The organism is Microbacterium sp. 05N427 (assembly GCF_056397105.1).
The window spans coordinates 1-55288 of sequence record NZ_JBFTMT010000012.1 but is presented as its reverse complement, the minus strand read 5'-3'; the positions used below and the strand labels follow the sequence as shown (position 1 = coordinate 55288).

Below are 55288 nucleotides of genomic sequence, written 5' to 3'. Positions count from 1 at the left end.
CGCGTTCGCTACACCACGATCCAGAACTGGTCGAACAACGTGTACAACCTGGTCACCAAGCGTGCGGTCGCGCACGAGGGCGCGACCATGGAGTGGGTCGACGGCAACATCGGCTCCAAGGTGACGATGAAGTACCCCTCGATCTACCTGATGGGCGAGCACGCGAAGGGCGAGACCCTCTCCGTGGCCTTCGCCGGTCCCGGGCAGCACCAGGACGCGGGCGCGAAGATGATCCACATGGCGCCGTACACGCAGTCGTCGATCGTGTCGAAGTCGATCGCCCGTGGCGGCGGGCGCGCCGGCTACCGCGGTGAGGTTCGGGTGGACGCGAACGCGCACCACTCCGCCAATACCGTGCGCTGCGACGCGCTGCTCGTGGACACCAAGTCCCGCAGCGACACCTACCCCTCGATCGACATCCGTGTCGACGACGTGCAGCTCGGCCACGAGGCCACGGTCTCGAAGGTCAGCGAGGAGCAGCTCTTCTACCTGCAGTCCCGAGGCATGCCCGAGGATGAGGCGATGGCGATGATCGTGCGCGGCTTCATCGAGCCGATCGCGCGCGAGCTGCCCATGGAGTACGCGATGGAATTGAACAAGCTCATCGAGATGGGCATGGAAGGATCGGTCGGCTGAGATGACGGCCCCCACTGCCGCGCCCGCGGAGGCGCAGGACACCCACGCCCACATCGACCCCGCGGCCCAGCTCGTGGCTGCGGAGAAGACCGTTCCGGTGCAGACCCGTTCGGAGCGCCCGCACTCGTACGACCCGGCCGACTTCGGCGCCCCGACCGGCCGCGAGGTCAACTGGAAGCACACGCCCGTCGCGCAGCTCTCCGGTCTGATGACCGATGAGCCGGGCGACGACTTCGCGCTGTCGATCGACCTCGACGAGGTCGAGGCCTTCCTCGTCCCCGACGAGGCCGACGCCTACGGCGAGTTCTTCCGCCCCGAGGATCTGCCCAGCGCGCTCGCGTGGAAGCATGCCCGCCGCGGCCTGCACCTGCGCATTCCGCAGAACGACGAGATCGACGCGCCGATCGTGCTCCGCATCGACGGCACGGATGCGGGCAAGCGCGCGTTCGGCCAGATTCTCATCGAGGCGATGCCGAACTCGCGTGCCACGGTCGTCCTGGACCACCACGGCGCCGCCCAGTACGCGCAGAACGTCGAGATCATCGCTCGCGACGGCTCCCGCCTCAGCGTGGTCAGCGTGCAGCGCTGGGCCGATGATGCGATCCACGCGGCGTCGCACCAGGCTCGCGTCGACCGCGACGCGTCGCTCACGCACTTCGTTGTGAGCTTCGGCGGCGGCGTCGTGCGGGTGAACCCGAACGTCGAGCTCGCCGGAGCCGGATCCGAGGCCCGTCTGTATGGACTGTCCTACGCGGATGCGGGCCAGCACCTGGAGAGCCAGGTGTACTTGCACCACAAGGGCGCGCACACGGTCGGCGACGTCCTGTACAAGGGCGCGCTGCAGGGTCAGAACGCGCACAGCGTCTGGATCGGCGACGTGCTGATCGGACCCGACGCCACCGGCACCGACTCGTACGAGGCGAACCGCAACCTGGTGCTCACCGAGGGCGCGCGCGCCGACTCGATCCCGAACCTCGAGATCGAGACCGGCGACATCCTCGGTGCCGGGCACGCGAGCGCCACGGGACGCTTCGACGACGAGCAGCTCTTCTACCTGCAGGCGCGGGGGATCACCGAGGAAGAGGCTCGCCGCCTCGTCGTCCTCGGCTTCCTCAGCGACATCGTGCAGCGACTCGGGGTGCCATCCCTCGAGAAGGAGCTGCTCGCAGCGATCGAGGTCGAGCTGCAGGCGGTGAACGCGTGACCGCCCAGCGGGCCTGCGCCGTGAGCGACCTGCAGGAGGACACTCCGCTGCGCGTCGAGCTGGACGGTGTGCCCATGGCGGTCGTGCTCGATTCCAAGGGCGAGATCCACGCGATCGGCGACACCTGCACGCACGGCGACATCTCGCTGTCGGAGGGGTTCGTCGAGGGCACCACGCTGGAGTGCTGGGCGCACGGCTCGGCGTTCTCGCTCTGCTCGGGCAAGCCCCTGAACCTTCCGGCCTACGAGCCGGTCCCGGTGTATGTCACGGAGATCGTCGGAGACGACCTCATGATCGACCCCACCGTCACGAAGGACGTCAGCGGCCTCTGAGCCCGGCATCCGCACACCAAGCTTCACGAATACGTAAGGAACCATCCATGACTGTCCTGGAGATCAAGGACCTGCACGTCACCGTCGAGACCGAGGCTGGCACCACGCCGATCCTCAACGGCATCACCCTCACCATGCGCACAGGGGAGACCCACGCGATCATGGGTCCGAACGGGTCCGGCAAGTCGACCCTGGCCTACACGATCGCCGGCCACCCGAAGTACACCGTCACGAGCGGCTCGATCACGCTCGACGGCGAGGACGTCCTCGCGATGAGCGTCGACCAGCGCGCCCGCGCCGGGCTGTTCCTCGCGATGCAGTACCCGGTCGAGATTCCCGGCGTCACCGTCACCAACTTCCTGCGCACCGCGAAGACCGCGCTGGATGGTGAGGCGCCCTCGATCCGCCAGTGGACCAAGGACGTGAAGCAGTCCATGGCGAACCTGCGCATGGATCCGAAGTTCGCGCAGCGCAACGTCAACGAAGGCTTCTCGGGCGGCGAGAAGAAGCGCCACGAGATCCTGCAGCTCGAGGTGCTCAAGCCGAAGATCGCTGTGCTCGACGAGACCGATTCCGGCCTCGACGTCGACGCGCTGAAGATCGTCTCCGAGGGCGTGAACCGTGCCAAGGAGAACTCGAACCTCGGCGTGCTGCTGATCACGCACTACACGCGCATCCTGCGCTACATCCGTCCCGACTTCGTGCACGTGGTCGTCGCGGGCAAGATCGTGGAAGAGGGCGGCGCGGAGCTCGCCGACCGCCTCGAGGACGAGGGCTACGACCGCTTCCTCGACCCCGCCGCTCCCATCGAAGCGTAGGCTGAAGGCATGACGGCAACGCTGACCGGAGAGAAGTACGACGAGGTCACCGAGGCGCTCAAGGACGTCGTGGATCCGGAACTCGGGATCAACGTCGTCGACCTCGGACTCATCTACGACCTCTCCTGGGACGAGGAGAACGACGCCCTCGTCATCCACATGACGCTCACGAGCGCCGGGTGCCCGCTGACCGACGTGCTCGAGGAGCAGACCGGCCAGGCTCTGGACGATGTCGTGGATCGCTTCCGCATCAACTGGGTGTGGATGCCGCCGTGGGGCCCCGAGCGGATCACCGACGACGGTCGCGACCAGATGCGCGCGCTCGGCTTCGCGATCTGACACGCACGACCGAGGGGTCTGACGCCGTATGACGGCGCCGGGCCCTTCGTCGTACGGGGCTCGATAGGCTCGAACGGTGACCACCACCGCCCGCACCGCAGCCCTCCAGGCGCTGCCTCTCGACCAGCTCCGCCGTCGTTCCAGCACCAAGTGGCGCACGTATCCGGACGACGTGCTGCCCCTGTTCGTGGCGGAGACGGACTTCCCGCTGGCGGATGCGATCACCGAGCGCCTGCACGCCGCGGTCGAACTCGGCGACACCGGGTACACCCCGCCGGACCCCGGTCTGCGGGACGCGTTCGTCGCCTTCGCGCAGCGCAGGTTCGGCTGGAGCGTGCAGTCGGCTCGCATCCGGTCCACGTGCGACGTGATGATGGGCGTCGTCGAGATCCTTCGAGCCGTGCTCGCTCCGGGTGATCGCGTGATCGTGGCGCCGCCGGTGTACCCGCCCTTCTTCGACTGCGTCGAGGAGGCAGGGTGCGTCGTGGAGCGCGTGCCGCTCATCGACGAGGACGGATCGTGGATCCTCGATCTCGGCGGCATCGAGAGCGCCCTCGCGGGCGGTGCACGCGCCGTGCTTCTGTGCAACCCGCACAACCCGACCGGCACCGTGCACAGCCGTGCGGTGCTCGCGCGGCTCGCCGAACTCGCCGCCGCGCACGGGGCTGTCGTGGTGAGCGACGAGATCCATGCCCCGCTCGTGCAACCCGGTGTCGACTTCACGCCGTTCCTGGTCGCATCGCCGCTTGCCGAGGAAGTCGGCTACACCGTCACCAGCGCGAGCAAGGCGTACAACCTCGCTGGACTGAAGTGCGCGATCATGGTCACGGCGAGCGAGCAGACCGCTGCCGTCGTGCGAGGGCTTCCGCCAGAGGTCGAGTGGCGTACCGGCCTGTTCGGCGCGATGGCCGCCGTCGCCGCCTGGGACCCGGCGAGCGACGCGTGGCTGGACGCGCTTCTCGTGGCGCTCGATGAGAACAGGCGCCTTCTCGGCCGTCTGCTCGCCGAGCACATCCCGGACGCGCGCTATCGACTGCCCGACGCAGGCTATCTCGCCTGGGTCGATCTGGGTGATCTCGGCTGGGGCGACGACCCCGCGGCGCGCATTTTCCGCGAGGCCAGGGTGGCCCTCAACCGTGGGCCGACGTTCGGCGCCGAGGGCAAGGGGCACGTGCGCATCAACCTCGGTTGCTCGCCGGAGGTGCTGACCGAGGCCGTGCGACGGATCGCGTCGCTGGTGCAGCAGTGAGCGCCGGGGCGCCCATCCCGGCGATCTGGGACCGGCATCGCCTGGGCATCACGATCGGGTCCGTGGTCCTGATCTTCCTCGCCGCGATCGAGGCACTCGCGGTCACGACGGTCATGCCGCTCGTCGCCTCCGACCTGCACGGCGAGGCGCTGTACGCCGTGGCCTTCGCCGGGACGCTGGCGACAGGGGTGATCGGCATGGTCGTCGCCGGGGCGTGGAGTGACAGATCGGGTCCGAGAGCGCCGCTCTACACGGCCGTCGTGCTCTTCATCGCCGGACTGCTGATCGCGGGCGTCGCCACCGACATGTACGTCGTGATCCTCGGTCGGCTCATCCAGGGGCTCGGCGCCGGCGGCCAGACCGTCGCCCTGTACGTCGTCGTCGCCCGCGTGTACCCGCCACAGCTGCACGGCCGGATCTTCGCCGCCTTCGCCGCTGCGTGGGTGGTGCCGTCGATGATCGGACCGTTCCTCGCAGGCGCCGTCGCTCAATACCTGCACTGGCGGTGGACCTTCCTCGGGGTCGCGGTGCTGACGGTGGTCGCGTTCGTCCTCGTCGTCGTGCGGCTGCGGGCCGTCGACCTGAATGCGCATCCGGACGGCCCGACGGAGAAGGCGGGCACCGCACCGGTTGGAGGCCCGATCGTTCTGCGGATCGTCCTCGCCGTCGTCGTGGCGATCGCCGCCGTCGCCGTCGGGTTCGCAGCCGACGCCGTACCGGCGATCGGCTGGCCGCTCGCCCTCGTCTCGGTCGTGGTGATCGCATTCGCCATCAAGCCGCTGCTGCCGGTGGGATCGCTGCGTGCGGCACCGCGGCTGCCGAGCGTCGTGCTCATGCGCGGCCTCGTCGCGGGGGCGTTCTTCGCCGCGGAGGCCTACGTGCCGAAGATGCTCATGGAGCGCTTCGACTTCAGCCCGACGATCGCCGGTCTCGCGCTCACCGCTGCCGCTCTCGCGTGGTCGGGCGCCTCCGCGGTGCAGGGCCGGTACGGCGAGCAGCTGGGAAGTCGGCGGATGGTCGTGTTCAGCGCGGCGCTCCTGCTCGTCGCCTTCCTCGGCCTCGCGGCCGTCGCGCTGGCTCACGCAGTGCCCTGGGCCGTGGTCATCCTGTGGGGGCTGGCGGGTGGAGCGATGGGACTGCTGTACCCGCGCCTGACGGTACTCACCCTCGCGTACTCGACGCCGGCGGACGAGGGGTTCAACTCCTCGGCGCTCTCGATCTCCGATGCATCGGGCTCGGCTGTCACGATCGCGGTCGCGGGACTGCTGTTCGTCACCCTTCCGATCGCCGGGTCGGGCTTTCCCGTCGTGTTCGCGCTGGCGGCCGCGGTGCTCCTGGTCGCCACGATCCCCGGTCTGCGGATCGGAGACGGCCCTGGGGCGATCGACGCGGACGCCGTCAGCGCAGCGTCGACGTCAGACCCGCGCCACGGCTGAGCAGCGCGATCCCCGCCTCGAACACAGCCGCGTCCTCGCCACCGGCCGGTTCGTCGGCCGTGCTCGCCGCGCCGTGGCTCTCGCCGTGCATGCGCTGCTGCACGAGAGTCGTGTGACCGAGGATGAACTGCAGCACCGCGGTCGCTGCGAGGTCGGCGTCGGGAAGCGCCACCGGCAGCGCCGCACGGAGGGCGTCCTCCGCGCGGGACCGACCGGGGCGGAGCGCGGCCGAGCTCAGGACGACCTCGGCGCCGTCTCGGTACGACAGCAGGGCGTCCCGCACCGCGTGCGCGGCGCCGAGGAGATCCGTGCCGGGGGCGGCGTCGGGGATGCGCGCCAGGATGCGATCCGACACGGCCGCCAGCAGGTCCTGCTTGCTGTCGAAGTGCCAGTACAGGGCGCTGGGCTGCACTTCGAGGTCGGTGGCCAGGCGCCGCATCGTGAGGTCCGGCAGGCCGTAGCGGTCGAGCAGGGCGAGGGCGACGCCGATGATGTGCTCGCGGTCGTGGCGTCCGGTGCGCGCGGGGGTCATGGGCATGAGTATACTGAACGCCGTTCAGGTGAACACTGTTCAGGAAGCAGGCGGCGGTCCCGAGGCCGCGCTGCCATCGCAGATCCGAAGGGGATCCCCATGACTTCGACCTCCCGCCCATGGGGCGCCGACGCCGCTCGCATCGCCGCATTCGCCGCACTGATCATCGCCCTGGGGCTCGTGATCGTGCCCTTGCCCACGGGAGTGCCGATCACCGGGCAGACTCTCGGCGTGATGATGGCCGGGCTCGTCCTCGGTCCACACCTCGCGCCGATGTCGGTGCTGGTGGTGCTCGCTCTCGCCGCGGTGGGGCTCCCCGTTCTGGCGGGCGGGCGCGGCGGGCTGGGGGTCTTCGTCGGTCCGAGCGCGGGCTACCTGCTGGGTTGGGTCGCGGGCGTCGTCGTGATCGGCCTTGTCCTGGGCTCACGGCGCATCACGTGGTGGTGTGCGGGGCTCGCCGCAGTGGTCGGCGGCATCGGCGTCGTGTACCTGTTCGGGATCCCCGTGCAGGCGCTCGTCACCGGGGTGCCGCTCGGCGCGACGGCCCTGTCGAGTCTGGTCTTTCTCCCCGGCGACCTCCTCAAGGCCGCCGCCGCCACCGTGCTGTGCGTCGCGCTGCAGCGCGCCTACCCGCGGGCGTTCCTGCGGACGGCCGCGCGTGTCGCCTGATATCGAGCTGTGCGCCGTCTCGCTGCGCCTCGACGGGCGGACGATCCTCGACGATGTCTCGGTGCGGCTGACGGCGCGGCGGACGGCCGTGATCGGCGCGAACGGATCCGGGAAGTCGAGTCTCGCCCGACTGCTGAACGGGCTCCACGTCGCAACGTCCGGTGAGGTGCGCGTGGGCGGTCTCGACCCGGCGCGGGATGTGCGCGAGGTGCGGCGCAGGGTGGGGTTCGTGTTCGCGGATCCTGAGGCGCAGATCCTGATGCCGACGCCCGCCGAGGACCTGGCGCTGTCCCTGCGCGGCGTCCCCGCGGACGAGCGCGAGTCACGCGTGGACGAGGCCCTGGCGGTGTGCGGACTCGCCGCGTTGCGTGATGCTCCGGCGTCGGAGCTCTCCGGGGGCCAGAAGCAGCTGCTGGCGCTGGCCTCGGTGCTGATCGGCCGCCCGCGGCTCGTCGTGGCCGACGAGCCGACCACTCGCCTCGATCTGCGCAACAGCCGCCGCATCGGCGATGCGCTGCTGCAGGAGCTCGAGGTGCCCCTCGTGCTGGTGACGCACGATCTCGACCTCGCCCGCCGCTGCGACGAGGCCGTGCTCGTCGAGGACGGACGCGTGCGGGCGCAGGGGGCGCCGGACGACGTGATCCCGGCGTACCTGCAGGCCTGCGCGTGAGGATCCGCGGATGATCTCGCTCTATCGTCCCGGATCCGGCTTCCTGCACCGGGCGCCCGCGGGGGTGAAGCTCGCACTTCTTGCCGTGATCGCGCTCGGGCTCTCGTTCGTGCCGGCGGCGTCCGGCGCCGTCCTGCCGATCTCCGGCGCCGTCGCGACCGTCAGCATGCTGTTCGTGACCGGCGGGCTCGGCGTGCGCGCGCTCGGAGAGGCCTGGTGGCGGTTGCGCTGGCTCATCGTCCTTCTCGGTACCGCGCTCGTGGTCTTCGTGAGCGTTCCGGCGGCGATCGTGAGCACGGGCCGGGTCGTCGTGCTCCTGCTGCTCGCCGAACTGGTCACCCGGTCGACCACGATGAGCGCGCTCATGGCGACGATCGGCAGGCTGCTGCGCCCGCTGCGACCGTTCGGCGTGAACGCGGACGCCGTCGCACTGATCCTGTCGTTGACCATCACGATGGTTCCGGTCGTCGGCGGCTTCGTGAAGGAGGTGCGGGAGGCGCAGGAGGCGAGGGGCGTGCGCCTGGGGCCGCGCATGGCCGTGCCGCTGCTCGTGCGCACGCTGCGCCACGCGGACGCCGTCGGGGAGGCGCTCGCGGCCCGCGGGCTCGGGTGACGCCGCCCTCGACCGCGACACGCAGATCCGGTCCAGCCACGCCTCCTATACTGGGAGGCTGGCCATCCGGCCGCTCACCCCTTCTGAAGAACGGACGTCTGCTGTGCTCGCCGTGCACGACCTCGAGATCCGCGTGGGAGCGCGTCTCCTCATGGAGAACGTATCCTTCCGCGTCGCCGACGGTGACAAGATCGGTCTCGTCGGCCGCAATGGCGCCGGCAAGACCACGCTGACGAAGGTTCTCGCGGGAGACCTGATCCCGTCAGACGGCAAGGTCGACCGCAGCGGGGAACTGGGCTATCTGCCGCAGGACCCGCGCTCCGGCGACCCCGAGATGCTGGCCCGCACACGGATCCTCGATGCTCGGGGTCTCGGCTCCCTGCAGCTGGGAATGCGCGAGGCCTCGGAGCAGATGGGGTCGGCGGATCCTGCCGTGGCCGAGAAGGCCATGAAGCGGTTCGGCAACCTCACCGAGCGGTTCGAAGCTCTGGGCGGCTACGCCGCCGAGGCAGAGGCCGCGTCGATCGCGAACAACCTGTCCCTCCCGGACCGGATCCTGGATCAGCAGCTCAAGACGCTCTCCGGCGGCCAGCGCCGCCGGATCGAGCTCGCGCGGATCCTGTTCTCCGACGCGGAGACGATGATCCTGGACGAGCCCACCAACCACCTCGACGCGGACAGCGTCGTCTGGCTGCGCGAGTTCCTGAAGGGGTACAAGGGCGGGCTGATCGTGATCAGCCACGACGCCGAGCTCGTCGGCGAGACCGTGAACCGGGTGTTCCTCCTGGACGCGAACCGCCAGGTCATCGACATCTACAACATGAACTGGAAGAACTACCTGCGGCAGAGGGCGGCCGACGAGGAGCGCCGGAAGAAGGAGCGCGCGAACGCCGAGAAGAAGGCGACCTCGCTGCAGCTGCAGGCCGCCCGGTTCGGCGCCAAGGCGAGCAAGGCGGCCGCCGCGCACCAGATGGTGGCCCGTGCCGAGAAGCTGCTCAGCGGCCTCGACGACGTGCGCCAGGTCGACCGCGTCGCCAAGCTGCGCTTCCCCAAGCCCGCGCCCTGCGGCAGGACACCGCTGATGGCGTCGGGGTTGTCGAAGTCGTACGGTTCCCTCGAGATCTTCACCGACGTCGACCTCGCCATCGACCGCGGGTCGAAGGTGGTGGTGCTGGGACTCAACGGTGCCGGCAAGACCACGCTGCTGCGAATACTCGCCGGCGTGGATCAACCCGACACCGGCCAGCTCGAGCCGGGGCACGGCCTCAAGGTCGGCTACTACGCGCAGGAGCACGAGAACCTGGACGTCTCGCGCTCCGTGCTGGAGAACATGATGTCGGCCGCTCCTGACATCAACGAGACCGAGGCGCGCAAAGTGCTCGGATCCTTCCTGTTCACCGGGGACGACGTGCTGAAGCCTGCCGGCGTGCTCTCGGGTGGCGAGAAGACGCGTCTGTCGCTCGCGACACTCGTCGTCTCGTCGGCGAACATGCTGCTGCTCGACGAGCCCACGAACAACCTCGATCCGGCCTCCCGCGAGGAGATCCTGGGCGCACTCGCGCACTACGAGGGAGCGGTGGTGCTGGTCTCGCATGATCCCGGCGCGGTCGCCTCGCTGAACCCCGAGCGCGTGCTGATCCTGCCCGACGGCGTCGAGGACCTCTGGTCCAAGGACTATCAGGACCTGATCGAGCTGGCCTGACGCACGCTCCCTGGACCTCGACAGGGCTGGGGAGAGTGCTGCGGGACGGCCTTCAGCGCTGGACGGCGTCGAGCAGGGCGTCCTCGTCATCCATGTCGCGGTCGCGTCGGCGGCGGGGCTCGCGCGGCGCGCGACCGGCCGCCTCGTCGCGGTGCTTGAGAATCTCGGTGCGGATCACGTAGCCGATGAAGATGAACCCCATGATCGCGAACAGGATCCACTGGATCGCGTAGGACAGGAACGGTCCCGGGTCGTCGGAGGGGGCTTCGAACGCGTGCGGACGCGAGGCGGGAGCGGGGGACTCGCTGACGAGCTCGCCGTAAGCCCCGGTGTCGACCGCGGCGCCGCCACCGATATCGTCCGCGACCAGCGCGAGGTTGATGCTGGGAACCTGGCCCTCGGGAGCGCCGCGGCCGGACGGCGGCAGGGGTTCGGCCGGACGGAGGCGGGCGATGACCGTGGCCTCACCAGAAGGGGGCGCAGGGATCGACGTCGGCACATCGGAACCGTCCCCGGCGATCACCCAGCCGCGATTGACGATGAAGACGCGTCCGTCGTCCGTGCGGAACGGCACGAGCACCTCGAACGCACTGGTCCCGCCATGCGGACGGTTGCGCACCAGGAGCTGTCCGGCGGGCTCGTAGCGCCCGCGCAGCTCGACCGGGTGCCACTGCGACTTCTCGGGGAGTGCTTCACCGGGGGAGAGCAGCTGACCGAGTGGGACCGGCTTCGCGTCGTAGTTCTGCTGCACCAGTTCGAGCTGGGTCTGGCGGCCGTCGTTGCGGGAGAACTGCCAGTTCGAGAGATAGGCGCACACGAGCGCGAACACGATCGCGACGGCGAGGTAGGCGCTCCACCGGAGCAGGCGCTGACGCATCATTCCGGTTCGCCCTCGCCTTCGCCCACGGCGTCGTCGATGCGGGCCGGGAACTCCCGGGCGCGCAGGTAGTCATACAGGAAGCGCAGGTGTTCGTCGCACGCGAGCCAGATCTTCTCCCGCTCGGGACCGTGGATGCGCGGATTGCGCCACACGATGCGGTGCGTCGCCGCGGATCGGCAGCCTGCACGTGAGCACTTCAAGGCGGGTTCGCGAGCCATCACGAGCGCGGCTCGGCGGGGTGCGCGGCTGTCTCGGAGATCGTGATCACCGGGGGATCGGTCGGCGCGGGCGGAGGCGCATCATCGCCTGCCTCGATCTGGATGCGGGGCGACTCCACGCCGGTGGGGACAGAGTCGTCTCCGGCGTTCGCGAACACGACCGCGATGTACGGGAGGACCGCGGCGGCGACGCCGAAGACCCAGGTCCACCAGCCCATCGGCTGCACCACGAACATCAGGACGAAGCAGACCATGCGGATCGACATCGTGATGACGTAGTGGCGCACGCGGTCCCTCGCCTCGTCGCGCGGTGCGCGCGGCAGGGAGGTCACGGCGGCGTCTGGAGTCCTTCTCACGATGACTCCAGCCTACGCCGCCGTGACCCGGCAGGCGCTCAGTAGCTGTTGTAGCTGCTGCTCAGGAAGATGAGCCCGATGATCAGGAAGGCGCCGATGATGACGCTGAGGGCGATTCCGACGTAGCCGGTGATGAGACCGGTGATCGCCAGCGGCTTGCCGCCGAGCGCGGAATCGTTCTTGATCTTCTTGAGCGAGATGTGCCCCATGACGACGGCCGCGATGCCCAGACCCAGCGGCACGATCAGGTACAGCCAGCAGAACACCACACTCGCGATGCCGCAGATCATGGAGGCGATCGCGAGACCGTTCGACTTCAGCGGTGCGGCGTACGGCTGGGCGTAGGGCTGCGCGTACGACGGTGCAGGGTACCCCGGGGCGGCAGGAGCGGCGCCGGGGTAAGCCGGCGCAGCGGGCTGCTGCGCGGCCGGGGCGGGATAGGCGGGCTGCTGCGGCGCGGCGGGCTGCTGCGGCGTCGCACCCGGGTACGCCGGTGCCGGCGGGACCGGGGCCTGYGGCGCCGGCGCGGCGGCCGGATAGGCGGGCTGCTGCGGGGGCACCGGGGCGCCCGGATATGCGGGGGGCTGCTGCCCCTGCGGCGGGATGCCGCCGTTGTCGTTGCTCATGACTGTTCCTCCTGGGTCAACACAAAGATTCCGTGCTCTCAGGGCCCTGTCAATTCCTGCCGCCACATCCGGTCGATAGGCTTGCGAGCCGAACACCTCGATTTCTTGGGAGTCCTGCATGAGCACTGATCGCGTCGTCCTCGTCACCGGCGGAAACCGCGGCATCGGTCGCGCGATCGCCGAACGCTTCGTGCGCGACGGCTACCGCGTCGCCGTCACCGCGCGCAGCGGCGAAGGCCCCGAGGGCACGCTGACGGTGCGTGCCGACGTCACGGACGCGGCGGCGGTGGATGCGGCGTTCACCGAGGTCGAGCAGAAGCTGGGGCCGGTGGAGATCGTCGTCGCGAACGCCGGCATCACGAAGGACACCCTGCTGCTGCGGATGAGCGAGGACGACTTCGACAGCGTCGTGTCGACGAACCTGGGTGGATCCTTCCGCGTCGTCAAGCGCGCATCGAAGGGGATGCTCAAGGCGCGGTTCGGGCGAGTGATCCTCATCTCCAGCGTGGTCGGCCTCTACGGCTCCGCCGGGCAGATCAACTACGCCGCGTCCAAGAGCGCTCTCGTCGGCTTCGCGCGCTCGCTCACCCGAGAGCTCGGCGCCCGTGGCATCACTGCGAACGTCATCGCGCCCGGATTCATCGAGACCGACATGACCGCCGAGCTGCCTGAGGACACCCAGAAGCAGTACAAGGCGAGCATCCCCGCGGGACGTTTCGCGTCCGCAGACGAGGTGGCCGGCGTCGTCACGTGGATCGCCTCCGATGACGCCGCGTACATCTCGGGTGCGGTGATCCCCGTCGACGGCGGCCTCGGCATGGGGCACTGAGCCGCGCCGATCCGCGTGGCCGCGTGCGTCAGCGCACGGCCGCGACCAGCAACTCCGCGAGCCGATCCGGGGCCGAGTACTGCGGCCAGTGGCCGGAGCCGATCCGCACGACCTCCGCGTCGCGGATGCCGCGGTACTCGTCGCCGTAAGAACCCCACTGCTCGAGATATCCCTCGAGCTCGGGTTGCGTGAGCGAACCCATGAGCAGCGTCGCCGGTACGTCGTAACGACGCGGATCCGCGAGGGCGATCGGATCCGTCGGCACCTGCGCGGGTACACTCTGCGCGGTGCGGGCTGCCGCCGCCCTGGTCTGCGCATCGAGGTCGTGCACGTCGCCGTCGTCGAAGAAGTCCCAGCCGGGGAACGGCATGACACCGTCGACCACCGGGAACTCGCTGATCCCGCTGCCGTTCGGCGGGGGCACCGTATCGACGAACACCGCACGGCGCACGCGGTCGGGGCGTGCGTCGACCGCGCCCCAGATGACGTTGCCGCCGCCGGAGTGGCCGACGAGCACCACGTCGTCCTCGGCCTCGTCGATCGCGGCGACGACCGCCGCGATCCAGTCGTCCATGCGCAGGTCGGCGGAGCCGGAGGCGGGGACCCCGACGCCGGGCAGAGTCAGCGGATGCGGGGCGTGGCCGGCAGCACGGAGCGGCTCGAGCACGGGTGCCCACGAGGCTGCGTCGAGCCACAGGCCGGGAACGAGGATGATGTCCATGCCCTCACGCTAGAGCGGGCCACCGACACCGCGCCAGGCGCGAGGCGCCCGCGCAGGAGAGCGGGGTGCGCGGTCAGGGCAGCAACGGGATGACCTGGGACAGGTCGACCGGGCCCACGACGAGCGACGCCGCCGCGCGGACGGCGGGCTTGGCATTGAAGGCGAGGCCGAGTCCCGCAGCCGCCATCATCTCGAGATCGTTCGCGCCGTCCCCGATCGCGATCGTGGCATGGGGCGCCACGCCGAGTTCGGCGGCCCACTCCCGCAGCGATGCCGCCTTGGCCGCAGCGTCCACGATGGCGCCGTCGACCCGCCCGGTCAGCGCGTCGTCCGCGACCTCGAGACGGTTCGCGCGCCAGCGGTCCACGCCGAGCGCGGGCGCGACGGCGTCGAGGATCTCGTGGAATCCGCCCGAGACCACGCCGACCACTCCACCGCGCTCGTGCACCGCCGTGGTGAGCTCCTGCACGCCCGGGGTGGGTTCGATACGACCGCGCACCCGCTCGAACGCCGTCGTGGGGACGCCGGTCAGCGCCGCGACGCGGGACCGCAGGCTCGTCGCGAAGTCGACCTCGCCGCGCATCGCTGCCTCGGTCGCGGCCTGCACCTCGGCCCTGCGGCCGGCCTCCTCGGCGAGGAGTTCGATCACCTCGTTGCGGATGAGCGTGGAATCGGCATCGAGGACGACGAGGAAGCGCGCGGAGGTCACCCGACGAGCGTAGCGGCCGGGCTCGCGCATCCCCGCCGCTGTGACGGCGGGAACGAGGAGCACTCAGCGCTCGATGCGCACGCCCTTGCCGACCACGGTCAAGCCGGTCTCGGTGATCGTGAAGCCGCGGTCGAGATCGCGTTCGCGATCCACGCCGACGGTCGCACCGTCGAGCAGCACCACGTTCTTGTCCAGGATCGCCCTGTGCACGCGCGCTCCCTGGCCGACTCTCACGCCGTCGAAAAGCACCGAGTCGGTGATCGTCGAGCCGCCGGCAGCGAGGGTCCACGGGCCCACCACACTGCGTTCGAGGTGGGTGCCGGAGAGCACGGACCCGAGCGACACGATCGAGTCGATCGCATTGCCGATCCGGCCCACGGAGTCGCGCACGAACTTCGCCGGCGGCGAGTTCACCGCCTGCGAGTGGATCGGCCACTCCATGTTGTACAGGTTGAAGATCGGCAGCGTGGAGATCAGATCCATGTGCGCGTCGAAGAACGACTCGATCGTGCCCACGTCGCGCCAGTACGACCGATCACGCGGGGAGGATCCGGGGACCTCGTTCTGCTTCATGTCGTAGAAGCCGGCCTCACCGCGACCCACGAAATAGGGGATGATGTCGCCGCCCATGTCGTGGTTGGATCCGGCAAGCTCGCCGTCGACCTCGACGGCCTCGATGAGCGYGTCAGCGTCGAAGACGTAGTTGCCCATCGAGGCGAGCACTTCGTGCGGCGAGTCCGGGAGTCCCGCCGGGTCCGAGGGCTTCTCCAGGAACTCGCTGATACGTCCAGAGTCGCCGTCCGCGATGTCGATGACGCCGAATTGCGAGGCGAGAGCGAGCGGCTGGCGGATGCCGGCGACGGTCGCGCGCGCCCCCGAGGCGATGTGCGCCTCGATCATCTGCGTGAAGTCCATCCGGTAGACGTGGTCGGCGCCGATGACGACGACGATGTCCGGTTTCTCGTCGAGGATCAGGTTCAGGCTCTGCAGGATCGCATCCGCAGATCCGGAGAACCAGCGCTTGCCGAGTCGCTGCTGCGCGGGGACCGAGGCGACGTAGGAATCGAGCAGGGCGGACATCCGCCAGGTCTGCGAGATGTGCCGGTCGAGGCTGTGGGACTTGTACTGCGTGAGCACCACGATCTGCCGGAGCCCCGAGTTGATCAGGTTGGAGATCGCGAAATCGATCAATCGGTACTGACCGCCGAAAGGCACGGCAGGCTTGGCTCGATCCGCCGTGAGAGGCATGAGCCGCTTGCCCTCGCCACCGGCGAGGATGATCCCGAAAACCTTCTTTGGTGCCGACATGGGTCCACCATAGAGCCACGTCGATGCATGTACTAGCGTTCACGACATGCGCGTCGACATCATCACCAAGGAGTACCCGCCGGAGATCTACGGAGGGGCCGGCGTGCACGTCGCCGAGCTGGTGAAAGCCCTGCGGGAGAGCATCGACGTGCGGGTTCGAGCCTTCGGCGCGGACCGGGATGAACAAGATGTGACGGCTTATCGAACTCCCGCGGAACTCGCTTCGGCGAACGCGGCGCTGCAGACGCTGGGCACGGATCTGGTCATCGTGCCGGACGTCGCGGGCGCCGACGTCGTGCACAGTCACACCTGGTACGCGAACTTCGCCGGGCACATCGCGTCGCAGCTGCACGGCATCCCGCACGTGCTCACCGCGCACAGCCTGGAGCCGCTGCGGCCGTGGAAGGCGGAGCAGCTCGGCGGCGGCTATGCGGTCTCGAGCGGCGTGGAGAGGCTCGCCTACGAGAACGCGGCCGCGATCATCGCGGTGAGCGCCGGCATGCGCGCCGACATCCTGCGCAGCTATCCGCACGTGGATCCGGCGAGAGTCCGGGTGATCCACAACGGGATCGACGTCGAGGCCTGGCACCCGGTCGAGGACGCTGAGTTCGTGCGCTCCCAGGGCATCGATCCCGGCCGTCCGTCCGTCGTCTTCGTGGGGCGGATCACGCGTCAGAAGGGTCTGCCCTACCTGCTGCGGGCGGCCGCTCTGCTGCCGCCAGAGGTCCAACTCGTGCTGTGTGCGGGGGCGCCGGACACGCCGGAGATCATGGCAGAGGTGCAGGAGCTGGTCCGAGGACTGCAGGCGACCCGTCARGGCGTGGTGTGGATCGAACGGATGCTGCCTCGTCACGAGCTGTCGGCGATCCTCACCGCCGCGACGACCTTCGTGTGCCCCTCGGTGTACGAGCCGCTGGGCATCGTGAACCTCGAGGCGATGGCCTGCGGCGCTGCAGTCGTCGGCACGGCGACGGGTGGGATCCCCGAGGTCGTGGACGACAGGGTGACCGGCCGGCTGGTGCCGATCGAACAGGTGCAGGACGGCACGGGGACGCCCGTGGACCCGGACCGCTACGTCTCGGATCTCGCCGCCGTGCTGACCGAGGTCGTGTCCGATCCCGTGCAGGCGCGGGCGTACGGCGAGGCGGGTCGACGCCGCGCGGCGGACGAGTTCAGCTGGGGCGCGATCGCCGACACGACAAGGGCGCTCTACGAGGAGCTCACGGCCTGACCGATAGGCTGAAGGCATGTCTGCCGTCCTCGAATTCTCGGATGTCGTGGTCCGCCGCGACGGCCGCAACATCGTCGATCATCTGTCCTGGGCCGTCGAGGACGACCAGCGCTGGGTCGTACTGGGACCCAACGGCGCGGGCAAGACGACGCTGCTGCAGCTCGCCGACACCCTGATGCACCCGACGCAGGGACAGGTCGACATCCTGGGGGAGACCCTCGGTCGCACCGACGTGTTCGAGATCCGCCCCCGGATCGGCTTCGCCTCCTCGGCGATGGCGCGTCGGATCCCCGCCGATGAGACCGTGCTGAACACCGTCATGACGGCGGCGTACTCGGTGATGGGGCGCTGGAACGAGTCGTACGAGTCGATCGACGAGCGCCGCGCGATGCGGGTGCTCGAGCAGTGGCATCTGGAGCACCTCGCCGAGCGTCATTTCGGCACGCTCAGCGATGGAGAGCAGAAGCGGGTGCAGATCGCGCGCGCTGTGATGACCGATCCCGAGCTGCTGCTGCTGGACGAGCCGAGCGCGAGCCTCGACCTCGGTGCGCGTGAGGAGCTGCTTGCCCTGCTCGGCGGATTCGCCCAGTCGCCGACGACGCCGGCGATGGTCATGGTGACGCATCACGTCGAGGAGATCCCCGTCGGGTTCACGCACGTCCTGCTGCTACGCGACGGCGCGATCGTCGCGGCGGGGCCGATCGAGCAGACGCTCACGGCCGAGGCGCTGAGCGACGCGTTCGGCATGCCGATCACGCTGGACCGGGTCGACGGCCGCTACGCGGCACGCGCGGCGTGATCTGTTAGAATCGATCCTCGGTGCGCGTTCTGCGCCACAGACTTCCCTCGCCCCTGGCACAATCCAGGGCACCACGTAAGGAATCCCATGAAGACTGACATCCACCCCGAGTACCAGGCCGTCGTTTTCCGCGACCTCGGCTCGGGCGACACGTTCCTCACCCGTTCGACGGTCACGAGCGACAAGACGATCGAGCTGGACGGCGTGGAGTACCCCGTCATCGACGTCGAGATCTCCTCGGCCTCGCACCCGTTCTACACGGGCAAGCAGCGCATCATGGACTCGGCCGGCCGCGTCGAGAAGTTCAACCAGCGCTTCAAGAACTTCGGCGGTTCCTCCAAGTAATCGCCCTCGCGAAAGCCCCCGTCCTCGATCGAGGCGGGGGCCTTCTGCTGTCTAGGGAGAGGGGCGGCCGTCGGCGTCGGACGTCGACGATCGGATCGTCGCGAGGGCGAACCGGATGCCGTCGATCTTTCCTTCGGCATGGCGGATCACACGCCGGAAGCGGTTCTTGCGCTTCGGTTCGTGAGCGAACGTCACCTGCAGGAGTCGATGACGGTCTGCATCCTCTCGATCTCGCGTTCGAGGGCGTCGATGCGCTCGGTATCGGTCGTCATGACGATCGGGTCTCCCTCCATCGGGTAACCGGCCAGTTTACCGCGCCCCGGTCCGCCGGCGCAGAGCGTGCCCCTCAGAGATCGAGCCGGATCCTGTCGCCGTCGATGCCCCACGGCGGGTCACCGGGTGAGGGCGCCGGCGCGGTCCGCCTGGTCTGCCGGTCGCGTTCGGCCTCGGCCTCCAGGGAAGAGGGGGCGAACACGCTGTCGAACGCCCCGCCGATTCCTCCGCCGCCCGTGGCGTAGCGCTTCTCGAGCGGTCTGCGATGAGAGAGCGTCCAGGCGGCATAGCCGAGGACGTACAGCCCGAGCGCGACCGGTAGGGCGATCGCGCCCCATCCCAGCACGGCGTTCAAGGTCTCTTTCACCCTTGCAGGCTACGCCGTCGGATCCGGATCCGGATCCGACGTCAGAAGGATCCCAGGGAAGCGTTCTGACGGGCGGGATCGCCGTCGCGGACGGGCCAGCGGCCGTCCACGCGCTCGGTCGGATCGATCCGACCGATGCGCACGAAGTAGTCGGTCAGGCTGGCGGCCTGCGCCCGCGCCCAGCCGATCTGTCGAGTGTGCAGCTCTCCGGCGCTCGGCGGCAACGGGAAGCGCTGGGCCAGAGCCTGAGCGACCCTGCCCGCCGCGACGGCATCGGCGGAGGCGTCGTGCGCGCCGATCAGATCGACCCCGTAGTGCGCGGCCACGATCTCCAGAGTCCTCTTGCCGGGGCGATACCGGTCGTAGGTCTTGTCGATGATCAGCGGATCGATCACCGGTGAAGGGTTCTCCAACGGAGCCATCCTGTGTCGCCGTGCCTCGTGCGCGAGCAGGGAGAAGTCGAACGCGGCGTTGTAGGCCACGACCGGCACGCCTTGATCGAGGAGGGACCTGAGGGCGGCCACGACGCCCGCGATGACCTGGGCGGCGGGGGCGCCGTCACGGTGCGCGCGTTCCGAGGTGATGCCGTGGATCGCGGTGGCGCCGGCGGGGATCGGGATTCCAGGATCGGCCAGCCATGTGCGCGCCGCGATCTCGGCGCCGTGGTGATCGAGCACTCCGACGTGCGCGGTGACGATGCGGTCTCGCGTCACATCGATCCCGGTGGTCTCGAGGTCGAAGACTCCGACGCGGGTCAACCAGGGCGGCAGAGGCGTCGAATCGGTCATGACGCCACCGTAGGACGAGGGCCCGACATCCCCGTCCCGGCGCGCGGCAGTGCGCTCAGGACGCATCGGTCACGCCCGTAGACTCGAAGCATGCCCGCTCCTTCGCCCTACGCCGCACGTCTGGATCGCATTCCGGTGCGACGAGACGAGGCCGAGATCCTCGGCGGGCGCACGGCGTACTGGGTCTACGGCCCCGATGATGCGGAGCTCACCGTCCTCGCGGTGCACGGCTTCCGGGGCGAGCACCACGGACTCGAACCCGTGGTCGCGCACCTGCCTGGCGTGCGCGTGATCATGCCCGACCTGCCGGGGTTCGGCGAGACGCCGCCGCTTCCCGGCCGCGTCCACGACATCGACGCCTACGCGCAGTGGCTCACGGAGTTCGCCGCGCAGGTCGCTCCTGGCGCGGTCGTCCTCGGACACTCGTTCGGCTCGATCGTGGCATCGGCCGCGGTCGCGGGCGGGCTGGAGACGCCGCGGCTGATCCTGGTCAACCCGATCGGAGCTCCGGCGCTGGAGGGACCCAAAGCCGTGCTGACCCGCCTCGCGATGCTGTACTACGCACTCGGCGCGAGGCTTCCGGAGTCCATCGGCACCGAGCTCCTGCGGAACAGGATCATCGTGCGCGCCATGAGCATCGCGATGGCCAAGACACACGATCCGGAACTGCGCCGGTTCGTGCACGATCAGCACGACACCTACTTCTCACGCTTCTCCGACCGCGACGTGCTCAGCCAGGCGTTCCGCACGAGCGTCTCGCACGACGTCCGCGAATTCGCACCGCGCATCGCGGTTCCGACGCTGCTGGTGGCGGCGCAGCGCGACGACATCACCCCGATCGAGGCGGAGCGTGCGCTCGCGCCCCTGTTCCCCGACGCCGAGCTCGTCGAGATCGCTCACGTCGGCCACCTGATCCACTACGAGACCCCGGCCGAGGCAGCGGGCGCGATCAGGCGGTTCCTCCGGCCTCTCGTCGTGCCAGCCCCATAAGACCGCCGACGCGGAACGGGATGACCTCGCCCATCGCGAGCGATGTCTCGGTCCGCTCGACGCCGTCGATCGAGAGGATACGGGCGTCCGTGTCGAAGAGGTGGCGGGCGTCGCGGCAGGCGACGAGTGCGAGCAGATCGATCGACCCGCTCAGGCCGTGAGCCTGCACCACTTCCGGCACCCGCGCGAGCTCGGCGATGATCCTGGGCAGCTCGGTCTGACGGACGCCGATGCTCACGAACGCCTGCAGCGGGTAGCCGAGCACGGCGGGGGAGAAAGCGCGCTCATAGGGCAGGAACACCCCGGTCTGGTCCAGCCGGGCCAGGCGCGCCTGGATCGTGTTGCGGGAGAGCCGGAGCTTCTCGGCCATCGCGACCACCGTCGTGCGCGGGTCGGCGGAGAGCATCTCGAGGATGTCGAGATCGGTGCGATCAAGGGTTGCCATGTTGCCAAAGGCTAGCAGCCTGCAAGGGGCCATTAGTTGGCAACATGCTCAGGCCACCGCCGAATGCTTGAGCGACGTGTGAAGCGGTCGTACGCTCAAGGCAAGCGAAGACGCACCGGATCCTTCCCACGAGGGCGGATCCACTGAGGAGGACGAAGATGTCAACCCACCTTGATCCGATCACCGTGACCGGCATCGGGCTCGACGAGCCCGCCGGCCTCATCGACGCCCACGGTCGGCGTCGCAACGACACGCGTCTCGCCCCCTATGCCGCCGACGTCACGTCCGACCAGCTGCTCTCCCTGCTGCGCGACATGATCGTGCTGCGCAGGCTCGACAACGAGGGTGTCGCACTGCAGCGCCAGGGTCAGCTCGGCCTGTGGGCCCCGTGCCAGGGGCAGGAGGCCGCGCAGATCGGCTCCGGCCGCGCGCTCAAGAGCGATGACGTGGTCTTCCCGAGCTACCGCGAGACCGGTGTGATGCTGGCGCGCGGCGCACAGCCCGGTGACTACGTCCGCATGTGGCGCGGCGAGGAAGGGGCAGCCTACGACCCCGCCGTCATGCACATGGCGCCGCTGCAGATCATCATCGGTGCGCAGACGCTGCACGCGGTCGGCTACGCGCTCGGCATCCTGCACGACGGTTCCGACCAGGTCGCCGTCACCTACTTCGGCGACGGGGCCACGAGCCAGGGCGATGTCAACGAGGCCATGATCTTCGCGTCCTCGTACCGCGCCCCGGTCGTCTTCATCTGCCAGAACAACCACTGGGCGATCTCCGAGCCCGTGGCTGTGCAGTCGCAGCATCCGATCGCGGGGCGCGCGCCCGGCTTCGGGATCCCCAGCATGCGCGTGGACGGCAACGACGTGCTCGCGGTGTTCGCGGCGACGCGCTGGGCGCTCGAGCAGGCCCGCAGCGGATCTCCGGCGTTCCTCGAGCTCGTCACCTATCGGATGGGCCCGCACACCACCGCCGACGATCCCACGCGCTACCGCGATCCGGCCGAGCTCGAGTACTGGCGCGGCAAGGATCCGCTCGCGCGGGTCGAGGCGCTGCTGCGTGCCGAAGGCGTGCTCACCGACGAGATCGCCGCCGGCTTCGCGGCGGAAGCCGACGAAGCGGCCATGCAGATGCGGGCGGCGTGCCTCAGCCTCACGACGCGCGGGCCGCTCGCGGTGTTCGACGGCGTCTACGCCGAGCCGCACACCGGCATCGATGAGGAGCGTGCCGATTACGCCCGCTATCTCGCGACGCTCGCGGAGGCGTGACATGGCGCAGATGACGATGGGCAAGGCGCTCGGCGCCGCCCTCAAGCAGTCCCTGGCGGATGATCCGAAGGTCCTCCTGCTCGGTGAGGACATCGGCAAGCTCGGCGGCGTGTTCCGCATCACCGACGGGCTCCTGGACGAGTTCGGCGCGGAGCGGGTGATCGACACGCCGCTCGCGGAGTCCGGGATCGTCGGCACGGCGGTCGGCCTCGCGATGCGCGGCTACCGGCCGGTGGTCGAGATCCAGTTCGACGGATTCGTGTACCCCGCGTTCGACCAGATCGTCTCCCAGGTCGCGAAGCTGCACTACCGCACTCAGGGCACGGTCCCGATGCCGATCACGATCCGGATCCCCTGGGGCGGCGGCATCGGTGCGGCTGAGCACCATTCCGAGTCGCCGGAGGCCTACTTCGTGCACACAGCGGGGCTTCGAGTCATCGCGGTCTCGAACCCGCAGGACGCCTATACATGCCTGCGTCAGGCCATCGCGAGCGACGACCCGGTGATCTTCTTCGAGCCCAAGCGGCTCTACCACGCCAAGGGCGAGGTCGATCTGGAGACCCCGCTCGCGGATGCGGCGCCGATGGGCCTCGCCCGCGTGGTGCGCGAGGGCACGGACGCCACGATCGTGACCTACGGCGCCATGGTGCGCACAGCACTCGAGGCCGCCGAGGCCGCGGAGGCGGAGGGCAGGTCGCTCGAGGTGATCGATCTTCGCTCGCTCTCGCCGGTGGACTACGGCACCGTCTGCGCTTCGGTGCGCCGGACCGGGCGGGTGGTCGTCGCGCACGAGGCGGCGCGCGAGGCGGGTGTCGCGGCCGAAGTCATCGCGAGCATCACCGAGAAGTGCTTCACCTGGCTCGAGGCGGCACCGCTGCGCGTCACAGGCCATGACATCCCGTATCCGCCGGCGAAGCTGGAGAAGTTCCACCTGCCGGACCTGGATCGGATCCTCGACGCGGTCGACCGCGTCTGCGATGACGAGCAGCTGCTGGAGGGGGTCGACCGATGAAGCAGGAATTCCTCCTTCCCGACCTCGGTGAGGGTCTCGCCGAGGCGGAGATCGTGCAGTGGCTGGTCGCCGAGGGCGACACGGTCACCCTGAACCAGACGCTGGCCGAGGTGGAGACCGCCAAGGCGATCGTCGAGCTGCCCTCGCCGCACGCGGGCGTGATCACCTCGCTGCACGCTGCCGCCGGTGACGTCGTCCTCGTGGGGGCACCGTTGGTGGGTTTCGAGATCGAAGGGCAGGGCGAGCCCGCCCCGGATGCTCCCGCCGCGACGGCAGAGTTCGAGGAGGGTTCCGGGCCGAACCTGGTCGGCTACGGCGCCGCACCGTCGAACGGCCGGCCGCAGCGTCGTGCGCGTCGTGCCGGCGCGGGGTCCGCCGCCGCGACGACGGTCGCCGCTGACGTCGATGTGCGCGTCGCGGCGCCGCACGACGACATCGCGGTGCTGCCGGCGCCGCCGGAGCGCGGGGAGCGCCCTCGTTCCACGCCCCCCGTCCGCGCGTATGCGAAGGGCCTGGGCGTGGATCTGGTGCTCGTCGCGGCCGAGCTCGGCGACCGAGTGATCAGCCGTGCCGACGTCGACGCCTACCGTGAGCGCCTCGTGCAGCGCGGCGAGGGTCTGGCCGCCGAGGTCACTGCGGCGCCCTCGTCGGTCGCAGCACCGGTGCGCCCGGTCACGGGGGAGCGGGCGACCACCCGGATCCCRGTCCGCGGGGTGCGCAAGCACACGGCCGAGGCGATGGTGCAGAGCGCGTTCACCGCCCCGCACGTGACCACCTTCTACACGGTCGACGTGACCGCGACGAGCGAGCTCATCGCCTCCCTACGGGCGACAGCCAAGCCGGACGCACCGCGCATCGGCGTGCTTACCGTCGTCGCGAAGGCGGTGTGCCTGGCACTCGCCTCCTTCCCAGGGCTGAACGCGCGGTGGGACGGGGACGCGGGCGAGATCGTGCAGCAGCACTTCGTCGATCTCGGCATCGCCGCGGCCACGGATCGCGGCCTGATCGTGCCGATCATCCGCGACGCCGAGCGGATGCCGCTCGGCGAGCTCGCGGCCGCCGTCGCCGACCTCACCCGCACGGCGCGGAGCGGCAAGACCTCACCCGCGGAACTCTCCGGCGGCACGTTCTCGCTCACCAACATCGGCGTGTTCGGCATCGACGCCGGGACTCCGATCCTGCCTCCGGGGCAGACCGGGATCCTCGCGCTCGGCGCCGTGCGGCGACTGCCGTGGGAGTACGAGGGCGAGATCGCACTGCGCGACGTCATGACGCTCAGCCTGTCGTTCGATCATCGGATCGTCGACGGCGCCGAGGGGGCGCAATTCCTGAAGGCCGTGGCCGACGTGCTCCAGGAGCCCGGCCGCGCGATGCTGCTGGGCTGAGCCGTGCTGATCGCGCCGTCTGCGGACGGCGCGATCAGTCGTTCCGGGGGCGGCGATCCAGGCCCAGCACCCGCCGGGTCAGGCGCCGCTCGCGCACGATGAAGGCGGTGCCGATCACCCACAGCGGAACCTGCGTCACAAACGCCCAGCGGAACGCGTCGAGCGTGTAGGTGGCCGGTGTGCCCGCGCCCTGCAGGTCGAGCGCGAGGCCGATCAGGAAGATCGCGATGAGCGCGGCGAGGAATCCGCCTCCGTTGACGACGCCCGTCGCCGTGCTGAGCCGGTGCTGCGGGTTGTGCGTGCGCGCGTGATCGAACGCGACCATCGACGCGGGGCCGCCCGTGGCGAGTGCGATCGCCAGCAGGATCAGCAGCCAGAGCGGCGCCTCACCCGGCCAGAGGATCACGGCGAGCCAGACGATCACCTGCAGCGCGATCGTCGGCAGGACGAGCATGAGCGAGCGACTCGTCGGGTGACGGGCGGAGAGGGTTCCGAGCACCGGACCGAACAGGATCCCGAACAGCACGTACACCGTTGTCACGAGAGACGCGGTGCCGATCGACAGGCCCTCGCCGCTCGTGAGGAACGGGATGCCCCACAGCATCATGAAGGCGGTGCCGGCGAACGGCGTGGTGAAGTGCGTCCAGAACCCGAGGCGTGTGCCGGGATGGGCGAGCGCCTCGCGCAGGGTGACGCGCAAGTCCGCCCGGGAGGTCACGACCCGGATCGCCCCGGTGTCGGTGTTCACGGAGACATCCTCGGTGAGGTCGGGCGGGCGGTTGCGGATCAGCGCGAAGACCAGCACCGTGAACAGCACGCCGAGCCCCGCGAGGCTTCCGAACGTGACGGACCACGACGTCGAGTGCAGCAGCAGCGGCAGGGGGAGGAGCGCGACCAGCTGCCCGAGCTGGCCGACGATGCCGGTCAGCTGGGCCATCAGCGGTCCGCGTTGCGCCGGGAACCAGATCGCCACGAGGCGCAGCACGCCGGGGAAGATCGCCGCGTCGCCGGCGCCGAGGATCATGCGGGCGACGATCGCGACGCCGACGTTCGGGGCGAAGGCCATCACGAGCTGGCCGACGGCCATGAGCAGCATGCCCGCGACCATGATCGGGCGGGATCCATAGCGGTCCAGCAGAAGGCCGACGGGGATCTGCATGAGTCCGTACACGGCGAGCTGCAGCACGGCGAAGAGGGACAGCGTCGACGCGTCGGCCTGGAACAGATGCGCGGCGTCCACGCCGACCGCCGACAAGGATGTCCGGTTCGTGATCGACAGCACGTAGGCCGATACACCGACGATCCAGATCAGCCACATCCGCCAGGTCGGTGCAGGGGCGGAATTCACGGCTCTCCTCGGGATCGGCGGCGTCTTCGATCCTACGCCCGCCCGCGATCCGGGCCCGGGCGGCGCCCCGGCGCTGCGGCGCTCAGACGGCGGACGCGTCGAGCAGGCGCAGGCCCCCGCCGTCCATCGCGAAGCGGTGCACCGATCCGTTCCCGAGTCGTTCGCCCGGTGCGGGCAGCGTGCCTCCCGAGGCGTGCTCGAGCAGGGCGCGGATGACGCCGCCGTGCGTGCAGACCAGCACCGACTCCACCCGGGGCGCGGAGCGGCGCCGTGCCGCGAGATCGATCCTGGCGAGGGATGCGAGTGCGCGCTCGGTCAGCTGCTGCACGGTCTCGGCGCCTGGCACGTTGTCGCTGCGCGCTCCGAAGCGCTCCCGGTACTGGTCCCAGAGCAAGCCCTCCGCCTCACCGAACTCGTGCTCGCGCATCCCGGCGGTGACCAGCGGTGCGGACAGCCCCCGTTCGCGCGCGATGATCTCCGCAGTCTCCCGCGCCCGGCCGAGCGGGCTCGCGTAGACGTGATCGAAGGCGGTACCCGCGAGCTGCACGGCGGCATTCCGCGCCTGGGCGCGGCCCGTGTCGTTGAGCGGGATGTCGGTGGATCCCTGGATGCGGCCCTCCAGGTTCCAGTCTGTCTGGCCGTGGCGGATAAGGGTGATGAGAGTCACGTGAGCAGCTCCAGAAGGACGGGGAGGACGAGGCTGGTGGAGGCGGCGATCGTCGCCGATGCCCAGGCGTCGGCGCGCGTGGGCTCGAGGTTGACGATGACGATGGGGAGACCGCGACGGCGAGCGCGCTCGATGATCCGGATGCCCGAGTTCACGACCAAGGAGGATCCCGCGACGATCAGTGCGTCTCCTGAGCGCAGCAGGGCCTCGGCGGTCGCGAAGCGCTCGGTGGGGATGAACTCGCCGAAGAACACGACGTCGGGTTTCAGAGGCCCATCGCACACCGTGCAGACCGGCAGGACGAAGCCCTCGGTGGTTTCCGGGCGCACGTCGCCGTCCGGCTGGAGCAGCACCTCGTCGGGAACGTCGAGCCAGGCGTTGCGCTCCTCGATCTGAGCGGCGACCGCGTCGCGGGAGAAGCTCTGTCCGCAGCGCAGACAGAGCACCGTCCGCATGGTGCCGTGCAGTTCGACCACGCGTGCGGACCCCGCGGCGAGATGCAGGCCGTCGACGTTCTGCGTGATCGCGCCGACCGCGCGGCCGGCCTGCTCGAGTCCGGCGATGGCGCGGTGCCCAGGATTCGCGACCGCCGTGCCGAACGAGCGCCAGCCGAGGTGCCCGCCCAACCAATACCGGCGTTGCGCGTCCTTCGAGCCGAGGAAGGTCTGCACGGTCATAGGCATGCGCCGCGGTGTCGATCCGGCTCCGCGATACGCGGGGATGCCCGAGTCCGTGGAGAGCCCGGCGCCGGTCAGGAAGGCGATGCGGCGATCGGAGAGGAGCTCCGCGACAGGCTCGAGCTGGGTGTGCAACGACGCGCTGCTGCTGTTCATCCGACCTCCTCGCCCGAGTCTACGGGCGGGATCCTGCGCGGCCGCCGGGTGGGCGGGCGCACGGCCGGGCGGACCTGTCAGAGTGGACCCGTGCACGAGATCCGCATCGACGACCCCGCAGACCTCCGGCTCGACGACTACCGAGGGCTGACCGACACGGCCTTGCGCTTGCGCAGCGATGTCGACGGCGGATTGTACATCGCCGAATCGCTCAAGGTGATCGCGCGGGCCGTGCACGCAGGTCACCGCCCGCGTTCGGTGCTGACGCAGGAGCGCTGGCTGGATGGCCTGCGCGCGCTGTTCGGCGACGCCGATGTAGAGGTGTACGTCTGCCAGGACGCGGTGGTCGAGGCCGCCGCGGGGTTTCCCGTGCATCGTGGTGCGCTGGCGGCCATGCACCGCCCTGCGCTGCCGGATCTCACAGACGTCGTGCGAGGATCCCGCACGATCCTCGTGCTGGAGGACCTCGTGGAGCATCAGAACGTCGGATCCGCCTTCCGCGCGGCGGCGGCTCTCGGCGCCGATGCGGTGCTCGTCTCCGCCCGCTGTGCGGATCCGCTGTATCGCCGCAGCGTCAAGGTCAGCACCGGCACGGTGTTCCAGGTGCCGTGGACGCGCTTCGACAGCTGGGACGAGCTGGTGCCGATCCTGCACACCGAGGGGATCCGGCTCGCCGCGCTCGCCCTCCGCGACGACGCCGCGACGCTGGAGTCCTATGCCGCGCGGCGCCCGGAGCGCGTCGCTCTCGCCTTCGGGTCCGAGGGTCCCGGTCTGTCCGCCCAGGCGCTGGGAGCGGCCGACGCCGTGGTGACCATCCCGATGACCGGCGACGTGGACTCGCTCAACGTCGCCTCTACCGCCGCGGTAGCGCTCTGGGCGCTGCAGCATCCGCCGGCGATCCGCCCCTGAACCCCGTTCCGCAACGACGGAACTCCTCGAAACTGCCGCTCACTGGTCGTCGGGCAGGACCATCGGCATCGGTTCGGGGCGCTTAGCTGCGATGGTGTCGCCCGACGACTGGTGACGCAGGCGCCGCAGCACCCACGGCACCAGGTGCGCGCGCGCCCAGACCAGGTCCTCGTTGCGGGCTTCGCGCCACGTGCGTACGGGGAACGGGTCGGCGACCATCTCCTGCAGGTCGTTCGGAACGTTCAGGGCGCGCAGCACCATGCGGGCGACCTCGTGGTGGCCGAGCGGGTTCATGTGCAGCCGGTCGTCGGCGAAGAAGCGCGGATCCTGGATGGTCTTGAGGCCCCATTGATCGGCGACGATGCAGTCGTTCCGCTCTGCGATCGCCCGGACGTTCTCGTTGTAGATCGCGACCTTGCCGCGGAACGGGCGGAAGACCGGCGTGAAGTTCGTGTCGATGCCGGTGATCAGGACGATGGCGGCGCCGGTGCGCGACAGACGCGTGACCATGTCGTCGAGCAGCACGGCGATCTCGTCCGGATCGGTGCCGGGGCGGATGACGTCGTTGCCGCCGGCGCACAGCGTGATCAGGTCGGGGTTCAGCGCGATGGCCGGCGCGATCTGCTCGTCGCTGATCTGTCCGATGAGCTTGCCCCGTACCGCGAGATTGGCGTACGCGAAGTCCTCGCTCTGGGCGCCGAGCACTTCTGCCACCCGATCGGCCCAGCCGCGGTGCCCTCCCGGCGCGCTCGGCTCGGGGTCGCCGATGCCCTCGGTGAAGGAGTCGCCGATCGCCACGTAGCGGTGCCACGGGTGCGGCGTCTCATTGGGGACGTACGGAGTGCGCGGTTCGTGACCGGACATGACCCTCTCCTTCTCGCGGGCGCCTGTTCGGCGCGGCACAGCATTCGAGACTACCCGCGTGACCGGGCAGCAGGGCGGATGCTCGGGCGGCGTTCCGCAGTGGTCGGAGATGTCCCCGGCCTCGTCTATCGTGGAATCCCATGCTCTCCCCGTCCTTCCCTCAGCGCGCCCCTTGGGGTACCGCCGACAGGCTGAGGGCATGGCAGCGCGAAGCGCTGGAGGAGTACTTCCGGATCCCCGAGCGCAGGGACTTCCTGGTCGCCGCGACGCCGGGCGCCGGTAAGACGACGTTCGCGCTCACGCTCGCGGTCGAGCTGCTGCACACGAACGAGATCGACCGCGTGATCGTGGTCGCGCCGACCGAGCACCTCAAGACCCAGTGGGCCGACGCCGCGGCGCGCGTGCACATCCGGCTGGATCCGCGCTTCCGCAACAGCCACTGGGCGCCGTCGCGGCAGTACCACGGCGTCGTCGTGACGTACGCGCAGGTCGCAGCGAAGTCCTCGGTGCACAAGCACCTCACCGAGGGCGGACGCACCCTCGTGATCCTCGACGAAGTGCACCACGGGGGCGACGCGCTGAGCTGGGGCGACGCGATCCGCGACGCCTACGGTTCGGCCCGGCGCAGGCTGCTGCTGAGCGGCACCCCGTTCCGCAGCGACACGGCGCCGATCCCGTTCGTGGACTATCTCCCCGATGAGTCGGGCGCGCGGATCTCCAGCACCGACTACGCGTACGGCTACGGGCGGGCGCTGCAGGACGGCGTCGTGCGGCCTGTGCTGTTCCACATGTATGCGGGCAAGATGCGCTGGCGCACGAGCGCCGGCGACGAGCTCGAGGCGCATCTCGGTCAGGACAACACGAAGGACGTCACCTCGCAGGCCTGGCGCACGGCGCTGGATCCTGAGGGGGAGTGGATGCCCGCGGTGCTGTCCGCCGCCGACCGCCGGCTCACCGAGATCCGCCAGCACGTGCCGGACGCGGGCGGTCTCGTGCTGGCGACCGATCAGACCGTTGCCCGCGCGTACGCCAAGATCCTGCACTCGCTGACGGGGCAGCGCCCGACCGTGGTGCTGTCCGACGATGCGACCGCGTCGGAGCGCATCGAGAAGTTCAGCGCATCCGGCGACCGGTGGATGGTCGCGGTGCGGATGGTGTCGGAGGGTGTGGATGTCCCCCGTCTCGCCGTCGGCGTCTACGCCACCTCGTCGTCGACGCCGCTGTTCTTCGCGCAGGCGATCGGCCGCTTCGTGCGCGCCCGCCGTCGTGGTGAGGCGGCGAGCGTGTTCCTCCCGAACGTGCCCGTGCTGATGAAGCTCGCGAACGAGCTCGAGAAGCAGCGCGACCACGCTCTGGACCGCCGGTCCAAGGACGAGGACGGCCTCGACGATTCGCTGCTGGAGAGCGCCAACCGCGAGGACGACGCCTCGGACGCGCTCACGCAGGAGTTCAGCTACCAGGCGATCTCCTCACTCGCGCACTTCGATCGCGTGGTCTTCGACGGCCAGGAGTTCGGCCAGCTCGCGGAGCCCGGCACGCCGGAGGAGGAGGAATTTATCGGGATCCCGGGACTCCTCGAGCCCGAGCACGTGCACGAGCTGCTCATGCAGCGGCAATCCCGCCAGTCCCGGCTCCGTGAGGCGCGCGAGGCCACCACACCGGCGCAGTCGACGACGCTGCCGGAGCCGCTGCACCGCACTCTGCGCGAACAGCGCCAACTGCTCAACAGCCTCGTCGGCGTCTACGCGCGGCAGACCGGCGACCCGCACGGCGCCGTGCATGCGGAACTGCGCCGGCTCTGCGGCGGTCCGGCGGTCGCACAGGCCACCGTGACCCAGCTGCAGTCGCGGATCGACCTTCTCCGACGGCGCGTGCGGGCCTGAGTCGAACCCTCTTCCCGGCACGGGGCGACGCGCCCGGCAGGGCCCGGTTCGGATTCCCGAAATGYTGGTAATCCCCGTCCTGGCGCGGATTCTGCGCCCTCGGCTCGATAGCGTTGAGCGGTTGCCTCGATCCATGAAGGACCTCATGAACACGCCTGACACCGCGCACGCAGAACCCACCGCGGCCGACCGCCGCCGCTGGGCGCGCTACCTCGTCGAAGAGCGCGCCGAGGCGCACGTCTATCAGCAGCTCGCTCAGCGCCGAGAGGGCGAGGAACGCGAGATCCTGCTCGAGCTCGCCGCGGCGGAGGGACGCCATGAGGCGCACTGGCTCGCGCTGCTCGGTGGAGAGCCCCACCGGCTCCCGCGACCGGGTCTGCGCGCGCGGACTCTGGGGTGGATGGCCGGACGCTTCGGCTCCATCTTCGTGCTCGCGCTCGCCCAGAGCGCGGAGGCGCGGTCCCCGTACGACGCCGAGGTGTATGCCACACCGGCCATGCGGGCCGATGAGAAGGTGCACTTCGAGGTGGTCCGGGGCCTTGCCGCTCGCGGCCGGCGCCAGTTGTCCGGCTCGTTCCGCGCTGCGGTGTTCGGCGCGAACGACGGTCTCGTGAGCAACCTGGCACTCGTGCTGGGCATCGGGGCGACGGGTGCGAGCAGCAGTCTCGTCCTGTTCAGCGGCTTCGCGGGCCTGCTCGCCGGAGCGCTCTCGATGGGCGCGGGCGAGTTCGTGTCGGTGCGGTCTCAGCGCGAGCTGCTCGAGGCGACCGAGGAGAACGGGCACGGCGACGCCACGGCGAGCGACCTCGAGCTGGACGAGAACGAGCTCGCGCTCGTCTACCGTGCCAGGGGCATGGATGCCGATGAGTCGCTGCAGCGGGCCCGCCGCGTGGTGAGCGCCGCGAAGGCGGGCCTGGCTCAGCGTGCCACGGGGCCGCTGCGCGTTCCCGCCGATGGCGGTGACGAGCACGAGATCATCGGGAGAGCGTGGCCTGCGGCGATCTCGAGCTTCCTGCTGTTCGCGTCGGGCGCGATCGTGCCGGTGCTGCCCTGGATCTTCGGCATACAGGGCGTTCCCGCGGTGCTGGTGGCCCTCGCCCTCGTCGGCATCGCACTGCTCGGCACCGGAGCCACCGTCGGCGTGCTCTCCGGTGGGCCGCCGCTGCGCCGCGGCCTGCGCCAGCTGGCGATCGGCTTCGGCGCCGCCGCCGTCACCTATGCGCTGGGTCTGCTGTTCAACGTCAGCGTGGGCTGACGTGCGCGGAGACGCGAAGAGCCGGGGTCGTCGATCCCGGCTCTTCGCGTATGAACGTCCTGGACGATCGAGGGGCCACCCGGAACGACGAAGGCCCCGGATCCTTTCGGACCCGGGGCCTTCATACCAGCGTGCGCGAGGGGGGACTTGAACCCCCACGCCCTATTCGGGCACTAGCACCTCAAGCTAGCGCGTCTACCTATTCCGCCACCCGCGCTGGTGTTTTCGGCTGTTCCCAACCGAAGAATGACACTATCACGTTCCTCAGAGCCCCTCGAACCGCGGTGCATGTCGGGCGCGTCGCCGGTATCGGCCCGAGTCCTGGGCTGCGGATCCGCCTCGGCCGTTGGGTAGCCTGGACGCATGCCCCAGCCGGATGCCGAACTTCCCGAGGTCGCGCGGATCGCCGCCGAGCTCATCCGTTTCGACACCTCCAACTTCGGCGGTGGCGACGCGAAGGGCGAACGCGAGGCCGCGGAGTATGTGGGCGCCTACCTGGAGTCGCTCGGCCTCCAGCCGGAGTACTACGAGCCGATCCCGCGGCGCACGAACGTCATGGCGCGCGTGGCGGGCAGGAACAGGGACAAGCCGGCGCTCGTCGTGCACGGTCATCTCGACGTCGTGCCCGCGATGGCAGGGGACTGGCAGGTGGACCCGTTCGCGGGCATCGTGCAGGACGGCATGCTCTGGGGCCGCGGCGCGGTCGACATGAAGAACATGAACGCCATGATCCTCACCGCGGTGGCGGAGATCCTGCGTGCCGGAGAACAGCCGGAACGCGACCTGATCCTCGCCTTCTTCGCCGATGAGGAGAACGGCGGCGTCGAGGGCTCGGCCCTCGTCGTGCAGAACCGTCCAGAGTGGTTCGCCGGTGCGGCGGAGGCGATCAGCGAGGTCGGCGGCTACTCGATCCCCGTCGGCGACCAGCGCGCCTACCTGCTGCAGGTGGGGGAGAAGGCGCTGATGTGGATCCGCCTCATCGCGAAGGGACGGGCGGGCCACGGCAGCCGGTTCCACCCCGACAACGCCGTCACGAAGCTCGCCGAGGCCGTCGCTGCGATCGGTCGCACGTCCTGGCCGATCCAGCTGACCGATACCACCCGCGAGTTCCTCGACCGGATGAGTGCCCTGACGGGACTTCCGGTGGACGATCCGGACGCCCTCGCCGCGACCGCCGGCCCCGCGGAGGCGTTCCTGCGCTCCACGTTGCGCACGACGACGAACCCGACCGTGCTGCAGGCCGGCTACAAGCACAATGTGATCCCGGAGCGTGCTGAGGCGCTCATCGATGTGCGCGTGATCCCGGGGCAGGAGCAGGACGTGCTCGCGCAGCTGCGCGCACTCGTCGGGGACGACATCGAGATCGAGATGGTCGTGCAGGACATCGGCATGGAGACGCCGTTCGCGGGTCCCCTCGTCGACGCCATGGTCGCGGCGCTGGAACGGCACGATCCGGGCGTTCCCGTCATCCCGTACCTGCTCGGCGCGGGCACCGACAACAAGGCGCTCGCCTTCCTTGGCATCACCGGCTACGGCTTCGCACCGCTGAAGCTGCCGGTCGATCTCGACTTCACCGGCATGTTCCACGGTGTGGACGAGCGGGTGCCGATCGACTCCCTGGTGTTCGGGCAGCGCGTGCTCACCGATCTCCTGCGGACCTACTGATCATCTGACCACCCACAGACCGACCGAACCGCGCGAGCCTGCGCACGACGCGAAAGCGATCCATGCACCTTCTCGAAGCCATCTTCCTGGGGATCGTGCAGGGACTCACCGAGTTCCTGCCGATCTCCTCCAGCGCGCATCTCCGGATCGTCGGCGCTTTCCTGCCGAGCGCGCAGGATCCCGGCGCCGCCTTTACCGCCATCACCCAGATCGGCACGGAGGCTGCCGTCGTGGTGTTCTTCTGGCGCGACATCGTGCGGATCGTCGGGAGCTGGTGGTCGGCGCTGATCGGCCGGATCCCGCGTAACGACCCCGACGCCCGGATGGGGTGGCTGATCATCATCGGCAGCATTCCGATCGTGTTGCTGGGCCTCGTCTTCAAGGACCAGATCGAGACAGTGTTCCGTTCGCTGTGGCTCATCGCGATCATGCTGATCGTGTTCGGTGTGCTGCTCGGGGTCGCGGACGCGATCGGGGCGCGGCGGCGCAAGCTCAAGGACCTCACTCTCGGCCACGGCATCGTGTACGGCCTCGCGCAGTCCCTCGCGCTGATCCCCGGCGTCTCCCGCTCCGGCGGCACCATCACGGCCGGACTGCTGCTCGGTTACGAGCGCGAAGCGGCCGCCCGGTACGCGTTCCTGCTCGCGATCCCCGCGGTCTTCGGATCGGGCGTGTACCAGGCGGTCAAGAGCATCGGCGAGCCGAGCGTGTTCTCCGCCGGCGAGACCCTCGCCGCCACGGGCATCGCGTTCGTCGTAGGCCTCGGCGTGATCGCGTTCTTCATGCGCTGGATCTCGCGGCGCAGCTTCCTGCCGTTCGTGGTCTACCGGATCCTGCTCGGCATCGTGCTGATCGTCCTGCTCGCGCTGGGTGTGATCAAGCCCTGACGACGCGTCGGGCGGCGGCGACGTCGATCGGATCCCGGACCCTTCGACAGGCTCAGGGACCGGCGGCTCAGCGCTTGTGCTCGCCCGGGCCCTCGCCGTTGCGGCGGAAGAACCGCTCGAAGGCCTGGGCGATGGCCTCGCCCGAGGCATCGGGAGAATCCCAGGTGTCGCGCTTCGTCTCCAGCTGCGCGATGTAGGCGGCCATCTCTTCGTCCTCCGCGGCGGCCGCGTCGATCGTGGCCTCCCACATGGCGGCCTCGGTGGCGAGCTGTCCGCGCGGGACGTCGACGCCGGTCACCTCGTGCAGCCGGTCGAGCAGTGCGAGGGTCGCCTTGGGCGAGGAACCACCGGTCTGCACGTAGTGCGGCACGTTGGCCCAGAGGGACAGCGCGGGGATCCCGGCCTGCTCCGCCGAGTGCTCCAGCGCGGAGAGGATCCCGATGGGCCCTTCGTAGGTGGAGCGCTCGATGCCGAGCGCCTCACGGACCTCGGCGTTCTCGCTCGAGGCGAAGATCGAGATCGGGCGCGTGTGCGGCACGTCCGAGAGCATCGCGCCGAGCGTGACGAAGCCCGTGATGTCCTCGCTCAGCGCGGCGTCGATGAACTCGGCGCTGAACGCCTGCCAGGCGCGTGCGGGCTCGGTGCCGGTCAGCAGCCACAGCCGCGGCTCGATGCCGTCGGAGGCCGCGGTCGGCCGCAGCATCCGTGCCGAGGGCCAGCGCAGGCTGCGGTTGCCCTCCTCATCGCGCTCGAGGGTCGGCCGAGCCCACTGGTAGTCGAAGTACAGCTCCGGGTCGGCGGCGTGCACGACATCGAAGCCGCCGTCGTCGATCTGCTCGGCGGCGGCGGACGCGGCCTCACCGGCGTCGTTCCAGCCGTCGAAGGCGGCGACGATGATCCGGTTCCCGAGTACCTGCACTGTGTTCCTTCCTGCGGCGACGTGCGCCGTGTGTTCCGTCCAGGCTAGTCCCCGCCACCGTCGGGGGTGCGGGCCGCCGGTACGATGGGGGAGTGAATCAGCACCCTCGCGCGGTCCTCTGGGACATGGACGGAACCCTTGTCGACAYCGAACCGTACTGGATGGACGCCGAGACAGATCTCATCGAGTCCTTCGGCGGCACCTGGACGCATGAGCAGGCGCTGCAGCTGGTCGGCAACGGTCTGATCGACAGCGCGGTCGTTCTTCAGGGCGCCGGCGTGAAGATGGGCGCCCAGGAGATCGTCRACGAGCTCACCGAGCGCGTGCGCGTGCGCCTGCAACAGGACGGCGTGCCGTTCCGACCCGGTGCGAGGGAGCTGCTGCGCGAACTGCGCGACGCGGGCATCCGCACCGCGCTGGTCACCATGTCGCTGCGGCGCATGGCCGAGGACATCGTAGCGCTGATCGGCTTCGACGCCTTCGACGTGATCGTCGGCGGCGACGACGTCGAACGCCCCAAGCCCTTCCCCGACCCGTATCTGCAGGCGGCGGACGCCCTCGGCGTCGACATCGCCGACACGGTGGCCCTCGAGGACTCGCGCACGGGACTGCAGGCCGCTGTGTCCGCCCGTACCGTCGCGATCGGCGTGCCGCACATCGTCGGGCTCGAAGGTCTCGACGCGGATGCGCTCTGGGACACGCTCGCGGGACGCGGGGTCGACGATCTCGCCGGCGAATTCACCCGCGTGCGCGCCGCCAGGGCGGAGGCCGCACTGTGAGCGCGCAGCGGCCCAGCGGTCCGTTCCGCGAGGGCGATCGCGTGCAGCTGACCGGGCCCAAGGGCCGGATGCACACCGTCACGCTGCGCGAGGACGGCGAGCTGCACACGCACCACGGCGTTCTGCGCCACCGCGATCTGATCGGCCTGCCGGACGGATCCGTCGTCGCGAACAGCTCCGGGAACGAGTACCTGGCCCTGCGCCCGCTGCTGCGCGACTTCGTGATGTCGATGCCCCGTGGCGCCGCCATCGTCTACCCGAAGGACGCGGCGCAGATCCTCACCCAGGCCGACATCTTCCCGGGCGCGACGGTCGTCGAAGCCGGCGTCGGATCCGGCGCGCTGTCGCTCTCGCTGTTGCGGGCGATCGGACCGGCCGGACGTCTGGTCTCCTTCGAGCGCCGGGACGACTTCGCCGAGGTCGCGAGCGCCAACGTGGAGACGTTCCTCGGCGAGCTGCCCGAGACGTGGAGGATCGTCGTGGGCGATCTCCAGGAGCAGCTCTCCACCGAATTCGCCGCCGGCGCCGTCGACCGCGTGGTGCTGGACATGCTCGCCCCCTGGGAGTGCATCGACGCCGTGGCCGAGGCTCTCGCTCCGGGTGGAGTGGTGCTCTGCTACATCGCGACCGCGACCCAGTTGTCCCGCGTCGCGGAGTACCTGCGCGCCACGGAGTTGTTCACCGAGCCCGAGGCGTCGGAGACCATGGTCCGCGGGTGGCACGTCGAGGGTCTGGCCGTGCGCCCGGATCACCGCATGGTCGCGCACACGGGCTTCCTCATCACGGCGCGCCGGCTCGCGCCGGGAGCTGTCCCGCCCGATGTGAAACGCCGCGCCGCCAAGAAGCCGAGTTACGGCGACGAGGATGTGGAGCAGTGGACCCCCGGTGCCGTGGGCGATCGCGAGATCACCGACAAGAACCTGCGCAAGCGCGTCCGCGAGGCGCAGCGCGCGGCGGGCGGCGCGAGGCTGGCCGCTTCGGGCGACGCGGACGAGGATGCGACGGGGAGCGCGGATCCGTCCGCATAGACTGGAGCGCGTGCGTAAGACTGCCGCTGCTCTGATCACCCTCGGCCTCGCCGCCCTCGCGTTGGCCGGCTGCTCCGCTGGTCCGTCCTTCGCGGGACAGGCCTGCTCCGAGATGCCGACCTCCTCCGCGCTCACAAACTCCGTGACCGTGAAGGGCGACTTCGGCAAGGAGCCGTYCGTCACCCTGTCGCTGCCGACGAAGGTGCAGAAGGCGAGCGTCGACGACCTCATCCACGGCACGGGTGTCGCGATCACCGCGAAGAACCAGCCGTTCGTCGCCGACATCGCGCTCTACAACGCCCGGACGGGGCAGCGGATCGGTGCGACCGGCTTCGACCGCACGACCGCGGTCGCGGATGTGAACACCCTGGCCGCTCAGGCGAAGGTGCTCGGCGATGCGCTGGAGTGCGCGACGGCCGGCTCCCGCCTGCTCATCGGCTTCCCGGCGGGAACGGCCGCGAAGGAGGCAGCCGTCGGCGTCGTGGATGTGCGCACGGTGTTCCTCCCGCATGCGGAGGGATCGCTGGAGTACAACGACGCGCTCGGCCTGCCGACCGTGGTGCGCGCTCCCGACGGCCGGCCGGGCGTCATCATCCCGGATGCCAAGAAGCCCACCAAGCAGGTGGTGCAGACCCTCATCCACGGCGACGGCCCGAAGGTGAAGAAGACCGACGGCGTCCGTGTGCAGTTCACGAGCGTGGACTGGGACACCCGCAAGGTCGTCAACAACACCTGGGACTCGCAGTCCGCCGTGATCCCCGGCGCGGCCGGGATCGAGGGCCAGACCGTCGGATCCCAGGTCCTCCTGGTCGTCCCGCCGGCGGCCGCTGGCCAGAGCACCGGCTCGGACGGAAACGGCACGCAGGCGATCGTCGTCGACATCCTCGGGATCGACAACTCCTCGGCGACGGGGCAGTAGATGGCGGAACGGATCCCCGCGGAGGAGCGCCTGACGAATCTCGTCGTGGCGCTCATGGCCACGGAGATCGGCCTGACCAAGCAGCAGATCCTCGCTTCCGTCTCGGGCTACCGCCAGCGAGCCGAAGGCAGGGCCGACGCCCTCGACAAGATGTTCGAGCGGGACAAGGACGAGCTGCGCGCTCTCGGCATCCCGGTCGAGACGCTGGGCGACCACGCCGACCCGAATGATCTGCGCGAGGCCCGCTACCGTATTCCGAAGGCGGAATACGACCTGCCCGTCGACATCGAGTTCACGCCGGCCGAGCTCGCGGTGCTGCGCCTCGCCGGAAGCGTGTGGAGCGAGGAGTCCCTGTCCGCTGATGCCCAGGCAGGGCTTCGCAAGATCCGCGCACTGGGCATCGACGTGGACGAACCGATCATCGGTTTCGCGCCGCGGATCACGGCCCGCGATGTCGCGTTCGCCCCGCTGCAAGGGGCCATCGAGCGCAGCGTCGTCGTGGTCTTCGACTATCTGAAACCGGGGGAGCAGGCGCCCCGCCGACGGCGCGTGCGGCCGCTCGCGCTCGTCGAGTACGAGGCGCGCTGGCACGTCTTCGGGCGTGACGTCGATGCCGAGGGCGACCGCATGTTCCTGCTCACGCGCATCGTGGGCGACGTGACCGTCACGAACGACGCCTTCCCCGCCGAACTGCGTGAAGGCGCGGGGGAGCGGGCGCTCGCAAGCCTGGAAGCCGTCGCGGCCGCCCACTCCGCGCTGCTCGAGATCACTCCGGGCACCGAAGCGGCGCTGCGCCTGGGGCGCCGTGCGGAACCGGCGCTGCAGGGGATCCGCGTGCCGTACGTGGATCTGCACATCCTCGCGGACGAGCTGGCCTCCTATGGGCCGGAGGTGCGCGTGGTGGAACCCGCGGTGCTGCGCGATGCGGTGATCGTGCGCCTGCGCGCCGCGGCTGCGGCGCACGCCGAGGCGAAGGGCGGGGCATGATGGCGCAGCGCAGACCTCTGCTGAGCTCGGATCGCGTCCGGGCCTATCTCACGCTCGTGCCGTACCTGCTCGAGCGCGGTGAGGTGTCGCTGGCCGAGGCCGCGGCGGAGTTCGACATGACCGAGGCCCAGATGCGGGCCATGGTCGAGAAGCTCACCGTGATCGGGCTGCCCGGTGATGAGGGCTATTGGCAGGCGCCGCAGGAGCTGTTCGACATCAACTGGGACCTGCTCGACGAGCAGGGCATCATCGAGATCACCAACGACGTGGGACTGCGCCGCGTGCCCAAGTTCACGGCCCGCGAGGCCGCTGCTCTGGTCGCCGGCCTGCAGCTGGCCTCGGCGGTGCCGGGCGTCGCCGATTCGGGAGTGGTGCAGCGGCTCATCGCGAAGCTGTCCCGCGGAGCTGCCGGGCTGCCCGCCGATGTCATCGTCGCGCCGGGACCGGTCGACGAGGTCCGCACGGTGGTCGCGACAGCTCTGCAGGAGCACGTCGCGGTGTCCTTCACCTATCGCGCGCCCGATGCGGCTCCGACGACGCGCACCGTCGACCCTGTGACCGTGCTGATCACCAACGGGCAGTGGTACCTGCAGGGCTGGTGCCATCTGCGCCGCGCGATGCGCACGTTCCATCTGGACCGTGTCAGCGAGCCGCGCCTCACCGAGATTCCGATCACGCATGGGGACGAACCCGTTCCGGAGCTGTTCGCCGGGAACGAGGAGCGCGATGAGGCTGTCATCCGTTTCCCGGAACGCCTCGCCCCGCTGCTGCGCGACTACCTGCGCCGCGCCGAGGCCGGCGTGGAGAACGGCTCGATGACCGCTACGCTGCACGTGGGGGATCCGCTCAGCCTGAAGCGGCTGGCCGCTCGCTTCGGCGGTGCGGTGGAGATCCTGGAGCCCGCGTCGGCGCGATCCGCCGCTCGCGAATGGGCGATCGCAGCACTTGCGCTGTACTCCGAACAAACCACCCCGCAGTCACGGTAGACTGTGGCGCAACACCCGATCCATCAAGGGAGATCATCATGTTCGCCGGACTCAACGGATGGCATCTGGTCATCATCCTCGCCGTCATCCTGCTGTTGTTCGGCGCGGCCAAGCTTCCCGCGCTCGCGAAGAGCATGGGGCAGTCGGCACGCGTCTTCAAGGGTGAGATGAAGGCCATGAAGGACGACGACGCCGCAGCCTCTGCGACGGACGCCACCGCCGCATCGACGCCCGCGCCCGCGACGACGGCTCTGCCGACCGCCGCACCGAACGTTGCCGACACCACCGCTGTCAACCCGCCGCACGACGCCGGTACCCAGCGCTGACGGGCGTGACCGACGCGGCACCGGCGACGAAGGGGCGGAAGCCGCGTCGCGATAGCACCATGCCCCTCGCGGGGCATCTCATCGAGTTGCGCAAGCGACTCGTCCTCGCCGCAGGCGCGCTCGTGCTCGGCATGGTGATCGCGTTCGTGGTCGCAGACCCGATCATCGCGTTCGTGACCGAGCCGATCCAGCAAGTGGCGCGAGAACGTGGCGATGACTTCGCGGCGTTGAACTTCGGCACCGTGACCGCGGCGTTCGACATGCGAATGCGGATCGCGTTCTCGATCGGCATCTTCCTGTCGGCGCCCGTCTGGCTCTGGCAGGTCTGGGCGTTCATCATGCCCGGCCTCACGAAGAAGGAAATCCGTTACACGGTCGGGTTCATCGCTGCGGCTGTACCACTGTTCTTCGCGGGCTGCTATGTGGGCGTGCTGGTCATGCCGCACATCGTTGAACTGATGTGGGGATTCACTCCCAAGGGCGCGGTGAACTTCTACAACGCGCAGGACTACTACGACTTCGTCTTCAAGCTGATGCTCGTCATCGGCGTCTCGTTCATCATCCCGGTGTTCCTCGTCGCGCTGAACTTCGCCGGGATCATGTCCGGACGGGCGATTCTGAAGGCCTGGCGGATCGCGATCCTCATCGCCTGCCTGTTCGCCGCTCTCGCGACTCCTGCTGCCGATGTGGTGAGCATGCTGATGCTCGCCGGCATCCTCATCGTGCTGTACTTCGCGGCCGCAGGTCTCTCGATGCTGTTCGACAGGCGCAAGCACAAGCGCCAGCAGGAGTTCCTCGAGGAGCCCACGGTATGACCTCGCCGGCGGATCGTTACGCCGCCGCCCGCGCCGCTCAGGACCACCCCGCCACGACGTCGTTCGCCGCGATGCAGCGGTTCCAGCTGGATCCGTTCCAGATCGAGGGCTGCCACGCCCTGGAGCGCGGCAGCAGCGTCCTCGTGGCCGCGCCCACGGGCGCGGRCAAGACGATCATCGGCGAGTTCGCGATCCATCAGGCGATGTCGACCCCGTCGGACAAGGCGTTCTACACGACGCCGATGAAGGCGCTGTCGAATCAGAAGTTCCGTGAGCTGGTCGACGTCTACGGGGCCGACCAGGTGGGGCTGCTCACCGGAGACGTCAACATCAACGGCTCTGCGCGCATCGTGGTGATGACCACAGAGGTGCTTCGCAACATGATCTACGCGGATTCGCGCGCTCTGGACCATCTCCGCTACGTGATCATGGACGAGGTGCACTACCTCGCCGACCGGTTCCGCGGCGCCGTCTGGGAAGAGGTCATCATCCACCTCCCGCTGAGCGTGCGGATCGTCGCGCTCAGCGCGACGGTGTCGAACGCGGAGGAGTTCGGCGACTGGCTGGACACGGTCCGTGGCGGCACCGAGGTCATCGTCTCTGAGACGCGCCCTGTCCCGCTGGAGCAGCACGTGCTCGTACGGGACGATCTGCTGCCGCTGTTCGACGACCGGGCGGGTATCGCCACCGCGCAGGTCAACCAGGAGCTGCTGCGGATCCGCTCATTCGGCGGAGCGAACTACGAGCGCAACCGCGACGCGCAGCAGTATCGCAGCGCGAGCCATGCGGGCGCGCAGGGGCGGCGTCCGCAGCGGGGCGGCAAGCGCCCGGTGCGTTCGGCCAACGTGCGCCGGATCGAGCGGCTCGATCGCCCTCAGGTCGTGGATCTGCTCGATCGTGCGAACCTGTTGCCGGCGATCTTCTTCATCTTCAGCCGGGTGGGCTGCGACTCCGCGGTGCAGCAGGTACGCCGCTCCGGGCTGAGGCTGACCACGGCGGAGGAGCGGCGGGAGATCCGCGCCATCGTCGAGGACCGCGTGCGCACGCTGCGCGACGAGGACCTGGCCGTGCTCGGGTACTGGGACTGGCTGGACAATCTGGAGCGCGGCATCGCGGCGCACCACGCGGGGCTGCTGCCCGCGTTCAAGGAGATCGTCGAGGAGCTCTACCAGGCGCGCCTGCTCAAGGTCGTCTTCGCAACCGAGACGCTCGCGCTGGGCATCAACATGCCGGCCCGCACCGTGGTGCTCGAGCGCATGGAGAAGTTCAACGGCGAAGCGCGCGTCGCGATCACTTCGGGGGAGTACACCCAGCTCACCGGACGTGCCGGCCGGCGCGGGATCGACGTCGAGGGGCACGCCGTCGTTCAGTGGACCGAGAGCATGGACCCCCAGGCCGTCGCCGCGCTCGCCTCGCGGCGCACCTACCCGCTGAACTCCAGCTTCCGGCCCACGTACAACATGGCGGTGAACCTGCTGGACCGGTTCGGCCGCAATCGCTCCCGCGAGGTCCTGGAGTCTTCCTTCGCGCAGTTCCAGGCGGATCGTGCCGTCGTGGGGCTGGCCCGCACCGTGCGCGAGGCCGAGACTTCGCTCGAGGGCTACCTCGGGTCTATGACGTGCGACCGCGGCGACTTCACGGAGTACTCGGCGATCCGCCGCGAGCTCAGCGATTTGGAGAAGAAGAACCGCACCGACCAGCAGGCTCCGCGAGGAGCGCGCGAGAAGCGACTGCATCAGATCGAGTCGCTGCGCCGCGCGATGCAGCGCCACGCCTGCCACCGATGCCCCGATCGAGAGCAGCATGCCCGCTGGGCAGAGCGGTACTGGAAGCTCAAGCGCGAGACCGACCGCACGCGCCGTCAGATCGAGAACCGCACCGGCACCGTGGCCCGCGTGTTCGACCGCGTGCTGGACGTGCTCGCCGAGGTCGGCTACGTGCAGGGGAGTGGGGACGCGCTGACGCTCACCGATGCGGGGCGCACGATGCAGCGCATCTACGGGGAGCGCGACCTGCTCGTGGCGGAGTCGCTCCGGCGCGGTTTGTGGGACGGCCTGGACGCGCCGTCTCTGGCGGCGATGGCCTGTGCGCTCGTCTACGAGCCGCGGCGCGATGACGGGTCCATCGACCCCAGGGACCTGCCGCGAGGCCGGTTCAGGATCGCCTGGGAGCGCACGCAGGAGCTCTGGGCCGAGCTCGACGACCTCGAGCACGACAACAGGCTGCCCGGATCCGACCGTCCTTCCGCCGGGCTCGCCGGCGCGATGCACGCCTGGGCGCGCGGAAGCGCGCTCGACGCCGTGCTGGAGGACGCCGACATGGCGGCGGGAGACTTCGTCCGCTGGGCCAAGCAGACGATCGATCTGCTGGATCAGCTCTCGATCGTCGCCCCGAACGCGGAGACGGCTCGTACCGCCCGCACCGCGCTCGACGGCGTCCGCCGCGGTATCGTCGCCTACTCGTCGATGTGACCGTGACGACCCGCCTCACCGCGCCCGTCGATGCCGGCGCCGCGCCCTCCACGATCCGTCCCGTGCTACCGCTGTGGGCGGCTCTGATCGCGGCGGCTGCCGCGGGCGGACTGCTGAACCTGGCATTCCCGGCGCTCTCGATCTGGATCGTGGCGTTCCCCGCCGTGGCGCTGCTCCTGCTCGCCCTGATCGGTCGGCGCACCTGGTCCGCGCTGCTGGTGGGCTTCGTGTACGGCGCCGTGTTCTTCCTGGTTCTCGTCTCGTGGACGGCGCGCTATCTGGGGCCCATCCCATGGCTCGCCCTCGGACTGCTCGAAGGCGCCCTGACCGCGATCGCGCTGATTCCGGTCACGCTCGCGTACCGGTGGATCCCGCGGATCATGCGCCAGGGGCCTGCCCGCTCGCTCGTGCTCTCGCTCGTCGTCGCCGCGCTGTGGGTCGGCCGGGAGGTGTTCCTGGGCAACTGGCCGTATGGCGGATTCCCGTGGGCGCGCATCGCGTACACGCTGTCCGACACCTCGGCGGCGCGCGTGACGAGTTGGATCGGGATCAGCGGACTGGGTTTCCTGATGGTCCTCCTCGTCGTGCTCCTCGTCGAGCTCGTGCGGACACGAGGTCGTCCGCGCGCCGTGGCGCTCGTGCTGCCCGCGACGCTCGTGGCGCTCCTCGCATTCCTGCCCGCGTTCCCGACGACGGCGAACGGATCGATGCGCATCGGAGCCGTACAGGGCAACGGCCCGACCGGATACTTCGACAAACGCGAACCCTTGTCGGTGCTCGCCGCACAGGCGGCGGCCACCGCACCTCTGTACGGGAAGCGCATGGATCTGCTGGTCTGGCCGGAGGGCGGCCTGGACGACGATCCGTTCCAGTACCCGGTACTGGCCGACGCGCTCGACGGGATCTCGGCTCGCGTGAACGCGCCGATCCTCGCGAACGCGGCCACGCAGAAGGGCGAGCTGTTCTACAACACCTCGTTCCTGTGGCCCGCCGACAACCACCGTCCTCTGGCCAGGGGGGACGTGCAGACCCACGCCAAGCGCCATCCTGTGCCGTTCGGCGAGTACGTGCCGGATCGCGCGTTCTACAACGCGATCGTGCCCGATCTCATCGGCCTGATCGGGCGGGAGTACACCCCGGGCTCTGATACTCCGGTCGTCCGTGTCGGGGACACCCCTGTGGGGCTCGCGATCTGCTTCGACGTGATCTATGACGACCTCATCGCAGAGGGCATCGGATCCGGAGCGCAGGTGCTCGTGTTCCAGACCAACAATGCCGACTTCCGCGGAACCGAGGAGAACCTGCAGCAGCTCGGGATCGCACGCATGCGCGCCGTCGAGACGGGACGTTCCGTCGTGAACATCTCGACCGTCGGCACGAGCCAGGTGATCAGGGCCGACGGATCGACGCAGGCGTCGCTGGACGAGGATCGCCCCGGTGCGCTGCTCGAAGATGTCGAGCTGCACACCGGGGCGACCGCGGGGGTGCTCATCGGGCCCTGGCTGGAGCAGATCCTGCTGTGGGGCGGGCTGCTCCTTGTCGCGTTCGCGGGTGTTTCCGCCCGTGTGCGACGAGGCTGGTCGGGAGCTTAGGCGCCGATCCGCTCGCGGGTCGGATCCTCACCGGCACCGCGACGCGCGCGGATGAACGCGAGGSGCTCCTCGAGGAGCTCCTCGAGCTCTGCGCGGGTGCGGCGTTCCAGAAGCATGTCCCAGTGGGTGCGGCCTGCCTTGTCGCCGTCCCCTGCGATCTCGACGGACTTGCCGTCGACCTGAAGGCGGGCATCGGCGCCGCAGGTGCGGCATTCCCAGGTGGTCGGCGGCTCGGCATCGGCCGCGAACATCAGGGTGGTCACGTGGCCGCAGGAGTCGCAGGTGTATGCGCTCTGCTGGCGTTCCATGAAGACGACGCCCTCTTCGCTCTGAAGGCTCTGGGCGCCGAGTCGGATACCTCTAAGGCTGCGATCTGCCATTGTGTGGTCCTCTCGTCGACCTCAGGTATATCGGCCCGGCCTGTGCGGAAGATGCGAAGGGGGCAAACCATGAACGCTTTCACAGTCGATACCCAGCCCGAGGCCGCGTCCGAAGAGTTAAGGACTGAGTCCGCCCTATCGTGAAACCGGATCTCAGTGAGGGCTCAGGGCCCTGATGGCGACGTCCGCCCGGTCCGTGACGATGCCGTCGGCGCCGGCCGCGACCAGCGCCCGCATGCGCTCGGGGTCGTTCACCGTCCACACGTGCACTTCGACGCCCGCGTCATGCGCCGCGCGGACGAAAGCGGGCGTGAAGACGCGCAGGGGACCGAACCGCTCGGGGATCTGCACGGCGTCGAGCCCCCGCAGGATCCTCCGCGCCCACCCCCGCAGGCGGAGAGCGGAGGCCAGCTGCAGCATCGCGACGGCGTTCCTTCCTCCAGAAGAGGCGGGCAGCACATCGGCGTCGGCCCTCACGGCGGCCGCCAGCGCGGCGTGCCGGTTGCGGTCGTCGAAGCTGGTGAGGAGCACCCGATGCGCGTGCGGCGCGACCGCGCGCCCGACATCGTCAGCGGCCGCCCGCGCTTTCACATCGACGTTGAACCGCAACAGCGGGAACGACTCGAGGGCTTCCGCGAGGGTGAGAAGTCCGCCATGAGCGGCGAACAGCTTCGCCAGCTCTTCCGTCGTCACCTCGGCGACAGGCCGGGGATCGCCCAGCAGCCGTTGCAGGGTCTCATCGTGGAACAGCACCGCATCGCCGTCAGCGGTCGCCCTGCAATCCGTCTCCGCGTACTCCGCGCCCGCGGCGTCCGCGGCCGCGATGGCGAGGGCCGAGTTGTCGAACACAGACGAGTCCTCGCCCACCAGACCGCGGTGAGCGAGGACTCGAGGCGCCGAGGCGCCCTGGAAATACGGGTGGGTCACGCGACGCCGTCAGAGGCGGGCGCGGGGGGAACGGCAGTGGCCGATGCCGCCGCACGCGTGGTCGGCGCCGAGGTCGTCGCGGGTGCCTTCGGGGTGAACGGGGTGGATCCGCCGGAGCCGGGCGTGAACGCGCCGCCGAAGTTCTTCAGGGCCTCCGTGAACTCGCTCGGGATGATCCAGAGCTTGCTGGACGCGCTCTCGCTGATCTTCGGGAGCATCTGCAGGTACTGGTAGGCGAGGAGCTTGTCGTCCGGCTGGCCCTGGTGGATCGCGTTGAAGACGTTCTGGATCGCCTCGGCCTCACCTTCGGCGCGGAGCACCGCCGCCTGCTTCTCGCCCTCGGCGCGGAGGATGTCCGCCTGCCGCTGGCCCTCGGCCTCGAGGATCTGCGACTGCTTGGTGCCCTCAGCGGTCAGGATCGCAGCGCGGCGATCACGCTCGGCGCGCATCTGCTTCTCCATCGAGTCCTGGATGGAGACCGGCGGGTCGATGGCCTTGAGCTCCACGCGTCCGACGCGGATGCCCCACTTGCCTGTCGCCTCATCGAGCACGATGCGCAGCTGCCCGTTGATGTTGTCGCGGCTGGTCAGTGCCTCTTCGAGGTTCAGCCCGCCGACGACGTTGCGCAGCGTGGTCGTGGTGAGCTGCTCGACGGCGCCGAGGTAGTTCGCGATCTCGTAGGTCGCGGCCCGGGCGTCGGTCACCTGGAAGTAGACGACCGTGTCGATCGAGACCACCAGGTTGTCCTCGGTGATCACGGGCTGCGGCGGGAACGAGACGACCTGCTCGCGCATGTCGATGAGCGGACGCAGACGGTCGACGAACGGCACCAGCAGGTTCAGACCCGGCATGAGGGTCTTGTGGTACCTGCCGAGACGCTCGACGACACCGGCTGTCGCCTGCGGGATGATCCTGACCGATCGCGCGATCGTCACCAACACGAAGATGATGACGGCGATCGCCAGGATCCACCCGATGGCGGTGGGGATGAAGGACGCGCTGTCCATGAAGGGCTGCTCCTGTTTCTCCTAGACGTGGGCGGAACGGACGTATGCGGTGGCGCCTTCGATGCGCGCCACGGTGACGGGGGCGCCGGGGGAGAGGGGCGCGATGACGGGAGCGTCGGAGGCGAGACGGGCGGTCCAGGTCTCACCGTTGCTGAGCTTGACCTGCCCGGTGAGCGCGGTGACCTCCAGCAGCACGGTGCCGTGCAGACCGAGCAGCGCGTCGACGTTCGACCGGGTCTGATCCTCGCCGCGATGCAGGCGTCGCAGCAGCGGAGGCCGCAGCACGAAGATGAGCAGCACGGCGGAGAGCGCGGCGATGATCACCTGCACCCAGACCGGCCAGCCGGTGAGGGTGGAGAGCAGGCCGACGGCGGAGCCGAGGCCGAGCATGAGGAACGTCATGTCGAGGGTGAAGATCTCGACGACGAAGAACAGGACCATGAGGACCAGCCAGCCGATCCACGCCCAGTCCTGGAACATCTGCAGGATCGTATCCATGCCGCCCCCTCTTTTTGCCAACCTATCACGCGGTCCGGGCGCGGCCACCGCGTCACGCGCCGCGGAATCACGCGGATTGGTAGGGTGATCTGGTCCCACCCGCGCGCCCCGTGCGCCCCCTCTCGAGGAGTCCCCGTGTCTCAGATCCTTCCCGCCGAATCGCTGACCGGCAAGGTCGCCCTCGTCACCGGATCCTCCCGCGGCATCGGCGCCGACACCATCCGGTATTTCGCCGAGGCCCGGGCCGACGTCGTCATCAATTTCCGCAACAAAGCCCCTCGTGCCGAGAAGCTCGCGGGCGAGGTGCGCGCGCTCGGTCGCCGCGCCCTCGTGGTCGGCGCCGATCTGACCGATCCGGCATCCGTTGCGGGGATGTTCGACGCGGTGAAGGCGGAGTTCGGCGGCCTCGACGTCCTGGTGCTCAATGCATCGGGCGGCATGGAAGCGAACATGGGCGAGGACTATGCGCTGCGCCTCAACCGCGACGCCCAGGTCAACGTCCTGCAGGCGGCGCTCCCGCTGCTGCGCGAGGGCGGCCGCATCGTGTTCGTCACGAGCCACCAGGCCCACTTCATCCGGACCACGCCGACCATGCCGGAGTACGAGCCCGTCGCGCTCTCCAAGCGTGCGGGTGAGGATGCCCTGCGCGAGCTGATCMCTTCGATTGAGGAACAGGGCCTCGAGTTCGTCGTCGTCTCCGGCGACATGATCGAGGGCACCATCACCGCCACACTGCTGGAGCGGGCCAACCCCGGCGCGATCTCGCAGCGTCGCGAGTCGGCAGGCCGCCTCTACAACGTCGCGGAGTTCGCCGCCGAAGTGGCGCAGGCCGCCGTCGATCCGGTTCCGGCCGACAACACCCGGCTCATCGGCGACGTCAGCGCGTTCGTCGCGGAGTAGGGTGCCTGAAGGCACAGGAAAGCGGCCCGGAGCTCACGCGCTCCGGGCCGCTTTTGCGTGCGACGTGCGGTTCAGATGCCGGCGGCCGCGGCTGCCGCCTTCGCGTCCTTACCGATCGTGATCGCGCGCACGATCTGCGCGATGCCGAGCACGACCAGCGAGATCGCGAGGAACAGCCAGAAGAACGGCACGGCGGCGAGACCCAGACTGATCACGGCGATGCCGGCGATGATGCTGAGCAGTGCGTACAGCAGTGTCCAGGTCTTGGATCCGTCGTTGCCCATGAGGGTGAGCGAGACGACGCCGTCGAAGATCCAGCTCACGCCGATGAAGATCACGGTCACGAGGGCGAAGGCGATCGCGGCGGTCTGGATGTTCGCGAAGGCGATGACGCCGGCGACGATGTACAGCAGGCCGAGCAGGATGTGCCCCAGACGGGCCCATCCGGACTTCCCTGCGCTGAAGATGCCGAGTCCGATGTACACGACACCGGCGACGATCAGGTAGGCGGCGATGATGCCGGTGAGGACGAAGGCGGTCTTGACCGGCCACACCAGCATGACGAGGCCCGCGATGAGGGCGATGACGCCGGAGACGGCGAGGAACACTCGAAGCGACTTCACGAGGCTCTTCGCTCCGGCAACTGCTTCGGACATGAGGATGACCCTTTCTGAGTAATTCCTGGGAGTTGGGGATGCCCTCACTGTACAGCGGCACGTGTGACGGCGACGGCAAGGCGGACCACCCGTGTCCCGGGCCGTCGTGCGAGGATCGGAGGATGAATTCGCCCGCCGACGATGATCGCCTGCGCGATCTCGCGGCGCTGCGGAAGGTGCGGGACCGCATCGATCGCGAGTACGCGCAACCGCTCGACGTCGAGGCGCTGGCGGCGGGCGTGCACATGTCGGCCGGTCACCTCAGCAGGCAGTTCAAGCTCGTGTACGGCGAGCCTCCCTATTCCTATCTGATGACGCGCAGGATCGAGCGCGCGATGGCTCTGCTGCGCAGGGGAGACGTCTCCGTGACGGAGGCGTGCTTCGCCGTGGGCTTCCAGTCGCTGGGCACGTTCAGCACGCGATTCTCGGAACTCGTAGGCGTCTCGCCGAGCCGATATCGTGCCGACCCCGGACTGGGTCCCGGGATCCCGTCGTGGATCGAGAAGCAGGCGACGAGACCGATCAGGAATCGAGAAGCCCCGCAGGATCGTCCGGCGTAGCGTGAGCGGCATGGACATCATGATCAACGCGAGCTTTCTTCCCCACACCGACGCGGAGGAGTCGCTCCGCTTCTATCGTGACGTGCTCGGATGGGAGCTCCGCAAGGACGTCGGCTACCAGCAGATGCGCTGGCTCACGGTCGGTCCGGCGAACCAGCCCGATACCTCCATCGTGYTCACGCCGCCCGCGGTGGATCCGGGCATCAACGACGATGAGCGGCGCACCATCCTGGAGCTCATGGCGAAGGGCAGCTTCGGCGGCGTGGTGCTCGCGACCCAGAACGTGGATGCCGCGTTCGCCGAGATCGAGGCGCGCGGGGCCGACGTCGTGCAGGAGCCGATCGACCAGCCCTATGGGATCCGCGATTGCGCGTTCCGCGACCCGGCGGGCAACATGATCCGACTGCAGCAGGTCGCCTGACTCCTCTGCGGTGCCCGCCGGCGCGTCGGCGGGCACCGCTATTCTTTTGTCCCGCCCCCATCCGCCCGCACGATACGGAGCAGCATGCCGATCACCGAGTCGCACATCGCCGACACTCACGATGCGATCCGGGTGCAGGGCGCCCGGGAGAACAATCTCAAGGACGTCTCGATCGAGCTGCCCAAGCGCCGGTTGACGGTGTTCACCGGTGTCTCCGGATCCGGCAAGAGCTCGCTCGTGTTCGACACGATCGCGGCCGAATCGCGTCGGATGATCGACGAGACCTACAGCGCGTTCGTGCAGGGCTTCATGCCGTCGGTTCCGCGCCCCGACGTCGACGTGCTCGAAGGGCTCACCACGGCGATCCTCGTCGATCAGGAGCGCCTGGGCGCGAACCCTCGCTCGACGGTCGGCACCGTGACCGACGCGAACGCGATGCTGCGGATCCTGTTCTCGAAGCTCGGCACCCCCTACATCGGCGGGCCGACCGCGTTCTCCTTCAACATTCCCACGCAGAAGGCCAGCGGCGTGATGACGGGGCCCGGCGGTGAGAAGAAGATCGTCAAGGACGCCATTTACCTGGGGGGCATGTGCCCGCGATGCGAGGGCAGGGGAGCGGTGTCGGATCTGGATCTCGCGCAGATCGTCGACGAGACGAAGTCGCTGAATGACGGCGCGATCATGGTGCCCGGGTACACCGCCGACGGCTGGATGGTGCGTCAGTTCGCGGAGTCCGGCTTCTACCCGGGCGACAAGCCGATCTCTGCGTTCACGGAGAAGCAGCGTCAACTGTTCCTGTACGGCGAGGTCACCAAGGTCAAGATCAACGGGATCAACATCACCTACGAGGGGCTGATCCCGAAGATCACCAAATCCATGCTGTCCAAGGACATCGAGGCGCTGCAGCCGCACATCCGCGCGTTCGTCGAGCGCGTCGCGACGTTCGCGATCTGCCCGGAGTGCGACGGCACGCGGCTCACCGAGGGCGCGCGCTCTTCGAAGATCGAGGGCGTGAGCATCGCAGACGCCTGCCGTATGCAGGTCACCGACCTCGCCGCGTGGGTGCGTGGACTCGACCTGCCCGGCGCCGGGCCGCTGCTGGAGGCGCTGCGGGCCAATCTGCAGGCGTTCGTCACTCTCGGGCTCGGCTATCTGTCGCTCGAGCGGCCCAGCGGCACGCTGAGCGGGGGAGAAGCGCAGCGGATCAAGATGCTGCGGCACCTCGGATCCTCGCTCACCGACGTCACCTACGTGTTCGACGAGCCCACCATCGGGTTGCACCCGCACGATATCCAGCGCATGAACGGCCTGCTCGAGCAGCTGCGCGACAAGGGCAACACCGTGTTGGTCGTCGAGCACAAGCCGGAGACCATCGCGATCGCGGATCACGTCGTCGACCTCGGTCCCGGAGCAGGCAGTGCGGGTGGCGAGATCTGCTACGAGGGCACGGTCGAGGGGCTGCGTGCCAGCGGAACCCTCACCGGTCGTCACCTCGACGATCGAGCCACCCTCAAGCCCGAGGTGCGCGAGCGCACCGGGGCGATCGAGGTGCGCGGGGCCACGACCAACAACCTGCAGGCCGTCGACGTCGACGTGCCGCTCGGCGTCCTGACCGTGGTCACTGGTGTCGCCGGATCCGGCAAGAGCTCCCTGATCCACGGTTCTGTCGCCAAGGGCGAGGGCGTCGTCTCGATCGACCAGACCGCGATCAAGGGGTCGCGGCGCAGTAATCCGGCCACGTACACCGGACTGCTTGAGCCGATCCGCAAGGCGTTCGCCAAGGCGAACGGCGTGAAGCCTGCGCTGTTCAGTGCCAACTCCGAGGGGGCGTGCCCGACGTGCAAAGGCGCCGGCGTCATCGTCACGGAGCTCGGCTTCATGGACACCGTCGAGAGCCCCTGCGAGGACTGCGGAGGAAAGCGCTTTCAGGTCGCGGTGCTCGAGTACAAGCTCGCAGGGAAGGACATCACGGAAGTGCTCGATATGCCTGTCGCGGAAGCGCACGAGTTCTTCCGCGGGGGAGAGGCGAAGATCCCCGCTGCAGTCACGATCCTGAGCCGGCTCGAAGATGTCGGACTCGGATACCTGTCGCTCGGCCAGCCGTTGTCGACGCTGTCCGGTGGAGAGCGCCAGCGCATCAAGCTCGCCACGCAGATGGCCGACGGCGCGGCGACCTACGTCCTGGACGAGCCGACCACGGGTCTCCACCTCGCTGACGTGCAGAACCTGCTGGGGCTGCTGGACCGACTCGTCGACGCCGGCAAGTCGGTGATCGTGATCGAGCATCATCAGGCGGTCATGGCGCACGCCGACTGGATCATCGATGTCGGGCCCGGCGCCGGCCATGACGGTGGGCGTATCGTCTACGAAGGCACGCCGGCCGAGCTGGTCGCCGCAAAATCCACGGTCACGGGGGAGCACCTCGCCGCCTATGTGGGCGCGTGAGGGGAAGACAATGGCGGACCTTCGGATCTCTACTCGCAACTCGCGGTTCCAACTGCTGGAGGCGCTGACGCGCAACCGCAACCATCGCCTGCGGGAGCAGCGCTTCATCGTCCAGGGGGTGCGTCCGATCTCTCAGGCGATCGAGCACGGTTGGAGCATCCTGACCGTGATCCACGATGCGGAGCGATCCCTGTCGCCCTGGGCGCGCGAGGTGCTGCAGCAGGCGCCGGAGACGATCGCGATGAGTGCTGCGCTGCTCGCCGAGCTTGCGGACAAAGAGGAGGGCGCCACCGAGATCATCGCCGTGGTGGCGATGCCCGACGACGAGCTGTCGCGGATCCAGGTGCCCCGTGACTTCCTCGGGATGGTCTTCGACCGTCCGACCCAGCCCGGCAATATCGGTTCGATCCTGCGGTCGATGGACGCACTCGGCGGGCACGGCCTGATCGTCTCCGGGCACGCGGCCGATCCGTACGATCCGAAGTCGGTCCGCGCCTCGACCGGCTCGCTGTTCGCCACGCCTGTCGTCAGGACGTCTTCGGGCGGTCCGGTGTTCGACTGGGTGCACGAGGTGCGCGCGCAGGGCACGCCGCTCACGCTGGTCGCGACGGACGAGCACGGCGACGTGGACGTGTGGGACTACGACTTCACGCAGCCGTCTCTGGTGCTGATCGGCAACGAGACCACCGGGCTGGCACGAGGTTGGCGCGAGGCAGCGGACGTGATGGTGCGGGTGCCGATGAGCGGCTCGGCGAGCTCGCTGAACGCGTCGAACGCCGCCACGCTGATGCTGTACGAGGCGGCACGGCAGCGGGCCGCCGTCGATGGCGCGGCCGCGGGGCGCTAACGCAGGCGCCGTTCCAAGATGCATGGGTACCGTTCTCAGGATGGATCCGGTTTCCGTGCACGATCTGGGCCCGCAACCCGCGGTTCTGCGAAATTCGTCCTGAGATCGGTGCGCCGATCGTGTGCAGCACTGGGTAGGTCCTACGCTGGCCCAGCTCGGTGGGCGCGTTTGGACCGCCTCGGCAACGGTAGGGAGGCGTTATGTCAGTTCGGGTGCTGAGAGCGTGAGTCGGGAGGTGCTGCGAGTCGATCGCGTTTGTTGCGCTCGGCGAGTCGACGCGGTTCAGCTGAACTTCGTAAGACGCCTCGTGGCCGCCGCTAACCGTGCTGGGTCATGGTTGCACGTGTGCGTGCGGCGGGGGCAGCTCACTGGAGCCGCCTGTACAGCAGGTAGCGCGGCGTGATCTGCGCAGTTTGATGGCGCCGGCGCCTACTCGGGAAACTACCGATAATCAACATTATGTCAGGCCAACCATGGCCCTGGTCTCCTACTGGTAAAGTCCGGCTACGTCAATGGCGATTGGGGCTCAGTGGACCCGGCGCATCGGCGCCTGGCGCGACGCTGGGCTAGGAGGGGCTGGGTGGAAACGAAACACGCCGCACAAGTCGCCGCGGTCGTTGTACTGGCCTGCGTCGGGGTATCGGGACTGACCGGCTGCACCCCTGCGCCACGAGACCAGGCTCGGGACACCATGGTGCGCCTCCAAGAGGCGACGAAATCCATGTCAGCCAGAGACGCAGAAAAATACAGCACTAACGTGAAGA

Annotated in this window: 61 protein-coding genes and 1 tRNA gene (1 of these 62 cut by a window edge); 39 read left to right on the top strand and 23 right to left on the bottom strand. The window is 69.3% G+C overall.

Going from position 1 to position 55288, the window contains the following annotated elements; all coding sequences use genetic code 11:
- The 7 genes from sufB to AC1DG4_RS13380 form a co-directional block, all read left to right on the top strand.
- A protein-coding gene (gene sufB, locus AC1DG4_RS13410) for a Fe-S cluster assembly protein SufB (protein WP_477379216.1) crosses the window boundary here: on the top strand, positions 1-636 show its 3' end. The gene continues 783 nt to the left of window position 1, outside the view; 636 of the gene's 1419 nt are visible here — the last part of the coding sequence; its start codon lies beyond the left edge, outside the window; the stop codon is at positions 634-636.
- A 1-nt stretch (position 637) separates the two neighbouring features.
- Positions 638-1840 carry a Fe-S cluster assembly protein SufD gene (gene sufD / locus AC1DG4_RS13405; RefSeq protein WP_477379218.1) on the top strand — a complete coding sequence of 401 codons (1203 nt, stop codon included), beginning with the start codon at positions 638-640 and terminating at the stop codon, positions 1838-1840.
- Entirely contained in the window at positions 1837-2172 is a 336-nt protein-coding gene (locus tag AC1DG4_RS13400) for a non-heme iron oxygenase ferredoxin subunit (RefSeq protein WP_477379220.1), read from the top strand. Before sufD ends, AC1DG4_RS13400 begins: the two co-directional genes overlap by 4 nt.
- A gap of 47 nt (positions 2173-2219) precedes the next feature.
- The gene (gene sufC / locus AC1DG4_RS13395) at positions 2220-2990 is read left to right on the top strand and encodes a Fe-S cluster assembly ATPase SufC (RefSeq protein WP_477379222.1); all 771 of its coding nucleotides are present in this window, start codon (positions 2220-2222) and stop codon (positions 2988-2990) included.
- A gap of 9 nt (positions 2991-2999) precedes the next feature.
- Positions 3000-3329, top strand: coding sequence for a metal-sulfur cluster assembly factor (locus tag AC1DG4_RS13390; RefSeq protein ID WP_045252088.1), 330 nt, complete (start codon positions 3000-3002; stop codon positions 3327-3329).
- Between the two features lie 76 nt (positions 3330-3405).
- Positions 3406-4578 (top strand): MalY/PatB family protein, encoded by a 1173-nt coding sequence (locus AC1DG4_RS13385; protein WP_477379224.1) that lies wholly within the window; start codon positions 3406-3408, stop codon positions 4576-4578.
- Complete coding sequence (locus AC1DG4_RS13380) at positions 4575-6014, top strand: MFS transporter (RefSeq protein WP_477379226.1); 1440 nt, start codon at positions 4575-4577, stop codon at positions 6012-6014. Before AC1DG4_RS13385 ends, AC1DG4_RS13380 begins: the two co-directional genes overlap by 4 nt.
- Here the strand turns inward: AC1DG4_RS13380 and AC1DG4_RS13375 are convergent.
- On the bottom strand, positions 5977-6546 hold the full coding sequence (locus tag AC1DG4_RS13375; RefSeq protein WP_477379228.1) for a TetR family transcriptional regulator: 570 nt from the start codon (positions 6544-6546) through the stop codon (positions 5977-5979). The genes AC1DG4_RS13380 and AC1DG4_RS13375 overlap by 38 nt on opposite strands.
- A gap of 99 nt (positions 6547-6645) precedes the next feature.
- Between AC1DG4_RS13375 and AC1DG4_RS13370 the strand changes: the two genes are divergently transcribed.
- From AC1DG4_RS13370 to AC1DG4_RS13355, 4 genes are all read left to right on the top strand, one after another.
- On the top strand, positions 6646-7215 hold the full coding sequence (locus AC1DG4_RS13370) for a biotin transporter BioY (RefSeq protein WP_477379229.1): 570 nt from the start codon (positions 6646-6648) through the stop codon (positions 7213-7215).
- Positions 7205-7885, top strand: coding sequence for an energy-coupling factor ABC transporter ATP-binding protein (locus AC1DG4_RS13365; protein ID WP_477379230.1), 681 nt, complete (start codon positions 7205-7207; stop codon positions 7883-7885). Before AC1DG4_RS13370 ends, AC1DG4_RS13365 begins: the two co-directional genes overlap by 11 nt.
- A gap of 10 nt (positions 7886-7895) precedes the next feature.
- Positions 7896-8498 carry a CbiQ family ECF transporter T component gene (locus AC1DG4_RS13360; RefSeq protein ID WP_477379232.1) on the top strand — a complete coding sequence of 201 codons (603 nt, stop codon included), beginning with the start codon at positions 7896-7898 and terminating at the stop codon, positions 8496-8498.
- A 103-nt stretch (positions 8499-8601) separates the two neighbouring features.
- Complete coding sequence (locus tag AC1DG4_RS13355; protein ID WP_477379234.1) at positions 8602-10200, top strand: ABC-F family ATP-binding cassette domain-containing protein; 1599 nt, start codon at positions 8602-8604, stop codon at positions 10198-10200.
- Between the two features lie 52 nt (positions 10201-10252).
- On the opposite strand, the gene AC1DG4_RS13350 is transcribed toward AC1DG4_RS13355, so the two are convergent.
- The 4 genes from AC1DG4_RS13350 to AC1DG4_RS13335 all read right to left on the bottom strand — a co-directional run bounded on the left by AC1DG4_RS13350 (position 10253) and on the right by AC1DG4_RS13335 (position 12280).
- On the bottom strand, positions 10253-11080 hold the full coding sequence (locus tag AC1DG4_RS13350) for an SURF1 family cytochrome oxidase biogenesis protein (protein WP_477420362.1): 828 nt from the start codon (positions 11078-11080) through the stop codon (positions 10253-10255).
- Positions 11077-11232: a hypothetical protein gene (locus AC1DG4_RS13345; RefSeq protein ID WP_374954851.1), complete on the bottom strand. Its 156-nt coding sequence runs from the start codon at positions 11230-11232 to the stop codon at positions 11077-11079. The genes AC1DG4_RS13350 and AC1DG4_RS13345 overlap by 4 nt, the downstream gene beginning before the upstream one ends.
- A gap of 65 nt (positions 11233-11297) precedes the next feature.
- A complete protein-coding gene (locus AC1DG4_RS13340) occupies positions 11298-11654 on the bottom strand; it encodes a DUF3099 domain-containing protein (protein ID WP_477379238.1) in 357 nt (118 codons plus the stop codon).
- A gap of 38 nt (positions 11655-11692) precedes the next feature.
- Entirely contained in the window at positions 11693-12280 is a 588-nt protein-coding gene (locus tag AC1DG4_RS13335; protein ID WP_477379240.1) for a DUF4190 domain-containing protein, read from the bottom strand.
- A 118-nt stretch (positions 12281-12398) separates the two neighbouring features.
- Here AC1DG4_RS13335 and fabG point away from each other — a divergent pair, with 118 nt between their 5' ends.
- Positions 12399-13109, top strand: a complete 711-nt coding sequence (gene fabG, locus AC1DG4_RS13330) for a 3-oxoacyl-ACP reductase FabG (RefSeq protein WP_477379242.1) — start codon at positions 12399-12401, stop codon at positions 13107-13109.
- A 28-nt stretch (positions 13110-13137) separates the two neighbouring features.
- Here the strand turns inward: fabG and AC1DG4_RS13325 are convergent, their stop codons facing one another.
- The 3 genes from AC1DG4_RS13325 to AC1DG4_RS13315 all read right to left on the bottom strand — a co-directional run bounded on the left by AC1DG4_RS13325 (position 13138) and on the right by AC1DG4_RS13315 (position 15847).
- Entirely contained in the window at positions 13138-13830 is a 693-nt protein-coding gene (locus AC1DG4_RS13325; RefSeq protein ID WP_477379244.1) for an alpha/beta fold hydrolase, read from the bottom strand.
- A 73-nt stretch (positions 13831-13903) separates the two neighbouring features.
- Entirely contained in the window at positions 13904-14539 is a 636-nt protein-coding gene (serB, locus tag AC1DG4_RS13320; RefSeq protein WP_477379246.1) for a phosphoserine phosphatase SerB, read from the bottom strand.
- Between the two features lie 63 nt (positions 14540-14602).
- Positions 14603-15847 carry a glucose-1-phosphate adenylyltransferase gene (locus tag AC1DG4_RS13315; RefSeq protein ID WP_477421281.1) on the bottom strand — a complete coding sequence of 415 codons (1245 nt, stop codon included), beginning with the start codon at positions 15845-15847 and terminating at the stop codon, positions 14603-14605.
- Between the two features lie 46 nt (positions 15848-15893).
- On the opposite strand from AC1DG4_RS13315, the gene glgA reads away from it, so the two are divergent.
- The 3 genes from glgA to AC1DG4_RS13300 all read left to right on the top strand — a co-directional run bounded on the left by glgA (position 15894) and on the right by AC1DG4_RS13300 (position 18222).
- On the top strand, positions 15894-17078 hold the full coding sequence (gene glgA / locus AC1DG4_RS13310) for a glycogen synthase (protein ID WP_477379250.1): 1185 nt from the start codon (positions 15894-15896) through the stop codon (positions 17076-17078).
- Positions 17079-17094: 16 nt separating this feature from the next.
- On the top strand, positions 17095-17877 hold the full coding sequence (locus AC1DG4_RS13305; RefSeq protein WP_477379252.1) for an ABC transporter ATP-binding protein: 783 nt from the start codon (positions 17095-17097) through the stop codon (positions 17875-17877).
- Positions 17878-17964: 87 nt separating this feature from the next.
- Positions 17965-18222, top strand: a complete 258-nt coding sequence (locus AC1DG4_RS13300) for a type B 50S ribosomal protein L31 (protein WP_440720236.1) — start codon at positions 17965-17967, stop codon at positions 18220-18222.
- 51 nt (positions 18223-18273) lie between these two features.
- On the opposite strand, the gene AC1DG4_RS13295 is transcribed toward AC1DG4_RS13300, so the two are convergent.
- The 3 genes from AC1DG4_RS13295 to AC1DG4_RS13285 form a co-directional block, all read right to left on the bottom strand.
- Positions 18274-18417, bottom strand: a complete 144-nt coding sequence (locus AC1DG4_RS13295; protein WP_477379254.1) for a hypothetical protein — start codon at positions 18415-18417, stop codon at positions 18274-18276.
- Positions 18418-18568: 151 nt separating this feature from the next.
- Complete coding sequence (locus AC1DG4_RS13290) at positions 18569-18862, bottom strand: hypothetical protein (protein ID WP_477379256.1); 294 nt, start codon at positions 18860-18862, stop codon at positions 18569-18571.
- Between the two features lie 41 nt (positions 18863-18903).
- Complete coding sequence (locus tag AC1DG4_RS13285) at positions 18904-19650, bottom strand: exonuclease domain-containing protein (protein ID WP_477379258.1); 747 nt, start codon at positions 19648-19650, stop codon at positions 18904-18906.
- Between the two features lie 90 nt (positions 19651-19740).
- Here AC1DG4_RS13285 and AC1DG4_RS13280 point away from each other — a divergent pair, with 90 nt between their 5' ends.
- On the top strand, positions 19741-20640 hold the full coding sequence (locus AC1DG4_RS13280; RefSeq protein WP_477379260.1) for an alpha/beta fold hydrolase: 900 nt from the start codon (positions 19741-19743) through the stop codon (positions 20638-20640).
- Here AC1DG4_RS13280 and AC1DG4_RS13275 read toward each other — a convergent pair.
- Positions 20600-21085 carry an Lrp/AsnC family transcriptional regulator gene (locus AC1DG4_RS13275; protein ID WP_045273148.1) on the bottom strand — a complete coding sequence of 162 codons (486 nt, stop codon included), beginning with the start codon at positions 21083-21085 and terminating at the stop codon, positions 20600-20602. The genes AC1DG4_RS13280 and AC1DG4_RS13275 overlap by 41 nt on opposite strands.
- A 158-nt stretch (positions 21086-21243) precedes the next feature.
- On the opposite strand from AC1DG4_RS13275, the gene AC1DG4_RS13270 reads away from it, so the two are divergent.
- From AC1DG4_RS13270 to AC1DG4_RS13260, 3 genes are read left to right on the top strand one after another with little or no spacing between them, the layout of a single operon-like run.
- Positions 21244-22353, top strand: a complete 1110-nt coding sequence (locus AC1DG4_RS13270) for a thiamine pyrophosphate-dependent enzyme (RefSeq protein WP_477379262.1) — start codon at positions 21244-21246, stop codon at positions 22351-22353.
- 1 nt (position 22354) lies between these two features.
- On the top strand, positions 22355-23365 hold the full coding sequence (locus AC1DG4_RS13265; protein ID WP_477379264.1) for an alpha-ketoacid dehydrogenase subunit beta: 1011 nt from the start codon (positions 22355-22357) through the stop codon (positions 23363-23365).
- Positions 23362-24750, top strand: coding sequence for a dihydrolipoamide acetyltransferase family protein (locus AC1DG4_RS13260; protein WP_477379266.1), 1389 nt, complete (start codon positions 23362-23364; stop codon positions 24748-24750). Before AC1DG4_RS13265 ends, AC1DG4_RS13260 begins: the two co-directional genes overlap by 4 nt.
- 34 nt (positions 24751-24784) lie before the next feature.
- Here the strand turns inward: AC1DG4_RS13260 and AC1DG4_RS13255 are convergent, their stop codons facing one another.
- The 3 genes from AC1DG4_RS13255 to AC1DG4_RS13245 all read right to left on the bottom strand — a co-directional run bounded on the left by AC1DG4_RS13255 (position 24785) and on the right by AC1DG4_RS13245 (position 27598).
- The gene (locus AC1DG4_RS13255) at positions 24785-26068 is read right to left on the bottom strand and encodes an MFS transporter (protein WP_477379351.1); all 1284 of its coding nucleotides are present in this window, start codon (positions 26066-26068) and stop codon (positions 24785-24787) included.
- A gap of 112 nt (positions 26069-26180) precedes the next feature.
- Positions 26181-26765 (bottom strand): histidine phosphatase family protein, encoded by a 585-nt coding sequence (locus tag AC1DG4_RS13250; RefSeq protein WP_477379268.1) that lies wholly within the window; start codon positions 26763-26765, stop codon positions 26181-26183.
- Positions 26762-27598, bottom strand: a complete 837-nt coding sequence (locus AC1DG4_RS13245; RefSeq protein ID WP_477379270.1) for a Sir2 family NAD-dependent protein deacetylase — start codon at positions 27596-27598, stop codon at positions 26762-26764. Before AC1DG4_RS13245 ends, AC1DG4_RS13250 begins: the two co-directional genes overlap by 4 nt.
- A 90-nt stretch (positions 27599-27688) precedes the next feature.
- Here AC1DG4_RS13245 and AC1DG4_RS13240 point away from each other — a divergent pair, with 90 nt between their 5' ends.
- The gene (locus tag AC1DG4_RS13240) at positions 27689-28507 is read left to right on the top strand and encodes a TrmH family RNA methyltransferase (RefSeq protein ID WP_477379272.1); all 819 of its coding nucleotides are present in this window, start codon (positions 27689-27691) and stop codon (positions 28505-28507) included.
- A gap of 39 nt (positions 28508-28546) precedes the next feature.
- Here the strand turns inward: AC1DG4_RS13240 and AC1DG4_RS13235 are convergent, their stop codons facing one another.
- A complete protein-coding gene (locus AC1DG4_RS13235) occupies positions 28547-29371 on the bottom strand; it encodes an SGNH/GDSL hydrolase family protein (protein ID WP_477379274.1) in 825 nt (274 codons plus the stop codon).
- Between the two features lie 140 nt (positions 29372-29511).
- On the opposite strand from AC1DG4_RS13235, the gene AC1DG4_RS13230 reads away from it, so the two are divergent.
- Together AC1DG4_RS13230 and AC1DG4_RS13225 are read left to right on the top strand one after the other, a co-directional pair.
- Positions 29512-31254 (top strand): DEAD/DEAH box helicase, encoded by a 1743-nt coding sequence (locus AC1DG4_RS13230; RefSeq protein WP_477379276.1) that lies wholly within the window; start codon positions 29512-29514, stop codon positions 31252-31254.
- A gap of 133 nt (positions 31255-31387) precedes the next feature.
- Positions 31388-32509, top strand: coding sequence for a VIT1/CCC1 transporter family protein (locus tag AC1DG4_RS13225; protein ID WP_477379278.1), 1122 nt, complete (start codon positions 31388-31390; stop codon positions 32507-32509).
- A 132-nt stretch (positions 32510-32641) separates the two neighbouring features.
- Here AC1DG4_RS13225 and AC1DG4_RS13220 read toward each other — a convergent pair.
- A tRNA-Leu gene (locus tag AC1DG4_RS13220) sits at positions 32642-32726 on the bottom strand.
- Positions 32727-32872: 146 nt separating this feature from the next.
- On the opposite strand from AC1DG4_RS13220, the gene AC1DG4_RS13215 reads away from it, so the two are divergent.
- Positions 32873-34174 carry a M20/M25/M40 family metallo-hydrolase gene (locus tag AC1DG4_RS13215; protein WP_477379280.1) on the top strand — a complete coding sequence of 434 codons (1302 nt, stop codon included), beginning with the start codon at positions 32873-32875 and terminating at the stop codon, positions 34172-34174.
- Between the two features lie 62 nt (positions 34175-34236).
- The gene (locus tag AC1DG4_RS13210; RefSeq protein ID WP_477379282.1) at positions 34237-35061 is read left to right on the top strand and encodes an undecaprenyl-diphosphate phosphatase; all 825 of its coding nucleotides are present in this window, start codon (positions 34237-34239) and stop codon (positions 35059-35061) included.
- A gap of 67 nt (positions 35062-35128) precedes the next feature.
- Here the strand turns inward: AC1DG4_RS13210 and AC1DG4_RS13205 are convergent, their stop codons facing one another.
- Positions 35129-35980 (bottom strand): PAC2 family protein, encoded by an 852-nt coding sequence (locus AC1DG4_RS13205; RefSeq protein WP_477379284.1) that lies wholly within the window; start codon positions 35978-35980, stop codon positions 35129-35131.
- Positions 35981-36072: 92 nt separating this feature from the next.
- Between AC1DG4_RS13205 and AC1DG4_RS13200 the strand changes: the two genes are divergently transcribed.
- From AC1DG4_RS13200 to lnt, 9 genes are read left to right on the top strand one after another with little or no spacing between them, the layout of a single operon-like run.
- Entirely contained in the window at positions 36073-36759 is a 687-nt protein-coding gene (locus AC1DG4_RS13200; protein WP_477421280.1) for an HAD family hydrolase, read from the top strand.
- Positions 36756-37787 (top strand): tRNA (adenine-N1)-methyltransferase, encoded by a 1032-nt coding sequence (locus tag AC1DG4_RS13195; RefSeq protein WP_477379288.1) that lies wholly within the window; start codon positions 36756-36758, stop codon positions 37785-37787. The genes AC1DG4_RS13200 and AC1DG4_RS13195 overlap by 4 nt, the downstream gene beginning before the upstream one ends.
- A 10-nt stretch (positions 37788-37797) precedes the next feature.
- The gene (locus AC1DG4_RS13190; protein WP_477421279.1) at positions 37798-38706 is read left to right on the top strand and encodes an FKBP-type peptidyl-prolyl cis-trans isomerase; all 909 of its coding nucleotides are present in this window, start codon (positions 37798-37800) and stop codon (positions 38704-38706) included.
- Positions 38707-39693, top strand: a complete 987-nt coding sequence (locus AC1DG4_RS13185) for a helix-turn-helix transcriptional regulator (RefSeq protein WP_477379292.1) — start codon at positions 38707-38709, stop codon at positions 39691-39693. It begins immediately after the preceding gene.
- Complete coding sequence (locus AC1DG4_RS13180) at positions 39690-40679, top strand: helix-turn-helix transcriptional regulator (RefSeq protein WP_477379294.1); 990 nt, start codon at positions 39690-39692, stop codon at positions 40677-40679. The genes AC1DG4_RS13185 and AC1DG4_RS13180 overlap by 4 nt, the downstream gene beginning before the upstream one ends.
- Positions 40680-40717: 38 nt before the next feature.
- On the top strand, positions 40718-41005 hold the full coding sequence (tatA, locus tag AC1DG4_RS13175) for a Sec-independent protein translocase subunit TatA (protein ID WP_477379296.1): 288 nt from the start codon (positions 40718-40720) through the stop codon (positions 41003-41005).
- A 59-nt stretch (positions 41006-41064) separates the two neighbouring features.
- Positions 41065-41820 carry a twin-arginine translocase subunit TatC gene (gene tatC, locus AC1DG4_RS13170; RefSeq protein ID WP_477379298.1) on the top strand — a complete coding sequence of 252 codons (756 nt, stop codon included), beginning with the start codon at positions 41065-41067 and terminating at the stop codon, positions 41818-41820.
- On the top strand, positions 41817-44291 hold the full coding sequence (locus AC1DG4_RS13165; RefSeq protein WP_477421278.1) for a DEAD/DEAH box helicase: 2475 nt from the start codon (positions 41817-41819) through the stop codon (positions 44289-44291). Before tatC ends, AC1DG4_RS13165 begins: the two co-directional genes overlap by 4 nt.
- Positions 44288-45883: an apolipoprotein N-acyltransferase gene (gene lnt, locus AC1DG4_RS13160; protein WP_477421277.1), complete on the top strand. Its 1596-nt coding sequence runs from the start codon at positions 44288-44290 to the stop codon at positions 45881-45883. The genes AC1DG4_RS13165 and lnt overlap by 4 nt, the downstream gene beginning before the upstream one ends.
- On the opposite strand, the gene AC1DG4_RS13155 is transcribed toward lnt, so the two are convergent.
- From AC1DG4_RS13155 to AC1DG4_RS13140, 4 genes are all read right to left on the bottom strand, one after another.
- Positions 45880-46263 carry an RNA polymerase-binding protein RbpA gene (locus AC1DG4_RS13155; protein ID WP_477421276.1) on the bottom strand — a complete coding sequence of 128 codons (384 nt, stop codon included), beginning with the start codon at positions 46261-46263 and terminating at the stop codon, positions 45880-45882. The two genes, lnt and AC1DG4_RS13155, sit on opposite strands and share 4 nt — an antisense overlap.
- A gap of 153 nt (positions 46264-46416) precedes the next feature.
- On the bottom strand, positions 46417-47190 hold the full coding sequence (locus AC1DG4_RS13150) for a glycerophosphodiester phosphodiesterase family protein (protein ID WP_477379306.1): 774 nt from the start codon (positions 47188-47190) through the stop codon (positions 46417-46419).
- Positions 47187-48197, bottom strand: a complete 1011-nt coding sequence (locus AC1DG4_RS13145; protein ID WP_477379308.1) for an SPFH domain-containing protein — start codon at positions 48195-48197, stop codon at positions 47187-47189. The genes AC1DG4_RS13150 and AC1DG4_RS13145 overlap by 4 nt, the downstream gene beginning before the upstream one ends.
- A gap of 21 nt (positions 48198-48218) precedes the next feature.
- On the bottom strand, positions 48219-48695 hold the full coding sequence (locus tag AC1DG4_RS13140; RefSeq protein WP_477379310.1) for an NfeD family protein: 477 nt from the start codon (positions 48693-48695) through the stop codon (positions 48219-48221).
- 135 nt (positions 48696-48830) lie between these two features.
- Between AC1DG4_RS13140 and AC1DG4_RS13135 the strand changes: the two genes are divergently transcribed.
- Positions 48831-49595, top strand: coding sequence for an SDR family oxidoreductase (locus AC1DG4_RS13135; protein ID WP_477421275.1), 765 nt, complete (start codon positions 48831-48833; stop codon positions 49593-49595).
- A 71-nt stretch (positions 49596-49666) separates the two neighbouring features.
- Here the strand turns inward: AC1DG4_RS13135 and AC1DG4_RS13130 are convergent, their stop codons facing one another.
- A complete protein-coding gene (locus tag AC1DG4_RS13130; RefSeq protein ID WP_477379314.1) occupies positions 49667-50251 on the bottom strand; it encodes an HdeD family acid-resistance protein in 585 nt (194 codons plus the stop codon).
- A gap of 122 nt (positions 50252-50373) precedes the next feature.
- On the opposite strand from AC1DG4_RS13130, the gene AC1DG4_RS13125 reads away from it, so the two are divergent.
- From AC1DG4_RS13125 to AC1DG4_RS13105, 5 genes are all read left to right on the top strand, one after another.
- A complete protein-coding gene (locus AC1DG4_RS13125; RefSeq protein ID WP_477379316.1) occupies positions 50374-50811 on the top strand; it encodes a helix-turn-helix transcriptional regulator in 438 nt (145 codons plus the stop codon).
- Positions 50812-50821: 10 nt separating this feature from the next.
- Positions 50822-51232 (top strand): VOC family protein, encoded by a 411-nt coding sequence (locus tag AC1DG4_RS13120; RefSeq protein WP_477421274.1) that lies wholly within the window; start codon positions 50822-50824, stop codon positions 51230-51232.
- A gap of 84 nt (positions 51233-51316) precedes the next feature.
- The gene (locus AC1DG4_RS13115; RefSeq protein ID WP_477379320.1) at positions 51317-53677 is read left to right on the top strand and encodes an ATP-binding cassette domain-containing protein; all 2361 of its coding nucleotides are present in this window, start codon (positions 51317-51319) and stop codon (positions 53675-53677) included.
- Between the two features lie 10 nt (positions 53678-53687).
- Positions 53688-54524: a TrmH family RNA methyltransferase gene (locus AC1DG4_RS13110; RefSeq protein ID WP_477379322.1), complete on the top strand. Its 837-nt coding sequence runs from the start codon at positions 53688-53690 to the stop codon at positions 54522-54524.
- A 580-nt stretch (positions 54525-55104) separates the two neighbouring features.
- Positions 55105-55288: hypothetical protein (locus AC1DG4_RS13105; RefSeq protein ID WP_477421273.1), on the top strand; the 184-nt coding region annotated here is incomplete at its 3' end.

Bases quoted from the DNA above. Each gene is read 5' to 3' on its own strand.
- AC1DG4_RS13140 (WP_477379310.1), bottom strand. From the start codon at position 48,695: ATGGATACGATCCTGCAGATGTTCCAGGACTGGGCGTGGATCGGCTGG.
- AC1DG4_RS13360 (WP_477379232.1), top strand. From the start codon at position 7,896: ATGATCTCGCTCTATCGTCCCGGATCCGGCTTCCTGCACCGGGCGCCC.
- AC1DG4_RS13180 (WP_477379294.1), top strand. From the start codon at position 39,690: ATGATGGCGCAGCGCAGACCTCTGCTGAGCTCGGATCGCGTCCGGGCC.
- AC1DG4_RS13375 (WP_477379228.1), bottom strand. From the start codon at position 6,546: ATGACCCCCGCGCGCACCGGACGCCACGACCGCGAGCACATCATCGGC.
- sufC (WP_477379222.1), top strand. From the start codon at position 2,220: ATGACTGTCCTGGAGATCAAGGACCTGCACGTCACCGTCGAGACCGAG.
- AC1DG4_RS13270 (WP_477379262.1), top strand. From the start codon at position 21,244: ATGTCAACCCACCTTGATCCGATCACCGTGACCGGCATCGGGCTCGAC.
- fabG (WP_477379242.1), top strand. From the start codon at position 12,399: ATGAGCACTGATCGCGTCGTCCTCGTCACCGGCGGAAACCGCGGCATC.
- AC1DG4_RS13125 (WP_477379316.1), top strand. From the start codon at position 50,374: ATGAATTCGCCCGCCGACGATGATCGCCTGCGCGATCTCGCGGCGCTG.
- AC1DG4_RS13230 (WP_477379276.1), top strand. From the start codon at position 29,512: ATGCTCTCCCCGTCCTTCCCTCAGCGCGCCCCTTGGGGTACCGCCGAC.
- AC1DG4_RS13185 (WP_477379292.1), top strand. From the start codon at position 38,707: ATGGCGGAACGGATCCCCGCGGAGGAGCGCCTGACGAATCTCGTCGTG.
- AC1DG4_RS13210 (WP_477379282.1), top strand. From the start codon at position 34,237: ATGCACCTTCTCGAAGCCATCTTCCTGGGGATCGTGCAGGGACTCACC.
- AC1DG4_RS13265 (WP_477379264.1), top strand. From the start codon at position 22,355: ATGGCGCAGATGACGATGGGCAAGGCGCTCGGCGCCGCCCTCAAGCAG.
- AC1DG4_RS13245 (WP_477379270.1), bottom strand. From the start codon at position 27,598: ATGAACAGCAGCAGCGCGTCGTTGCACACCCAGCTCGAGCCTGTCGCG.
- AC1DG4_RS13275 (WP_045273148.1), bottom strand. From the start codon at position 21,085: ATGGCAACCCTTGATCGCACCGATCTCGACATCCTCGAGATGCTCTCC.
- AC1DG4_RS13145 (WP_477379308.1), bottom strand. From the start codon at position 48,197: ATGGACAGCGCGTCCTTCATCCCCACCGCCATCGGGTGGATCCTGGCG.
- AC1DG4_RS13285 (WP_477379258.1), bottom strand. From the start codon at position 19,650: ATGACCGATTCGACGCCTCTGCCGCCCTGGTTGACCCGCGTCGGAGTC.
- AC1DG4_RS13300 (WP_440720236.1), top strand. From the start codon at position 17,965: ATGAAGACTGACATCCACCCCGAGTACCAGGCCGTCGTTTTCCGCGAC.
- tatC (WP_477379298.1), top strand. From the start codon at position 41,065: ATGCCCCTCGCGGGGCATCTCATCGAGTTGCGCAAGCGACTCGTCCTC.
- AC1DG4_RS13215 (WP_477379280.1), top strand. From the start codon at position 32,873: ATGCCCCAGCCGGATGCCGAACTTCCCGAGGTCGCGCGGATCGCCGCC.
- AC1DG4_RS13225 (WP_477379278.1), top strand. From the start codon at position 31,388: ATGAAGGACCTCATGAACACGCCTGACACCGCGCACGCAGAACCCACC.
- AC1DG4_RS13325 (WP_477379244.1), bottom strand. From the start codon at position 13,830: ATGGACATCATCCTCGTTCCCGGCCTGTGGCTCGACGCAGCCTCGTGG.
- AC1DG4_RS13235 (WP_477379274.1), bottom strand. From the start codon at position 29,371: ATGTCCGGTCACGAACCGCGCACTCCGTACGTCCCCAATGAGACGCCG.
- AC1DG4_RS13305 (WP_477379252.1), top strand. From the start codon at position 17,095: ATGTCTGCCGTCCTCGAATTCTCGGATGTCGTGGTCCGCCGCGACGGC.
- tatA (WP_477379296.1), top strand. From the start codon at position 40,718: ATGTTCGCCGGACTCAACGGATGGCATCTGGTCATCATCCTCGCCGTC.
- AC1DG4_RS13110 (WP_477379322.1), top strand. From the start codon at position 53,688: ATGGCGGACCTTCGGATCTCTACTCGCAACTCGCGGTTCCAACTGCTG.
- AC1DG4_RS13390 (WP_045252088.1), top strand. From the start codon at position 3,000: ATGACGGCAACGCTGACCGGAGAGAAGTACGACGAGGTCACCGAGGCG.
- AC1DG4_RS13350 (WP_477420362.1), bottom strand. From the start codon at position 11,080: ATGATGCGTCAGCGCCTGCTCCGGTGGAGCGCCTACCTCGCCGTCGCG.
- AC1DG4_RS13115 (WP_477379320.1), top strand. From the start codon at position 51,317: ATGCCGATCACCGAGTCGCACATCGCCGACACTCACGATGCGATCCGG.
- AC1DG4_RS13370 (WP_477379229.1), top strand. From the start codon at position 6,646: ATGACTTCGACCTCCCGCCCATGGGGCGCCGACGCCGCTCGCATCGCC.
- AC1DG4_RS13280 (WP_477379260.1), top strand. From the start codon at position 19,741: ATGCCCGCTCCTTCGCCCTACGCCGCACGTCTGGATCGCATTCCGGTG.
- sufD (WP_477379218.1), top strand. From the start codon at position 638: ATGACGGCCCCCACTGCCGCGCCCGCGGAGGCGCAGGACACCCACGCC.
- AC1DG4_RS13130 (WP_477379314.1), bottom strand. From the start codon at position 50,251: ATGTCCGAAGCAGTTGCCGGAGCGAAGAGCCTCGTGAAGTCGCTTCGA.
- AC1DG4_RS13255 (WP_477379351.1), bottom strand. From the start codon at position 26,068: ATGTGGCTGATCTGGATCGTCGGTGTATCGGCCTACGTGCTGTCGATC.